The sequence below is a fragment of the Streptomyces adelaidensis genome, from assembly GCF_016598475.1.
GTDB lineage: Bacteria > Actinomycetota > Actinomycetes > Streptomycetales > Streptomycetaceae > Streptomyces > Streptomyces adelaidensis.
In genome coordinates this window covers 1-57,671 of the sequence record NZ_JAEMUX010000018.1, presented here as the reverse complement: position 1 = coordinate 57,671, position 57,671 = coordinate 1, and the positions used below count along the sequence as shown (strand labels likewise).

The following is a 57,671-nucleotide window of genomic DNA, read 5'->3' as shown; positions in this document are numbered from 1 at the left end:
GGCGACGCCAACATTACCGGTCCCCCGCACGCACCACCAAATCGTTTCCGTCGGCCCCGGATCAGCGGTCGATTTGGGGCAATTGCCGAGATGCGCAACCGTGGTGTCGCGCTCAGGCCGTCACGAACGAGTAGAAGCGCTTGAGCGTGCAGTGCTCTTCGAGGAGCCGGCCGTAGATCGGCTCGCCCTCCAGCTCACGGTACGTCTCGATCGGGTCGCCTTTTATGATCAGCGCCCGGGCGCATTCCTCGCACCAGTACTGGTAGTCGGCGTTGACGGGCTCCATGTCGCGGACGATCGGCGTGCCGCTGCCGCACCAGTCGCACTTCCTCCTGTGTGCACCCATCGTTCAGCTCCAGCTGTGGCCGCAGGCCGTGCACACGTAGGAGATCCCTCCGTTGTCACCGAGTACTTGGGCAACATGGAGCGAGCCGCAGGAAGGGCAGAGGAGAGTGGTTTTGCTCCGCATCGCCACCGCGTCGGGAAGATCATGGACCTTCCCGCGGATGCTCGCAGGCATCGCTTCTCCCTCCCGTCGGGCCGCGCCCCTTTCCGGCCGTTTGATTCTGCCACGGCCGGACCAATACGGTCAGCGACGCCTTCGTACCAGTCCGGACACGCGGCAGGAAAGAAGGTCGTCCGCAGAGGTATACGCCTCCGGGGCCACGAGTGCTCAAGCAGGGACGCAGGTCACACACGAAAAATCCCGCCCTCTGACAAGGACGGGATCTTCTGTACGGTTCTGAACCGATCTGTATCGATCTTCGAGGACCGACTTGTGGAGCTAAGGAGAATTGAACTCCTGACCTCCTGCATGCCATGCAGGCGCTCTACCAACTGAGCTATAGCCCCTTGCGTTCTTCCCGCTCGGCGGGGGCGAACAAGAAGAACTTTAGCCTGCGACCAGCCGGAAAGTGAAATCCGGGTCCCGGCCCCGGTAGGAGGCCGTGTACGACGTTCAGTCGTCGTCGCCGAGCACCGGTTCGGGCAGTGTGCCGGCGTTGTGCTCCAGGAGCCGCCAGCCGCGGGCGCCCTCGCCGAGGACGGACCAGCAGCAGTTGGAGAGGCCGCCGAGGCTCTCCCAGTGGTGGGGCTCCAGGCCGAGGAGGCGCCCGATGGTGGTGCGGATGGTTCCGCCGTGGCTGACCACCACGAGGGTGCCGTTCTCCGGAAGCTTGTCGGCGTGCCGCAGCACGACGGGAGCGGCGCGGTCGGCGACCTCGGTCTCCAGTTCGCCGCCGCCGCGCCGGACCGGCTCGCCGCGCTTCCACGCGGCGTACTCCTCGCCGTGCCGGGCGATGATCTCGTCGTGCGTGAGCCCCTGCCAGACGCCCGCGTAGGTCTCGCGCAGACCCTCGTCGTGGCTGACGTCCAGGCCGGTGAGCGCGGCCAGCTCGGCGGCCGTGTTCGCGGCGCGCCGCAGGTCGGAGGCGACGATCGTGTCGGGCTCGAGAGAGGCGAGCAGCCGGGCGGCGCGGCGGGCCTGACCGAGGCCGGTCCCGGTCAGCTCGACGTCGGTGGTGCCCTGGAAGCGGCGCTCCACGTTCCACGAGGTCTGGCCGTGCCGCCAGAGGATGAGGCGGCGGCCCCGGCCCTTGCTGTCGGCGGCGTCGATGCCCGCGGTCATCGCGGCTCCCCATCCAGCTCCGCGGCCTCCTCGGCGGCGCGCAGCTTGGCGTGCTCCGCGCCCTTGCCCCGGGTGGCCTTGGCGTCGGCGGGCAGCTCCAGCTCGGGGCAGTCCTTCCAGAGCCGCTCCAGGGCGTAGAAGACCCGCTCCTCGCTGTGCTGGACGTGCACGACGATGTCGACGTAGTCCAGCAGCACCCAGCGGGCCTCGCGGTCGCCCTCGCGGCGGACCGGCTTGGCGCCGAGCTCCTTGCTGAGCCGCTCCTCGATCTCGTCGACGATCGACTTGACCTGGCGGTCGTTGGGCGCGGAGGCGAGCAGGAAGGCGTCCGTGATGGACAGCACATCACTGACGTCGTACGCGATGACGTCGTGGGCGAGCTTGTCGGCGGCCGCCTGAGCGGCGGCGGTGATGAGTTCGAGCGAGCGGTCAGTGGCGGTCACTACATGGCTTTCCGTCGGCGGTCAGGAACCCTCACGGGCTGCCTCAAGGGTCTCACGGCCCACCGACACCGCCCCACGGGTTCGGGCCCGGCCCCCCGGGGGCGGGCCCCCGAGCGGCGCCGGGGCCCGCCCCCGGCCGGCCCGTGGTCCCGTCAGCCCGTGGTCCCGGTCGTGCCGGTCGTCTCGTAGTTCTGGCCGAGTACGACCGAGACGTCCGCGTTGGACGTGGTCTCACCCTTCTTGACGGCGCCGGCCGGCAGGCCGAGGGTCTTGGCGACCTCGGTGGCGTCCTGCTTGCGGGCCGCGTCGGAGTAGGTGACCTGAGAGGTGGTGCGAGCGGTGCCGGTGGTGCCGGCGTCGAGGAAGGTGTAGCCGCCGTTGAGGACGGCCACGCGGGCCTGTTCGGTGGCGTCCTCGTCGCCGGTGGCGTTCCGGATGCCGACGCGGACCGCGTCCCCGGCGTCGGGGCTCTTCGCGGTGCCGCCGAGCAGGTCCTTGACCACGCTGTCCGAGTCCTCGGCGCTGAGGGTGCCGTCCTGCTGGACGGGCAGCAGCGCGGTCCTGTAGTCGCCGCCCTTGGCGTGGTCGGCGAGCTTGGCGAGGAAGGCGCCGAGGTCGTTCTCGCCGAGCGAGGGGTCGAGGATCTGGGCCAGCGACTGCACGGTGACCGTGGCGGCCTGGGCGTCGGTGGACAGCTTGCGCAGCACGCCCTGCATGACCTGCCCGAACCGCTTCAGCTGCGCGTCCTGCGACTCGCCGGAGGCCCGGTAGGTGGCGTAGGCGACGGCCATCTTGCCGCTGAGGGTCTGTTGCTTGCCCTTGCTGACGAGGGGGGCCTCGGTCTTCTTCTCGGTCTCGGGGTCGGGCACGTCCGTGTCGGTGTCGATGTCGATGTTGCCGACGAGTTCGACGAGGTTGCTCAGATAAGGGGTGTCCAGGCGCCAGGTGCCCTCGATGCTGGTGCCGAGGACGGTGTCGAGTTCCTCGCGGGTACCGGTGGAGCCGTCGTCCTCGACGGACTTGGCGAGGGTGGTCGTGGTGCCGTCCTCGCCGGTCAGGGCGAGGGCGTTGGGCAGCAGGACCGTGTCGCCACGCCCGGCCGTGGTGTTGTTCACGAGCAGCGCCGTGGAGGTGCCGCCCTTCTTCGTGTCGTGCAGATGGACGACGACCACGTCCCGCTTCTGGGCGGCCGCGGAGGTCGTGGTGCCGGTCTGCTCGTCCGAGGACGCCCCGGGCAGCATGCCCGACCACCACATGTAGCCGACGCCGCCGGCCGCGACCATGGCGAAGACCACCACCAGGGCGATGAGGCGGCTCTTGGCGCGCCGCTTGGCCTCCTCGCGGCGCTCGGTGCGGTTCTCGGTGAAGTTCAGCCAGTCGATGACGTCCTCGGAGTCACCGTCGGGCTCCTCGACGAAGGCGAACTGCTCGGTGCGGTAGTCCCGTTCGGCGGCGGGGACCTCGGCGGGAGCCTCGCTCTCCTGGACGGTCTCCGGCGGCCCCGCCTGCTGCGGGATGTAGGCGGTCTGCTCGGCGACATGGGCGGCCTGGTGGCCGGTGCTCGCGGCCTGCCCGTAGGGGTCGTAGGAGGAATCGTGGGAGCCGTGCGAGCCGTAGGAGTCGTACGAGGGGGCGGGGGCCTGCTGGCTCGTGTCGTAGGACGGCACCGGTTGCTGCTGGCCGGGCGTGTACGGGTCGTAGCCGTAGCCCTGGGGCTGCTGCTGTTGCTGCTGCGTCCAGTACGGGTCGTAGGCCTGCTGCTGGGGCACCTGTCGGTACACCGGCTGGCCGTACTCGTCGTAGCCGACGAGTTCGTACTGCTGGTCGCCCCCGTTGCCGGCGTCGTATCGGTCGTTCACCGGTGCCCCTCTCGGCTCACTCGCCGCGGTACAGCTGCCGCTTGTCGATGTAGCGCACCACACCGTCCGGCACCAGGTACCAGACGGGATCGCCCTTGGCGACTCTCGCACGGCAGTCCGTCGAGGAGATGGCGAGCGCCGGGACCTCGACCAGCGATACACCGCCCGCGGGCAGGCCGGGGTCGGCCAGGGTGTGACCCGGACGGGTGACCCCGATGAAGTGCGCGAGGGAGAACAGCTCTTCGGCGTCGCGCCAGGTGAGGATCTGGGCGAGCGCGTCGGCGCCGGTGATGAAGAAGAGGTCCGACTCGGGGTTCAGCTCGTGCAGCTCGCGCAGGGTGTCGATGGTGTACGTGAGGCCCTTGCGGTCGATGTCGATGCGGCTCACGGAGAAGTGCGGGTTCTCGGCCGTGGCGATGACCGTCATCAGATAACGGTCCTCGGCCGCCGAGACCGACTGGTGGGACTTCTGCCATGGCTGGCCGGTCGGCACGAACACGACCTCGTCGAGACCGAACTGCGCGGCGACCTCCTGGGCCGCCACGAGGTGCCCGTGATGGATCGGGTCGAACGTGCCGCCCATGACACCGAGGCGGCGCCGCCCGGGCTCCGACCTGCGGTTTCCCGGTACGGCGGCGATGCTGTCGGCCCGGCCGTCACTCGTTTCGTGCGCCTGGCCGTTCGCGTCGTCGTGCTCCGGACCGGTAGGCATGTCCTGCTCTCCCATGCGTCGAGACCCTACCGGCCCGGCCGACGCGTACCGCTCGAACGTCCTTTTGCGCGGATTGACGGCTCAGCGGTCCCGGTTGAAGCGGGTCGTGATCCACAGCAGCAGCATCAGGGCGAAGAAGGCTCCGCCGCCGGTCAGGTAGGGGCTCAGGCTCTCGTGGTTGCCGCTGTGCTCCCCGCCGCCCTCGGCGGCGAAAGTGACCAAGTCGGCAGCGGTGCTGTGGAAGCTCATCGTCGGCGTGACCTATCCGGGAGTGGGATCGGGATAAAGACCCGCCCATCGTAAGCGGGCGCCCCGGCGGCGATCACGTCGACTCCGTCCAGAGGTGAACAAGCGCGCCCCCGCCTCCGTACCGTCAGTCGTCCCGCTTGTATCCCCGCAAGAGGAACCACCCCATCAGCACGGACCCCAGGACCATCACGATCAGCACCACACGCAGGAGATTGCCCGCGCCCTGTTGCTTCGCGGCGGCCCCCGCCGCCTCGGTGAACCAGGCGGATGCCGCCAGGTCGGGAAGGTGCCCCATGAGATCACTCCTTACGGTTGATGCCCTGCCACGGTAACTCCGCCTAGGCTGGACCCCGCTTCGGGGGCAACATGGGCAATCAGACGCATGGGGGAAAACATGCCGGACGACAGCCACGAGCAGAACGGGCACGAGAACGTGCCCAGCAGGCAGCGCAGGCGCTTCGAGGGGATCTCCTCGCGGGCGTACGAACATCCCGCGGACCGCTCGGCGCTGGTGGCGCTGCGCAAGCTCAGCGGCTTCGACACGGTGTTCAAGGCGCTCAGCGCCCTGCTGCCGGAACGCAGCCTCAGGCTGCTGTTCCTGTCCGACTCCGTACGGGTCTCGGACCAGCAGTTCACCCACCTCAACGACATGCTGCGGGACGCGTGTTACATCCTGGACCTGGAGAAGGTCCCGCCGATGTACGTGAACCAGGACCCGCAGCCCAACGCGATGTGCATCGGCCTGGACGAGCCGATCATCGTCGTGACGACCGGGCTCGTCGAGCTGCTCGACGAGGAGGAGATGCGGGCCGTCATCGGCCACGAGGTGGGCCACGCGCTCTCCGGCCACGCGGTGTACCGCACGATACTGCTGTTCCTGACGAGCCTCGCGCTGAAGGTCGCCTGGATCCCGCTGGGGAATCTCGCGATCATGGCGATCGTGACCGCCCTGCGCGAGTGGTTCCGCAAGTCGGAGCTGTCCGCCGACCGCGCGGGCCTCCTGGTAGGCCAGGACGTCCAGGCCTCGATGCGCGGTCTGATGAAGATCGCGGGCGGCAACCACCTGCACGAGATGAACGTGGACGCGTTCCTCGCGCAGGCCGAGGAGTACGAGGCCGGGGGCGACCTGCGCGACTCCGTCCTCAAGATCCTCAATGTGCTGCCCCGCTCTCACCCCTTCACCACCGTGCGCGCGGCAGAGCTGAAGAAGTGGGCCGAGTCCCGCGACTTCCAGCGGATCATGGACGGGCACTACCCCCGGCGCAGCACGGACAAGGACACCTCGGTGACCGACTCCTTCCGTGAGTCGGCCGCGCACTACACGAGCAGTGTCAAGAGCTCCAAGGACCCGCTGATGAAGCTGGTCACCGACATCGCGGGCGGCGCCGGCGACCTCGGCGGCCGGGTGCGACGCGGCTTCGGCGGCTTCGCCAACGGCGGCGGCTCCACCGCCACGGACACCGGCACCGGCACCGGCACCGGCACCACCACGGACCCGGACACGGACTCCGACACCCCCCGGGACAGGCGCCCGGACGACGAGTGACGCACGGCTACGGCTGCGGCTGCGGCTGCGGCTACGGCTACGGCTACGGCTACGGCTGCCGCCACTGAAGCGGAAGCGCCCGGCCGGAGGTCTGTCGACCTTCGCGCCGGGCGCTTGTGTGTTCGACGGGAGGGCGAGTCTCGGACGGCGGGTCGCGGTGGTCCGGGCGCCCTCGCCTCAGACCTTCGGCTGCGCGCTCTGGGCGAGCGAGCCGCAGAGGGCGGTGGCGCCGCCCGTGGCGTACGGGTCGGTGCCGGCGGCCGGGCCGCCCCCCTTCGCCGTCTGGCCGGCGAGCAGCGGGCGCAGATGCTCAGCGGCGTCGTCGGCGCAGGCCAGCGGCCCGGCCTGGACGTAGGAGACGACGACCTCGGCCTGGTGGGTGCGCAGGTCGTCCTGGTCGAAGCGGAAGTGCAGCTCGCGCCGGACGGTGAACAGCGAGGCCCGCGCGCCGGCTTCGTCGCCCGCCGAGCGCAGCGCGTAGACGAAGGTGTGGGAGGCGACGACCTCCAGGGTGCCGGAGTCGAACTCGGCGGCCTGGAGTGTGCCCTGGACGCGGATCTTGTGGTCGGCGAGTTCGGCGCGGGAGGGGTCGAAGCGGACCAGCCAGCCGGTCGGGGCGTGCCGCCCGTCGGCCGCCGGGTGGTCGAAACTCTGCTCGAACTGGTCGAGCTGCTGCGAGTCGAGCAGCCGCCGCACAGGCTGGACGGTGGTGCCGCCGAGCACCTCCGGGTCGAGCGCCGAGGCGACCAGGTACTCCTTGGCGATGGTCAGCGCGGAGACGACCTGACTGTCGGAGAAGTGCTCGGTGCGCCGGGTGACCGGCATCGTGATGCCCTCGGCGCCGATGCGGAACTGGGCGGCCGGGCTGTGCGCGTACAGCTTCTCGGGGTCCTCGGCGCCGGGCACCGGGGCCTGCGGCGAAAGCGGGATCACCGTCATCCTGAGCGGCTCGGTGGGCTTGGCGGCCGGGGTCGCGTACGGGTGGCGGACACCCAGGTAGATCGCGGTGCCGAAGGCGAGGGCGATCAGCAGGACGAGGGCGAGAGCCTGCTTGGAGAGCCCGCGGCGCCGGGGCGGGCGGCGGCGGACGGCCGGGGCGTGGTCGGTGAGGCGCTCCTGCGCGGAGAATTCCTGGAGGCGGGCAGCGCGGACGAACGATTCGTCGAAGACGACGGATCGGTATTCGTCCTCTCCACCGCCGGGGGCGCCCTCGGGACTCCCCTCAGGTGGGTTTCCAGGCCCGCCCATACCTTCAGAGTAGGTCGCCGGGAGCTCCGGTAAACGTGCTGGTGCACGACAAGTTCTGACAGGTTCGCACCAGGTTTCGAACGGACGTCGAAGCACCCGCCAAGGTCCGCCCGGGCCCGCTCAAGGCCGCTGCGGGGCCGTCTCAGGGCGTTCGTGGCACCGCCGAGGCCGACACCGCCGGCTGGGAGTAGTCCGCGGAGGCGGAGGGGCCTGTCGGGGTGCCCTGTTCGACGCCGGTGGTGGCGGGCGGCAGCGGGACCTCGCCGCGGCCTGAGGAGGCGCCCCGGTAGACCGCGGTGAAGGCCAGCGCGACCATGCCGATACCCATGACCAGGGCGAGGATCCAGGCGACGGGCCGGTGCCAGCGGGTCTGCTTGCCGTACGGCCTGCCGAACGCACCGTCGGGGCCGTAGCGGCCCTCCAGGATCTCGGTGTCGTCGAGATCGTCCAGTTCGTCATCACGACCGTGGCCGAAATCGCGGCCGTAGCCGTCGTCGTACCGGTCGTCTTCGCCGCGGACGCCTCTGGAGTGGGCCCGGCGCGCCTCGGCCTCCTGGGCCGCGGCGCGGGCCTCCGCCGCCGCGAGCAGGCGTTCGACCGCGGTCGGCTCGTGGACCACGGCCGCCCGTACGAAGTCCTCGTCGAAGACCACGGAGGCGAACTCTTCGTCCATACCCCCGCGGTCGCGGTCGTCGTCGGGCTCCCAGCCGTCCGGGAACGGCGTGCCCCCCACGTCCTCCGGCACGGCTCCAGAGTAGACCGGGGTGGTCAATTTGGGCAGACGGTAAGGAAATTCATCCGTTTTGCTATGTGGCCCACAGGGACGCCGTCCGCGTCCCCGTGCGCGGCCCCCGTCAGCGCCGTACGTGCCCGTCGCCCGTGACGATGTACTTCGTGCTGGTCAGCTCGGGCAGACCCATGGGGCCGCGGGCGTGCAGCTTCTGGGTGGAGATGCCGATCTCGGCGCCGAAGCCGAACTGGCCGCCGTCGGTGAAGCGGGTCGAGGCGTTGACGGCGACCGTCGTGGAGTCGACCAGCTGGGTGAAGCGGCGGGCGGCCTGCTGGGAGGTCGTCACGATCGCCTCGGTGTGGCCGGAGCTCCACAGCCGGATGTGCTCCACGGCTCGGTCCAGCGAGTCGACGACGGCGGCGGCGATGTCGTACGAGAGGTACTCGGTCTCCCAGTCCTCGGTCGTGGCCTCGACCACGGTGGCCTTCGAGTCCTTCGCGTACGCGAGGACCCGCTCGTCGGCATGGACGGTGACCCCGGCCTCGGCGAGCGCGTCGAGAGCGCGGGGCAGGAACTCGGGGGCGATGTCCTGGTGGACGAGGAGCGTCTCGGCGGCGTTGCAGACGCTGACGCGGTGGGCCTTGGAGTTGATCAGGATCTCGATCGCCATGTCGATGTCGGTGTGCGCGTCGACGTAGATGTGGCAGTTGCCCGTGCCGGTCTCGATCACCGGGACGGTGGACTCCTCGACGACCGTGCGGATCAGGGAGGCGCCGCCGCGCGGGATGAGGACGTCGACCAGGCCCCGGGCGCGCATCAGCTCGCGTACGGAGTCGCGGTTCTCGCCGGGCACCAGCTGGACGGCGTCGGCGGGCAGCCCGGCGCCGCCGACGGCGTCGCGCACCACGCGGACGAGGGCGGTGTTCGACTCGAAGGCGGAGGACGAGCCGCGCAGCAGGGCCGCGTTGCCGGACTTCAGGCAGAGGGCGGCGGCGTCGACGGTCACGTTCGGGCGGGCCTCGTAGATGATGCCGACGACGCCGAGCGGGACGCGGACCTGGCGCAGGTCGATGCCGTTGGGGAGAGTCGAGCCGCGGACCACCTCGCCGACGGGGTCGGGCAGCGCGGCCACGTCACGCACGTCGGCGGCGATCGCCCGGATCCGCTCCGGGGTCAGCGTCAGCCGGTCGACGATCGCCTCGCTGGTGCCGGCCTCGCGGGCCCGCTCGATGTCCTTGGCGTTGGCCTCGACGATTTCACTCGTACGGACTTCCAGCGCGTCCGCGATGGCGAGCAGCGCGTCGTCCTTGTCGGCCCGCGGCAGCGGCGCGAGGTCGGCGGCGGCGGCTTTGGCGCGGTAGGCGGCCCGGGTGACCGGGGTCATGGAGTCGTACGGCGAGAGCGAGGTCATAAAGGAAGGGTAGTGCGCCCGGCGGGGGCGTCCATCGGCTGTTCCAAAGCGCGAGACACACCCCGGACGGCTCCCGGGCGGGGCGGTCAGAACGGGTGGACGCCGACGGGCGTCGCGGGCGCCGGCCCGTAGCCCTCGGCGATCCGGTGGTGGTACGTCTGGCGGTCGATGACCTCCAGGCCGACGATCTCCCAGGGCGGCAGCCCGGCCGTACGGCGGTGCTCACCCCACAGGCGCAGGGCGACGGCGGCCGCGTCGTGGAGGTCGCGGGCCTCCTCCCAGTAGCGGATCTCGGCGTGGTCGTTGGCATAGCGGCTGGTCAGCAGGAAGGGGTGGTCGTGGGCGAGCTGTTCGAGGCCGCGCCGCACCTCTTTGAGCGGGGCCTCGGGCCCGGAGACGCTCAGCGTGACGTGCCACAGCCGGGGCAGGTCCTGCGGCTCCTCGACGCTGTCGCTCTCGTACGTGTCCGAGGCGGCGACGCTGGTGAGCGCCCGCCCCTCGCCGGCCGCACGGGAGGTACCACCACCACGGGACGTCGCGGCCCCGGGGCGCACTCGTCTCACGACGGCCTCCTTCGCAACGATTCGTGCTTGGCAATGGGTCGTGCGGAATCTCCCTGAGACAAAGTTGAGCAGGCTCACGGGCTTCGCGTGGCGGTTTTACGGAACGCGCACTGCCGGGGCCCGTGCTTTCGCCCCCCCATGGGGCCGCTGGTCAGGGGTGCAGGAGGACGAGGTCGTCCCTGTGTACGACCTCTCGTTCGTACGCGGGACCCAGCTCGCGCGCCAGTTCCCGGGTCGAGCGGCCGATCAGCTGGGGGATCTCCTTGGCGTCGAAGTTGACCAGCCCGCGGGCGACGGCCCGGCCGGCGGCGTCGCGCAGCTCGACGGGGTCGCCCGCGGTGAAGTCGCCCTCGACCGCCGCGATACCGGCCGGCAGCAGCGAGGTGCGGCGGTCGACGACCGCGCGCACGGCCCCGTCGTCGAGGGTGAGCGAGCCCTGCGGGGCGGAGGCGTGCTGGAGCCACAGCAGCCGGTCGGCGGAGCGCTTGCCCGTGGAGTGGAAGTAGGTGCCGGTGTCGCCGCCGGTCAGGGCGTCCGCCGCGTGGACCGCGCTGGTCAGCACGACGGGGATGCCGGCGGCCGCCGCGATCCGGGCCGCCTCGACCTTGGTCACCATGCCGCCGGTGCCGACCCCTGCCTTGCCGGTGCTGCCGATGTCGACGTGCGCGAGGTCCGCGGGACCCCGAACCTCCGCTATCCGCGACGTGCCGGGCCTGCTGGGGTCGCCGTCGTACACGCCGTCCACGTCGGAGAGCAGGACCAGCAGGTCGGCGCGGACGAGGTGGGCGACGAGGGCGGCGAGGCGGTCGTTGTCCCCGAAACGGATCTCGTCCGTGGCGACGGTGTCGTTCTCGTTGACCACCGGCAGGGCGCCCATCGCGAGGAGCTTGTCGAGGGTGCGGGAGGCGTTGCGGTGGTGGGAGCGGCGGCTCATGTCGTCGGAGGTGAGGAGCACCTGCCCCACGCGGATGCCGTAGCGGGCGCAGGAGGCGGTGTAGCGGGCCACGAGCAGGCCCTGGCCGACGCTGGCGGCGGCCTGCTGCCGGGCGAGGTCCTTGGGGCGGCGGCGCAGGCCCAGCGGCGCGAGCCCGGCGGCGATGGCGCCGGACGAGACCAGCACGATCTCCCGCTCCCCTCCGCCCACCCGACTCCCACCACCACCCTCAACCGAGGCCCTTCGGGCCGCCCCCGGCTTTCGGGCCTTGGCGAGGACGTCCACCAGGGCGTCCACCCGGTCCGCGTCGAGGCCGCCGGAGGCGGTCGTCAGCGAGGAGGAGCCCACCTTGACGACGATCCGGTGCGCATCCACAACGCCCTGCCTTGCCGCTGACACGCCTATCCCCAATGTTCCGAACCAGCCTGGTGTGTGCAGTTCGCAATCTACGTGAGGATGCGGATCGGACGCTTCACCATTTCGCTGGGCGGACCGCTTGGGAGCGAGTGGGCGCGGGGCCGAGTGTGCCCCTTTGTGAGGAGACCGTGAGAAGCCCCACGACCCTCCGGGCGATACGCCCGATTGTCCCCAACTGTCCTCCTGCCGTCCTCGCGGCAGATTGCTCCCCGGGCGCCCTAGGTCATACGGTCAGGGATCGGCCCCCTCCATCCCCTCGCACCCTCCGCAGGAGCCCAGCCCGTGCCCTCCGCAGGCCTCGCCCCACGCCGCATCGCGCAGCTGTCAGCACTGCTCGCGATGTTCGCGCTCTTCACGGCCCAGATCGTCTCCGCGCTGCTGCCGAACATCCCCGTGTTCGTCGCCGCGAGCGCGGCGGGCCTCGCCCTGGACACGTTCCTGCAGTACCGGGACCCCGGCCTGCTCGCACCGCTGAGCAAGGTCCGCTTCGACGCCCTGGTGCGCCAGCTGCTGCGCGACATGGTGATCCTGGTGGGGCTGCTGCGCATCGACGGCATCGACCCGACGCGCGAGCAGGCCCCCCTCGTCGTCGGCGTGTTCGTCTTCTACGCGGTGCACTTCACCTGCCAGGCCCTCTCGGTCCTGGTGCGCCGCACCCGGACGCTGCCGATCGTCACCCGCAACATCGACGCCTCCGAGCTGCGCCTGACCGCCGCCCCGCCGCGCATCCTGGCCCGCCGCCAGGCGCACCGGCTGCTGACGTTCTCCCTGCCGATCACGGCCGGCCTGGTGGCCACCGCGGCCACTCAGGACGCCACCTGGGGCGGCCTCGGCCTCGGCGCCGGCCTCACCCTCCTCGTCGCGGGCACCGCGTACCTGGCGACCTGGCTGCTGCCGAAGAAGCGCGCCAGGAGCGAGCAGCAGGTCATGGAGTGGCTCGACAAGTGGCTGGCGAAGTACCGGCCGACCACCGCGATGTACTTCTCCGGCGGTACGACCTCGGCGTACCAGGCGAACATGTGGCTCTCGACCCTCTCCCAGCTCGACAAGCCGCTGATCGTGCTGCGTGAGCGCTTCATGGTGCAGAAGATCGACGCGACGGACGTCCCGGTCATCTGCTTCCCGAAGGTCTCGACGATGTTCTCCCTGGAGAACTCGACGCTGAAGATGATGCTGCACCCGGCCAACGCGGCGAAGACCTCCCAGGTGCTGCGCATCCCCACCGTCAAGCACGCCTTCATCAACCACGGCGAGAGCGACAAGCTGTCCTCCTGCAACCCGTACGCGAAGGCGTACGACGAGGTGTGGGTCGCCGGTCCCGCCGCGCGCGAGCGGTACGCGCTCGCCGAGGTCGGCGTCGAGGACAAGGACATCGTCGAGGTCGGCCGCCCGCAGCTGGCGCCGATCCGCCCGTACGCGGGCCCGCCCACCGGCACGTACACGACCGTCCTCTACGCCCCCACCTGGGAGGGCTGGGACGGCAACCCCGGCAACACCTCCGTGGTCCTGGCCGGCGAGAACGTCGTCCGTGAGCTGCTCGCCGACGACAAGGTCCGGCTGCTCTACAAGCCGCACCCGATGACCGGCTCGGTCGACCCGCGCGCGGGGGCCGCGAACGAGCGCATCAAGGCGATGATCCGCGAGGCGAACACCAAGCGGTCCGGGGCCCGCCCCGGGCCTGAGGCCGCCGCCGAACTGACGCGCCGCACGGCCGAGTTGGACCGGCTGACCTCCACCGCCTTCCGGGCCAGCGCGGACGAGATGGAGCGGATGCTGCTGCAGGGCACGCCCAGCGGGAACCGCGAGGCGGCGATCGCCGAGGCGACGCTGGCCTGGGAGAAGGCGTACTGGGCGGCGTTCCCCGAGTGGGAGCACAGGATCGTCACCGAGGCACGGCCCGCGATCTTCGCCTGCTTCAACGTGGCGGACCTGCTGATCAGCGATGTCTCCTCGGTCGTCTCCGACTGGCTGTCCAGCGAGAAGCCGTACTCGGTCGCCAACACGTCCGGTCTGTCGCAGGAGGCGTTCCGCACGGCCTTCCCGACGGTCTCCGCCGGTGTCGTCCTGACGCCCGAGGCCGACGGCGTCCCGTCCCTCCTCGACGCCGTCCGCCACCCCGAGAAGGACCGCTTCACCAAGGCCCGCGCCACGCTCAAGGAGCAGCTGCTCGGCCCCTCCGACCCGCCATCGCACATCCGCTTCGACTCCGCGGTCAAGGCGCTCTGTGCCGAGGCCGACGACCGTCGCGTCCGTATGGAGTCCCGCCTCGCCAACGAGATCCCCTCGCCTCGGGGAGTGGGGGACGAGCTGGTTTCCGACGACGCCGAGCCCAGCGAGGCCGAAGCACTCCGTTAGGAGCTGGCGAAGGGCCCCGGAGTTGTCTCCGGGGCCCTTCGTTCTGCCACCTTTGCCGTCTTTGCCGCCGCCCGACAGCTCGGGGAGCGCGGCGTCTGCGGGCTAGAACGGCTCGAAGTCGCCGAACTCCTTGTCCGCCTCGTCGAGTTCCGCCTGGCGGTCGCGGCGGCGCTGGACGGCGGGGCGGGGGGCCTCGAAGCGGTGGTCCTCGCCTCGGCGGCCGAGCATTTCCGCGCCGGCCATGACGGTGGGCTCCCAGTCGAAGACGACGGCGTTGTCCTCGGGGCCGATGGCGACGCCGTCGCCGGAGCGGGCGCCCGCCTTCATGAGCTGTTCCTCGACGCCGAGGCGGCTCAGCCGGTCGGCGAGGTAGCCCACCGCCTCGTCGTTGCTGAAGTCGGTCTGGCGGATCCAGCGCTCGGGCTTCTCGCCACGGACGCGGAAGAGGCCGTCCTCCTCCTGTACGACGGTGAAGCCCGCGTCGTCGACCGCCTTCGGGCGGATGACGATCCGGGTCGCCTCCTCCTTCGGCCTGGCGGCGCGTGCCGTGCCGACGAGGTCGGCGAGGGCGAAGGACAGCTCTTTCAGCCCGATGTGGGCGACGGCGGACACCTCGAAGACCTGATAGCCACGGGCCTCCAGGTCCGGCCGCACCATCTCGGCGAGGTCCTTGCCGTCGGGCACGTCGATCTTGTTGAGGACGACCATCCGGGGCCGGTTGCCGAGGCCGCCGTACTCCTTCAGCTCCTCCTCGATGATGTCGAGGTCGGAGACGGGGTCGCGGTCGGACTCCAGCGTCGCCGTGTCGAGGACGTGGACGAGGACGCTGCAGCGCTCGACGTGGCGGAGGAATTCGAGGCCGAGGCCCTTGCCCTGGCTGGCGCCGGGGATGAGCCCGGGGACGTCGGCGATGGTGTAGACCGTCTCGCCCGCCGTGACCACGCCCAGGTTCGGGACGAGGGTCGTGAAGGGATAGTCCGCGATCTTCGGCTTGGCGGCGCTCAGCACCGAGATCAGCGAGGACTTGCCCGCGCTGGGGTAGCCGACGAGGGCCACATCGGCGACGGTCTTGAGCTCCAGGACGATGTCCAGCAGCCCTCCCGGCACGCCGAGCAGCGCGAAGCCGGGCGCCTTGCGGCGGGCGGAGGCGAGGGCCGCGTTACCGAGGCCGCCCCGGCCGCCCTGTGCGGCGACGAAGGTGGTGCCCTGGCCGACGAGGTCGGCGAGGACGTTGCCGTGCTGGTCCAGCACCACGGTGCCGTCCGGGACCGGCAGGATCAGGTCCTGGCCGTCCTTGCCGGAGCGGTTGGCGCCCTCGCCGGGCTTGCCGTTGGTGGCCTTGCGGTGCGGGGAGTGGTGGTAGTCGAGGAGAGTCGTCACCGACTGGTCGACGACGAGGATCACATCGCCGCCCCGGCCGCCGTTGCCGCCGTCGGGGCCGCCGAGCGGCTTGAACTTCTCCCGGTGAACGGAGGCACAGCCGTGACCTCCGTTACCCGCGGCGACATGCAGTTCGACGCGGTCCACGAAGGTGGTCATGGTGGTGCCTCCAGTTACAAAAGGAAATGTCTTAGCTGTAACACGTCAAAGGCGGACCCGCTTCCCCGTACGGAATCCCGTACGGGGAAGTGAGGCCCGCCCTCGACGAATCGCTGGATCGCTCTACGGAAGCCTTGGTCCGAGGACTCAGGCGACCGGAACGATGTTCACGACCTTGCGACCACGGTGGGTGCCGAACTCCACGGCGCCCGCGGCCAGCGCGAACAGCGTGTCGTCCTTGCCACGGCCGACGCTCGCGCCGGGGTGGAAGTGGGTGCCACGCTGGCGGACCAGGATCTCACCGGCGTTGACGACCTGACCGCCGAAGCGCTTCACGCCGAGCCGCTGAGCATTGGAGTCGCGACCGTTCCGGGTGGACGATGCGCCCTTCTTGTGTGCCATCTCTCCTCAGTCCCTTACTTCGCAGCCGCGGGGATCTCAGTGACCTTGATCGCCGTGTACTGCTGGCGGTGGCCCTGACGACGGCGGTAGCCGGTCTTGTTCTTGTAGCGAAGGATGTCGATCTTGACGCCCTTGTGGTGGTCCACGACCTCGGCCTGGACCTTGATGCCGGCCAGCACCCACGGGTCGCTGGTCACAGCGTCGCCATCGACGACGAGCAGGGTCGAGAGCTCGACCGTGTCGCCAACATTGGCAGTGGAAATCTTGTCAACCTCAACGATGTCGCCGACAGCAACCTTGTGCTGGCGACCACCGCTGCGCACGATGGCGTACACGCGGATCTCACTCTCTAGCTCGGGATCGGTACCCCCGCAGTCCAGCCGCTCGACACGCGAACAGCCTCTCCCCGGCGCCCGGCGCCCGGAAGGAAAGAGGTTTACGGGGATGCGGCGCGTCGATGGACAACTATGGACACGCCGACGGCCAAGGTTACGGGGCTACGCCCGAAGGGGTCAAACCGAGCCCCTTCCGTCCCGCCCGGCGCTCATGTGGTCGGCTTCTCGCCGTCCGCCGGCAGCGGCTTCACGCCCTTGCACAGGTCCGTGGTATCGGCCTTGCCCGGGTATGCGACGGCGATCACCTTGTTGAAGTGGGCCCGGTACATGTCGTGCACGGCATCGTCGTCGACCTTGACGATCGACTCGTCGTTCTCCCGCAGCGCGGGCCCGGTGTAGTTGCCCGAGCCGGTGAAGCTGATCTTGTTGCGCACCCCGTCGTACATACCGTCGACCAGGATGTACTTGGAGTGGATGATGTACGGCGTGGTCAGCTTCTGCCCGGTGTTCACGGGGTCCCGGTCGTCGTTGTAGCAGCGCACGGTCGGCCCGCCGGACGTGTGCATCTTCTCCCACGTCCCCTTGGTGCCGCCGCTGCTCTTGGCGCTGTCCGACTCGGCGTACACGATGCTCACATCGCAGCCGGCCTTCTTCAGCGCGACCAGCTTCTCCGCGATCGCCAGCCGAGTGATCTTGAAGATCGCGACCCGCACCCAGGTCTTCCGCGTCACACCGGCACTGTCCTTGTAGGAGCACTGCACGTTGTTGAGCACCGAGTACACGCTGTCGGTGGCCCGCGTGTTCCCGGCCCGGGGGAAGAAGTACGCCTTGTAGAGGCCGTTGCTGACGGTCCGGTAGTCCCAGGAGGCCCAGTCCCGGGCGGCCATCGTGTCGAAGTAGTCCGCGTACGCGTCGTACATCGTCGGATTGTCCGGCAGCAGCAGCGCGTCGTTGAAGAACTTGGTGTGCGCCGACGGCGTCGAGTTCGACGTCGTCTGCACGACCACGTTCGTCGCGCCCTCGACCGCCGAGAACAGCCAGAACTTGTTGTGCATGATCGACTGCCCGTACTTCGGATCGCCGAGGCAGGACCTGTCGACGGCACAGGTCGCGATGTACGACCCCTTCGCACGGTCGGTGCCGAGCGCGGCGGCGAGACTGCCGTACGCGGTGTTGGCGGGGCGGTCGCTGATGCTCGACTCGTCCAGCAGGACCTGGACGTGGACGCCACGGTTCTTCGCGGCGACGAGCGCGTCGACGACGGACGCCTCCCACACGTGGTAGACGGCGACCTTGATGGTGGAGCCGGGCAGCGCGGCGGCCGTGAGTTCGATGAGCCGCGTACGTATCGCGAGTTGCTCGCTCCCCGTCCCCAACGGGTCGTTGAAGATGGGGCCTTCGGTCCAGGTCGGGGCGGCCTGCGCGGTCCCCGCGGACATCGCCGTCTGCACACCCGCCGCCGCCAGCACGGTGGCCAGCGCGACGGCCCTGCGCGCCCCCCTGAACGGCCGCACGGCACTGTCCCGCCCATCGCTCTCCAGGCGCACGCGCACCATGCGATCCCCTCCCCGTTCCCCGCGCACGGCCGCTCCCCGCCGTGCGCCGAGGTCTTGTTTCCCCACGCTCCGACGCGCGGCTCCGACTCGAACGACTACGTGAGTGTTACAGGTGTCCGACGCGCCCCAAGAGGCAGGGGGTACGTCAGACACGCTGATGCCCCTGTCAGGTGGTGAAACCACCTGACAGGGGCATCAGTTGGAGCGGACCAAGCGCCCGCCCCGCGGGGCTCAGCTCTCGTCGGTCGAAGCCGTGACCGTGGCCGACGCCTGCTCGGCGGCGACCGTGGTCTTCTTCGTGGCCGCCTTCTTCGCCGTCGTCTTCTTGGCCGTGGCCTTCTTCGCGACCGTCTTCTTGGCCGCCGTCTTCTTCGCCGCGACCTTCTTCGCCGTCGCCTTCTTGGCGGCGGTCTTGCGCGCCGTCTTCTTGGCGGGGGCCTCGGCCTCGGTCTCCTCGGCCTGGGCCGGAGCCTCGGCCGCGTCCTCCGCCGGAGCGGACGGAACGACCACGACAGCGGCCTCCTCCGACGCGGTGGACACCGTCGCCTTGCGCACGGCACGCCGCCTCGGGCGGGCCGGAGCCGCGCTCTCGGCAGCGGTCGCCGCTTCGGCCGGCTCGGCCACGGCTTCCGCGACCGGCTCGGCGACCGGCTCGACCACCGTCACCACGGCCTCGTCCGCCGCGGCCCCGGCCGGCGCGCCCGCGGGGGCGGTCACCTTCCGGGTCGCCCTACGGCGCGTACGGCCCTTGGGCGCGGCCTCCTCGACGCTCGGGGTGGCCGGCGTCTCGACGACCGGGTCCTCCAGCGCGACGGGCTCCGACTCGGCGGCCTCCCGCGACTTCGGCGCCCGCTCCTCGTCCTCGGGGGCCACCACGGACACGGCCTCGCGGGACTTCGGCGCACCCGAGGGCGCGGAGGCCCGCCGGGTCGCACGACGACGCGAACGGCCGCGCCCGACAGCCGCCTCGGCCTCGGCGACGCTGCTGTACAGCTCCTCGTCCGGCTCGAACTCCGGCGCGGGAAGGGCCACGGGCTCGGCGACCTCCGCGGCCACCTCGGCCTCGACCAGCTCCGGCTCGACGTCCTCGAAGACCTCGGGAGCTTCGGCGGCGGCCACGTGCTCGTGCTCGTGGTCGAGTTCCGCAGCGCCACGCCCGCGCTTGCGGCGCTTACCGCCACCGCCGACCGCGGTCGGCTGATCCATGTGCACGATCACGCCACGCCCGTTGCAGTGGACACAGGTCTCGGAGAAGGACTCCAGGAGGCCCTGCCCGACCCGCTTCCGCGTCATCTGGACCAGGCCCAGCGAGGTGACCTCGGCGACCTGGTGCTTCGTACGGTCGCGTCCCAGGCATTCGAGGAGGCGCCGCAGCACCAGGTCCCGGTTGGACTCCAGCACCATGTCGATGAAGTCGATGACGACGATGCCGCCGAGGTCGCGCAGCCGCAGCTGGCGCACGATCTCCTCGGCCGCCTCCAGGTTGTTCCTGGTGACCGTCTCCTCCAGGTTGCCGCCCTGGCCGGTGAACTTCCCGGTGTTGACATCGACCACGATCATGGCCTCGGTCTTGTCGATCACCAGCGAACCACCGCTGGGCAGCCACACCTTGCGGTCCAGCGCCTTCATCAGCTGCTCGTCGATGCGGTACGTCGCGAAGACGTCGACCTCGGAGGTCCACTTCTGCAGCCGGTCGGCCAGGTCGGGCGCGACGTGCGAGACATATCCGTGGATGGTCTCCCACGCCTCGTCGCCACTGACGATGACCTTGGAGAAGTCCTCGTTGAAGATGTCGCGGACCACCCGGACGGTCATGTCCGGCTCGCCGTACAGGAGCGTCGGCGCGTTCGAGCTGCCGCCTTGCTTGGCCTTCTTCTCGATGTCCTCCCACTGCGCCTGCAGTCGCTCGACGTCGCGGCGCAGCTCGTCCTCGCTCGCGCCCTCGGCGGCGGTGCGCACGATGACGCCCGCGTCGTCGGGGACGATCTTCTTGAGGATGGTCTTCAGCCGGGCCCGCTCGGTGTCGGGCAGCTTGCGGCTGATACCGGTCATCGACCCCTCGGGGACGTAGACCAGGTAGCGGCCCGGCAGCGAGACCTGGCTGGTCAGACGGGCACCCTTGTGCCCGATCGGGTCCTTCGTCACCTGGACGAGCACGGACTGCCCGGACTTCAGGGCGGACTCGATGCGGCGCGGCCCGTTGGCCATGCCCAGCGCCTCGAAGTTGACCTCACCGGCGTACAGGACGGCGTTGCGCCCCTTGCCGATGTCGATGAAGGCGGCCTCCATCGACGGCAGCACGTTCTGCACCTTGCCGAGGTAGACGTTGCCGACGTACGAGGTCGACTGCTCCTTGTTGACGTAGTGCTCGACGAGCACGTTGTCCTCAAGGACGCCGATCTGGGTGCGCTCGCCGCTCTGGCGGACGACCATGACGCGCTCGACGGCCTCACGGCGGGCCAGGAACTCGGCCTCGGTGATGATCGGGACGCGTCGGCGCCCCTGCTCACGGCCTTCCCGGCGGCGCTGCTTCTTGGCCTCCAGGCGGGTGGAGCCCTTGATGGACTGCACCTCGTCGGAGAACTCTGTCTCCTTCGCGCGCCGCTCGCGCGGCTCACGGACCTTGACGACCGTACGCTCGGGGTCGTCTGCGGGCTGCTCGGCCTCCGTGCCCGAGTCCCCGGCGCGGCGACGACGGCGACGGCGCCGACGGCTGCTGCTGGAGCCGGCACCACCGGCATCCTCGCGGTCGTCCTCGTCCTCCGCGTCCTCGTCCACCTGCTCGGCGGTGTCCTCGGCGTCCTGCGCGGCCTGCTCGGCGGCGGGCTCCTCACCCTCGGAGTCGCCCTCGGCCGACTCGCCCCGGCGACGGCGGCGGCCACCCCGGCGACGGCGACGCCGCGATCCGGTGGACTCCTCCTCGCCGAACTCGTCACCCTCGCCGGCGTCCTCGGTGGCCTCTTCGGGCTCCTCGCCCTCCTCCGGCTCCTCGGGCACCGTGACAACGGCAACGGGCTGCTCGGCCTCGGCGGCCTCGCCCCGACGACGACGGCGACGCCGCGACCCGCCGGTGCTCTCCTCCTCGGCGAACCCGCCGAGGTCGACGGCCTCGACGGGCTCCTCGACCTCCACGGTCTCCGCCTCCGCCTCGGCGGCGGCCCGCGCGGCGGCCCGCTCCGGCGTCTGGAACATCGGCTCGGTGAACACCGGTGCCTGGAACACGGCCACAGAGGGCCGCGCGGGCCGGGCGCCGGCCTCGTCCGCGACCGGCGCGGCCGGCGCGGAGAACCCACCGGCAGCCTTGCGCGTGGCCCGACGGCGGCCACGACGCGGAGCGGCTTCCTCAGCCTCGTCCACGGCGGCCTGGGCGGCGGCGGCCCGCGGAGCCTTGACGGGCTCGCTCTCGGGCACGGCGGGCGCCTGAACGGTCTCGGCGGCGACGGGCTCGGCGGCGGCCTCGGCCTCGGGCGCGCCGGTCGGCGCGGTCACCCGGCGTGTGGCCCGACGACGTGTACGACGCGGAGCGGCCTCCTCGGCCGTGTCCTCGTCCTGGGCGGGCTCGACGGCGACAGCGGCGGCCTCCACGACCTCGGCGGCCTCCGGCTCACTGACGGGCGCGGTCACCCGACGCGTCGCACGACGACGCGGACGGCCTGCGGGCACGGCCTCCTCGACGGCGACCTCGGCCGGGGACTCCGCCTCGGCGGCATCCTCCTCTGGCGCCTCGGGCGCGCCGGCGGGGGCGGAAGCCCGGCGCGTCGCGCGACGGCGCGGACGGCCTGCGGACGCGGTCTCCTCGACGGCGGCGGGTGCCTCGTCGGCGACGGCCTCGGCCACTTCGGTGACGGCGGCCGGCACCACGGTCTCGGCGACGGCGGCAGTCTCGGCGTCCTTGGGCGCGCCGGCGGGCGCGGAGGCCCGGCGAGTGGCGCGACGACGCGTACGGGGGGCGGGCGCGGCCTCCTCGGCGGCGGCCTCTTCGACTTCCTCGGCCTCAGTGGTCTCGTCCACCGCGGTCACCTCCGTCGTCTCGGTCACCTCAGCGGCCTCATCAGCGGCGAGGTCCTCGGACTCCGCGGCCGCTATGGCCGGCGCGGTGGTCTCCGCGGCCTCTTCGGAGGCGGCGGACGGCGGTCCCGCGGGGCGGGACGCGGCACGGCGGCGACGGCGCGGCGGCAGGGTGTCGCTCGGTGAATTGTGTTCGGAGCCCTGCGCGGGCTCTGCGGATTCGATCGGTTCGGGCATGCGGGCGTTTCTCCCGTCAGGCTCCCGGGCGCCGCACCCGGTCCGGCATGGCCGGTGACGTCCGCGGCTCGCGTCGTACGCGACTGCCGCCGTCCGGGGCGCGGGCGCCGCACGGGAGCTCTCTGTGTCCTGTCTCACCGGTTCCGTACGCCATGTGTGCGTACGGCCTGGTGAAAGTCTTGTGGTCGGTGCGCTGCCCGACCCAGGTGGCTCCCGGATACGAGGGCGACGCTACGACGTGCGTCCCTACGCGGAGCCTTCCGGCGCCGGCGCCTTCGCGGCGGCAGTGGGCGCGGCCGTTGTAGGGGCCGCTGCTGCCTCGCGGTCGGGCGCGAGCGGGTCGGTCACCGTGCCGGTCTCTTCATCGAACAGCCCCTGCGCCAGCCTGGTCACCGCTGCGGGGACCGGCGGCGCCAGGTCGGCCACGGCGCGAAGACCGGACAGGACGTCGTCGGGTCGTACGGCAGGCGTCACGTGCCGAACAACCAGCCGCAGTATCGCACAGGGCTGGTCCGTCGGCCCAGCAAGGGGCGCGGCGCCAGCCGCTCCAGTGGAGCCGACGCTTGCGGCGGGCTGTGGACTGTGCGTCTCAGGACCGTCGAGAACGTCAAGGTCGACGACGGCGGCGCGGGCGTCGAACGTCCGCATGCCGTTCTTGGTTCTGCGCTGGACCTCGACGAGGTCCGCCGCCTTGAAGGCCTCGACCGCGCGCCCGGCGTCCGCCGGGTCCACGCCGTCAAGGCGCAGTTCCCACACGGAGGCCGTCAGCCGGTCGGCGAGCCCGGAGGTCCGGGCCTCGACCGCGTCGATGACGTCGAGCCCGGCGGGCAGCGACTCGTCGAGCAGAATCCTGAGCTTCTCGGGATCGCGCGCGTCGGTGAGCGCGATCTCCAGGTACTCCGCCTCACTGCCCGTGCCGGTGGGTGCGGCATTGGCGTACGACACCTTCGGATGCGGCGTGAACCCCGCCGAGTACGCCATCGGCACCTCGGCACGGCGCAGCGCACGCTCGAAGGCGCGCTGGAAGTCACGGTGGCTGGTGAACCGGAGGCGGCCGCGCTTGGTGTAGCGCAGTCGGATGCGCTGCACCGCGGGTGCGGGCGGCGGGCCTTCGGGCTGTCGCTTGCCCAGTGTCGCTCAGTCCTTCGTGAGTGCGGTCGTACTGCTACCAAGAGTACGTGTCTCGGCGGCTCCCGGTTCCCGTCGGGCGGCGACCGGCTTCGGCTCCCCCGGCTGCCCGAAGAGCGCCCACCGCACACTGGCGCGGGCCTGGCGGACTGATTCGCGGGCGGTGGCCAGGGCCTGGCGGGTGGTACGGCCCACACCGCGCGCGAGCGCGGTGACGGGCTTCCACACCACGTCCCGTACGAAATGGCCGGCCGGTGTGAGGACGGTCCGGTACACCCACCGCGTGGGCTCGACGAAGATCAACCGGAAGAGGGTCGCCAGGAACCGTCCGACGACGAGCGAGATCCACCCGGCGACCCGCCACGCGTGCCCGAGGGCGTCCCAGATCTCCCGGCCGACGACGGCGAGGACCCGTCCGACCGGTGTGAGCACCCATCGCCACACGGCGAGCGCGGGCAGCACCAGCAGGATGCGCAGCGTCCAGTAGATCCCGAGTCCGAGCCCGGTGAAGATCATCCGGACGAGCCATACGGCCCCGCGGGCCACCCATGCGATCGCGTGCCCCACGGGCGTCAGCACGTACCGGTAGAGCCACTCGGCCGGTACGACGAGGAGGTATCGCACCAGCCAGGCGACGCCTGTGAACAGCGCGAGTCCGACGGCGGCGAGGCCGGCCCAGGCGCCCCGGGCCAGCCAGGCGATGCCACGTCCGAGCGGCGCGAGCGTCCATGCGTAGAGCCAGACGAGCACGGCTCCGATGCCGGTGGCGAACCAGACGACGCCCGCCCGGAGTCCGGCGACCACCCAGGCGATCGCCTGGCCCACGGGCGTCAGCACATACCGGTACAGCCACACGACCGGTACGACGAGGAGCCAGTACCCGAGCCACCCGAGCCCCTTGGCGACCGGCACGACTACGTACCGCCACAGCGCCACCCACGGCCACACGAAGAGGGCCTTGCCCAGCCACAGCAGCGCCCGCCCCACCGGCCGCAGCACGGTGTCCTTCAGGAACCGCCCGACCACGACGAGCACGTCCCACACCATCCGCACCGGCACGACCAGCACGAGCACGACGATCCGCACGGGAATCCGGATCGCGATGGTGAGACACCCCTCGGGCGCCTGCTGGGCATGCCTGTACGGCGCCGATGGCTCGGCGGGCTGCGGGGTGGGCCGCTTCTCCAGGTCCATGACGACGTAGACGCCTCAGCGACCTGTCCGGATGCAGCCCCGCGCCTTCAACTTCCCGCCCTGTTCGCCTCGGTGTTCCCACTGCCGACCGCGCTCACCCTACGCACGACGACGGGACGTCGCGCGGCCGGGGACGGGTGCCCGGGACCTACGGACCCGCCAGCCCGACCGACTGCGCGAGGGCTCCGTCCGGGCCCGCCTTCCCCTTCGTGCCCGTCGTGCCCAGCTTCCGCAGGGCGAACTCCAGGTTGCCGGTGACCCGTTCGCGCTGCTCGTCGGGCAGTTCGTCCCCGGCGAGGAGCTTCTCGCAGCAGGCCCGCGACTCCTCGTACTCCCCCACCCAGTACGCGGCCACCGCGAGTTCGTCGAGCGCCCGCCACCGGTACCAGTCGAACTCGACGAAGAGGATGTCGCTCGGAAACGGGATCCGCGTCGCCTGCTTCGCGAACAGGTGGCCGAGCGGCCAGCGGGGGCCGTCGAGGCGGCAGTGGCGGGCGAGTTCACCGAGGGCCTCGGCGCGTGCGGGGCGGCTCTCGTGGGCGCGGAGGTAGCGGTCCATCACCTCGGCGGCCGGCCGTTCGAGCCCTACGGCGAGGCGGGCGGCGTAGAGGTGGGAGCAGAAGACCTCCTCCCCCCATCCGCCCATGGCGGCCCGGCGGTCGTAGGCGGCGAGCGCCTTCTCCGGCTCGTCGGCGTCGCGCCAGCTCTGGGCGAGGTAGAAGACGTAGCGGTGGTTGTCGGGCTCTTCGACCAGGCCTTCCTGGAGGATCTCGGCGTCGCGGAGGTACTTCTTCCGTCGGCCTTCTCTCAGCCGCGCCCCGCCGCCCACCGAGAGGATGTTGGCGCCCTTGAGCGTGCCGAGGCTGTACGACTGCCCGCACTCGATGTACTCGTGCAGCACGCCGACGTACCGCCAGGGCAACCGGGTCGAGACCAGCGCCGGGCGCCAGTGGATGATCGACCGGTCGTGCAGGGCGACCCGGTAGGCGTCGTGCGTCAGCTCCGGCATACGGAAGCCCGGTTCGACCTCCATCAGGTCGTCCGCGTCGATGAAGAGCAGGTAGCCCGCTCGGTCCCGGGCGAGTTCGATCGCCTCGCTGCGGCTTCCGTCGAAGCCGTTCCAGGGGCGCTCGTACAGGGTTCCCGGCAGATCGCCGAAGACCTCGCGGACGACGTCCTGGGTGCCGTCCGTCGAGCCGGTGTCCAGGATGACCCAGGTGTCGATCAGGGGGCGGACGGATTCCAGGCAGCGGCGGATGACCGGGGCCTCATCCTTGACGATCATGTTCAGGCAGACCGTTGATTTCACAGGCCAGATCAAAATCCACCTTCCCTGCCGGAATGGCTGAGGCGCGCCGATTCACCGGCGACAGTGTGTGTCGACCATGTCGGGCCATGACGTCTGTATAGGCTCTCCGCGTCATTTCACCCAGCGCAAGTCGTCACCATCGGGGTACGAATGTCCGCGAGAAATCGGCCGGGAAATTTCGCAGTCGCCGGATGGCCCAAAGAGCCTGTGCCCAGGGCCGCGTTGACCGCTCTCGCGGTCACGGGGCTCTGTTCGGCGATGACGTGGGCCTCACTCTCCCTGACCGCCGAGAACTCTCCTTCCGACGCGAAGCCGTCACCCGCGTGCTCGTACACCCCCACCGATCGCGGGAAGCCGGCCGACATTCCCGCCTTCGACGCGGAAAAGGCGGTCCGGCCCTACCGGGCGACGCTGATCACCAACAGAGGGCGGGTACTGCTGGACGTTCTGTCCGCCGAAGCCCCGTGCACGGCCAACTCGTTCGCCTTTCTTGCGGGGAAGGGTCACTTCGACCGCAGTGAATGCCATCGGCTGACCAGCGAGGACGTTTTCACCTTGGAGTGCGGCGACTCGGCGCGGGACGGCGGCACCGATCCGGGGTACTTCTTCCGGGACGAGAATCTGGACGACGCCACATATCCGGCGGGCACCGTGGCGATGTCCAAGGTTGTGCCGGGCCGGAACGGCAGCCGGTTCTTCATCAGTTACGCCGATCCGGAAGTGGCGATGCGGCCGCACTGGACGCCGTTCGCGAAGGTCGTCGGTGGGCTGGACATCGTGCGGGAGATCGCCCGTCGCGGAACGGCGGACGGCTCCGCCGACGGCCGCCCGAAGAAGTCCGTCGTCATCGAGTCGGTGATCATCCAGCGGGCCGAGGCAGCCGCCCCGGCCCCGGCCCCGTCGTCGTAACAGGGATTCCGGACCCTGACCGGTGAACCGGTGCGGGTTCGTCAGCCCGTCCGGGTGAGCAGCACATAACCGTCCCGCGCCGCCACGGTGCGGTACCCCTGGGTGAGAGCCCGGTCCAGGGAGATCCGTTCCTCCATGAAGTTCTGCGGCCATCGCCGGTGTGGCGGCACCAAGGTGTCCACCATGATCCACTCTGGGTTCGGACGGCTGTCGGGCCAGCCGTAGAGGCTGACGCTCGTACGGCCGCTGAGCTGGGGCACGAGTTCGTTGGACGCCTGGATCGTGGCCCCGTCGGGCACCCGGTCCATCAGACCGTGGGCGACGGCGATCCGCGGGTCGGTCCGCCACGTCTCCGCCTTGACCAGCTGCCACAGCGGGAACTGGGGCAGGAGCAAGGCGGTGATGGCGGCGGAGCCGATGAGATAGCGGCGAAGGCTTGTTCGACTCGGCTGCCGCCGGCTCAGGGCATCGATGAAAGCGGCGAAGACGATCGGCATCAGTACGAGTGAGTAGTGGTACGCGGTGCCCCAGTGGGTGTACAGGCCGGACGCGAAGCGCCAGAGCAACGTCGGCGCCGCGACCCACAACAGCGGGGACCGCAGCGCGAGGAACAGGGTGGGGGCGAGCAGGACCAGCAGAGTCGTCACCTTGGCCTCGGGCGTGATGAGCCCGATCGTGCCCTTGTACAGCACATCGGCCAGCCCACCGTCACCGCCTCCCGCACCCGGCAACCAGTGCAGATAGGCGTAGCCCCCCTTCGGATTGAAGGCCGGCAGGATCACGAACATCGCCAACGCGCTGCCGAGCAGACCGGCCGCGATCGTGGCGAGTCCGAGCCGACGGGCCCCGCGCCGGACGATGAGGAATCCGATCACCGCCACGGTGAGCCCGAGGTCTTCCTTCACCAGCAGCAAGGGCATGGCCCAGCACGCGGCGGCGCGCGGCCGGTCGTTACCGAGGGCCGTCAACGAGCAGGCGAGCAGGGGGACGGCGAAGGCCACTTCGTGGAAGTCCTTGCCGACCGCGCTAGCGATGCCCCAGGACAGGCCGTAGCAGACACCGATGACCCCGGCGGCAACGGAACCGAGGGTCCGGCGTGCCCACATCGTCAGGGGAAGAACACTCGCCGCGATCAGCGCCGCCTGCACCACCAGCAGTGCCATCGGTGATGGCCAGATCCGGTAGAAGGGCGCCACCAACGCCAGAACGGGATGGAAGTGGTCGCCCATGACAGGGAAGTCCGGCCCTTTGATTTCGGAAAGGGGTAGCTGCCCGGCCGCGTAGGACTTGACGACCTGTTCGAAGATCCCCAGATCGAAGGCGGCGGACAGCATCCGTTGATGGAGGCGGAGCGAGAGCGTCAGGTAGGCGAAGAACAGCGCTCCTGCAAGGCACCAGATCCACCACGGAACACCGGACTGAATCTCTTCGACCGGCTCAGCCCGGTCCTGATGGCCCGGAGCCACCTGCCGGGGCGGGAGGACGGAACTGTCTGCGGGCAGTGCTGTCATGAATGTGCCCTTCCAAGAGCGGCTTCGAATTCTGAAGGTCCCTCAAACGTCAGCCATATCCTGGGCAGGGCTCAGAACTTCTTCCTGCATGGCCGGAATCCTCCGAACAGCCGCATGTCTGACCCGAGATGCCACTCATTACGGGTGAACATCTCCAATTTCCGGTGTAGCCCGACGATCGACCGCCCCGCCCACGATCGGCCGAATTTCAAGTCCTCACACCGAGCGGATATCCGTAAAGCGTGGCCGAATGAGGCAGAGGAGGCTGAAGGCCTTCGGATTCGATCCGCATCGGTACCACAAGGAGCAGTCCATATGAGTCCTGAGAACAGGACCAGATCCGGTCTGGGCCCACTTCCCCAGCGGGGGAGATGGCTTGTCGGCGGCGCCATGGCCTCGGTCGGCCTTGTCATGCTGAGCTTCACCAGTACTGCCGCCATCGCGGCCGACCGTCCCTCGGCCACACCCGCTCGCGTGAGCCCGCACCCGCCGCGCCAGGACGAGTGCGACGACCGCCGCGACGAACACGGCAAGCACGACAAGCAGGGCCAGTGGTACGACGAGAACGGCCGACCTCAGGACGAACACGGCCAGGGGCCGAACAGCGCCATGGGTCCGAAGGGCGACGACCACCGCGACAAGTGCAAGGGCAAGCCGGGCCCCACCGGGCCGACGGGCCCCGCGGGTCAGGACGGAGCCACCGGCCCCACCGGACCGACCGGCCCCACCGGCCCCAGCACCGGAGCGACGGGCGCGACCGGCGCGACGGGGGCCACCGGCCCCACCGGACCGACCGGCCCCAGCACCGGCGCGACGGGGGCCACCGGCCCGACCGGGCCCACCGGAGCGACGGGCGCGACCGGTGCCACAGGCGCCGGCGGAACCCCGGTCTGCAGCGACCTCGACGCCTACCACCCCACGGGCATGGTCGAGTTCCGTGCCGCACTGTCGGCGGCCGACGGAAACTTCTACGCGGGCATCCGTGACCTCACGGGCAGCTCGGACGGGTTCATGCGGTGGACCGACCTCAGCGTCAACCCGGACTACCCCTCGGGCGGCGAGGAGGGCGAGCCCTGTGGGGCCGCCATCAGCGAGCACGAAGCGTCGGGTGGTGTTCAGTTCAGCCTGATCACCACGACGGGACGGGTCTACGAAACCGACTGCAGCGTGGACAACAACCAGAGCGAGGAGGCCATCCTGAACTGCACCACCGGCGATGACCCCGTGAACGACACCCGCAACCCTTGGGTCGAGGTGAACTTCCGGCCGGAAGCCGGCGCTGTCAACGGCGGAACCGACCTCGGCTCCTGACACGAAAAAGGGTGTCCGCAGGCCGACCCACCGGCCCTCCGGACACCCCTCGCCGTCTGCGACAGCAGGTCAGTGGCTGTGCCCACTGCCCGCCGGCTGCTTGACCGCCAGCGGCAGCAGCTTCTTGCCCGTGGGCCCGACCTGGATGTGCGTGTCCAACTGCGGACACACGCCGCAGTCGAAGCACGGCGTCCAGCGGCAGTCCTCGACCTCGGTCTCGTCGAGGGAGTCCTGCCAGTCCTCCCAGAGCCAGTCCTTGTCGAGGCCGGAGTCGAGGTGGTCCCAGGGGAGGACCTCCTCGTAGGTGCGCTCGCGGGTGGTGTACCAGTCGACGTCGAGGCCGACGTCGGCGAGGGCCTTGTCCGCGCAGCTCATCCAGCGGTCGTAGGAGAAGTGCTCGCGCCAGCCGTCGAAGCGGCCGCCGTCCTCGTAGACCGCGCGGATCACGGCGCCGATGCGGCGGTCGCCGCGCGACAGCAGGCCCTCGACGATGCCCGGCTTGCCGTCGTGGTACCGGAAGCCGATGGAGCGGCCGTACTTCTTGTCGCCACGGATCTTGTCGCGGAGCTTTTCGAGGCGGGCGTCCGTCTCCTCCGCCGAAAGCTGCGGGGCCCACTGGAACGGGGTGTGCGGCTTGGGGACGAACCCGCCGATCGACACCGTGCAGCGGATGTCGTTCGAGCCGGAGACCTCGCGGCCCTTCTGGATGACGCGGGTCGCCATGTCGGCGATCTGGAGGACGTCCTCGTCGGTCTCGGTCGGGAGGCCGCACATGAAGTACAGCTTCACCTGGCGCCAGCCGTTGCCGTACGCGGTCGAGACGGTCCGGATCAGGTCCTCCTCCGAGACCATCTTGTTGATGACCTTGCGCAGGCGCTCGGAGCCGCCCTCGGGCGCGAAGGTCAGACCCGAGCGCCGGCCGTTGCGGGTCAGCTCGTTCGCCAGGTCCACATTGAAGGCGTCCACCCGGGTCGAGGGGAGGGACAGGCCGATCTTGTCCTCCTCGTACCTGTCCGCCAGACCCTTGGCGATGTCGCCGATCTCGCTGTGGTCGGCGCTCGACAGCGACAGCAGGCCGACCTCCTCGAAGCCCGTCGCCTTGAGGCCCTTCTCGACCATCTCGCCGATGCCCGTGATCGACCGCTCACGGACCGGGCGGGTGATCATGCCGGCCTGGCAGAAGCGGCAGCCCCGGGTGCAGCCGCGGAAGATCTCCACCGACATGCGCTCGTGGACCGTCTCCGCCAGCGGGACGAGGGGCTGCTTCGGGTACGGCCACTCGTCCAGGTCCATGACCGTGTGCTTGGACACCCGCCACGGGACACCCGACCTGTTCGGTACGACGCGGCCGATACGGCCGTCGGGGAGGTACTCGACGTCGTAGAACGCCGGGATGTACACCGAGCCGGTCCTCGCGAGGCGGAAGAGGACCTCTTCGCGGCCGCCGGGACGGCCTTCGGCCTTCCAGGCGCGGATGATCCCGGTCATGTCGAGCACGGCCTGCTCGCCGTCGCCGATGATCACCGCGTCGACGAAGTCGGCGATCGGCTCGGGGTTGAAGGCCGCGTGGCCGCCGGCCAGCACGATCGGGTCGTCGAGCGTGCGGTCCTTGGACTCCAGGGGGATCCCGGCGAGGTCCAGGGCGGTCAGCATGTTGGTGTAGCCCAGCTCCGTGGAGAAGGACAGGCCGAACACGTCGAAGGCCTTCACCGGGCGGTGTCCGTCCACCGTGAACTGCGGCACGCCATGATCGCGCATCAGTTGTTCCAGGTCGGGCCACACGCTGTAGGTGCGCTCGGCGAGGACGCCCTCGCGCTCGTTGAGCACCTCGTAAAGGATCATGACGCCCTGGTTGGGCAGCCCGACCTCGTACGCGTCCGGGTACATGAGCGCCCAGCGGACATCGCAGGCGTCCCACTCCTTGACTGTGGAGTTGAGTTCGCCTCCGACGTACTGAATCGGCTTCTGCACGTGCGGGAGCAAAGCTTCGAGCTGTGGGAAGACCGACTCGACAGACATCTCGGGGTTACCTTCGTGAGCTGACTGGGGGCGCCCCCCGCCGGAGGCTGGGGAGGTGACCATCTAGCGTAACGCCCCCAGCGGCACCCCTCGCACGCCAGCCGTCACAGGCCTCGGGGCTGTCACCGTCAGAAGGCCGCGTCGGCCGTGATCGTCCGCCAGGTCTCCGGCAACGCCGCCTCCGTCAGCTCCGCCCGCCGCTCCTCCCTGCCGTACAGCACGCCGTACGTGAAGTCGCTCTCCCCCGCCTCGTGGGCCTGGAAGGCGATGCCGCGCAGTGCCTCGCGGGTCATCACGCTGTCCTGGTGGTCGCCGAGCAGGCTCTGCAGGGACTTCATGTCCTTGACGAGTCGCTTGGCCGGCTCGCCGAGGAGGGGGCGCGCCGCCTCGGCCGCGTACCGGGTGCGCTTGGCCTTCTTGCGGGCCTCGTGCATGGCGAGGTCGCGGTCGGCGCCGGACGGCTGCGCCAGCGCCTCCTCGACCAGCGCCGCCACCTTGGCGAAGTCCTTCTTGACCGCCTTGGTGATCACCTTCTCGGTGTCGCCGCCGGCGGCCTTGAGCAGCGGCGGGTCCGTGACCACGGCGTCGAGCGACGCCAGCAGCTCCAGATACCGCTGCCCGTCCAGTACGGCGATCAGGCCGCCCCTGGCGCCGGTGTCGCCGTGCTCCGTCCAGGTGCGCAGCCGTGTGCGGACCGGGCCCGTCACCAGGCTCTCGGAGAGATCGTCCAGCGCCTCGGTGAGCCGTTCCGCCAGGACCTCCTGGTCACGGTCGACCCCCAGCTCCCCCGCCAGCCACTTCAGCTCCTCCCCGATGGGGTCCGTGACCTCCCGGTCCAGGACCTTCCCGAACGACTTGAAGGTGCTGCGCAGACGCCGCGTGGCCACGCGCATGCTGTGGACGGAGTCGAAGACATCACGCCGGACGGCGGGGTCGAACTCGACGATCGCGTCCCGCTGCGCGCGGACATAGACGAGGACATGGTCACCGGGACTGACCGGCTTCCCCGGCGCCTCGGCCCCGCCCGGCCCCTCGTCCGCCTTCCCGTCTTCCTTCTTGCCCTTCTTGCTGACCTTCCTGCCGTTCTTGGGTGCCGTCTCCTGGAGGGCCCGGGCCAGCTTCGACGGTGAGTCGGACGGCCGTACGCCTGCCTTGCGCAGCTTCTTGTCGACCTTCTCGAGGAAGGCGGGGTCGCCGTCGTCGGCGAGCTCCACCTCGATCTCGGCCCACTGGGCGGTACGGCCGCCGTCGGTGAGCCGCTCGGCGCGTACGGCGTCCACGCTGACCTCGGCGAGCAGGGTGCCGTCCGCGTCGAGCAGGTCGCTGACGTCACGGGTGGACCGCAGCCGGACCACGGGCACCAGCTCGGCCTCCCGGACCCGGGAGCGCACCAGCCCCGCGAGGTCATCGGGCAGCGAGTCGGAGAGCGGGGCGCTGATCTCGTCCCGTACGCCGGAGGAGACGGGGAACTTCAGGTGCCAGCCCGCGTCATGGCCTCCGGTACGGCGGCGCAGGGTGATGGAGGCGGCGGCGAGGCGTTCGTCAGGGGTGTCGTAGTAGACGGCGTCCAGCTCCGCCACGCCCTTGTCCAGAACGGTCGCCACCCCGGCCACACCGGTCAGGTCCGGCAGCCCGCTCTCGTCGGACTCGTACTTACGCTCGATCTCGCGCTTGGTGTCCGCCATGACATGAATCTAGTCCGACATCCGCCAAAGGGGCAGACCACTGTGTCCTAAATAGGGCCGGCGAGCCGCACCCTGGTCGGAGCGCTCAAGCCGACATCGGGCGCTCCACTCTTATCGACTGCAGCAGCCCCACCGCCACCCAGACCGCGAACATCGACGAGCCGCCGTACGACACGAACGGCAGGGGCAGTCCCGCCACCGGCATGATGCCGAGCGTCATACCGATGTTCTCGAACGCCTGGAACGCGAACCAGGCGATGATCCCGCCGGCGACGATCGTGCCGTACAGCTCGGTGGTCTCGCGGGCGATCCGGCAGGCCCGCCAGAGGACGACGCCCAGCAGCAGGATGATCAGCCCGGCGCCCACGAACCCCAGCTCCTCCCCCGCCACCGTGAAGACGAAGTCGGTCTGCTGCTCGGGCACGAACTGCCCGGTGGTCTGTGAGCCCTTGAAAAGGCCGGTGCCGAGCAGTCCACCGGAGCCGATGGCGATACGGGCCTGGTTGGTGTTGTAGCCGACACCGGCCGGGTCGAGCTCGGGGTTGGCGAAGGCCGCGAAGCGGTTGATCTGGTACTCGTCGAGCACCCCGAGCTGCCAGACGGCGATCGCGCCCAACGCTCCCGTGCCAATGAGGCCGAAGATCCACCGGTTGGACGCGCCGGAGGTGAGCAGCACGCCCAGCACGACGACCACCATGACCATGACCGAGCCGAGGTCGGGCATGAGCAGGACGATCAGTATCGGAACGGCGGCGAGGCCGAGGGCCTGAACGACCGTGCGGTGGTCGGGGTGGGCCTTGTCGCCGGCGTCGACCCGCGCCGCGAGCAGCATCGCCATGCCCAGGATGATCGTGATCTTCACGAACTCGGAGGGCTGGAGCGAGAAGCCGCCGCCGACGACGATCCACGCGTGGGCGCCGTTGATGGTCGCGCCGAGCGGGGTGAGCACCAGCAGGATCAGCAGCACCGAGATGCCGTAGAGGATGGGTACGGCGGTGCGCAGGGTGCGGTGGCCGAGCCAGACCGTGCCGATCATCAGGGCGAAGCCGATGCCGGTGTTGAGCAGGTGCCGGAAGAGGAAGTAGTACGGGTCGCCCTGGTTGAGCTCGGTGCGGTTGCGGGTCGCCGAGAAGACGAGGGCCGCGCCGATCAGGGAGAGCGCGATGGCCGAGAACAGTATCGGCCAGTCGAGCCGGCGGGCGAGCGAGTCGCGGGCGAACAGCCGGGTCAGGCCGGAGCGTTCGGGCCCGTACCCGGAGACGGAGAAGCTGTTGCCTGTCATACCCGCGTCCTCCGCCCCTTGCCCAGGCCATCACGGCGAGCCGTACGTCGTCCGGCCGACCGGTTGCCGCTGCCGCCGCGCGTACTGACGATTGCCGCCAGGTCGTCGGCGACGACGGTCCCGGTGTCCCGCTCGGTGACGAAGTGCGCGACTCCGGGCTCGGTGACCACGGTCCCCGCCCCCTGCTCGACGAAGGACACCGGCTGGGCGCCCGGCCCCGCGGCGACCGTCTGCGTGCCGTCCTCCGCGGCCTCCTCGTCGGTCTTCTTCGGCGGGTACGCCGCCACCTTCGGGGCGTCGATCGAGCCGTCGGACTCGATCTTCGGCAGGCCCTTCTGCGGGGTGGGCAGCAGCGCCTTCTTCTTGTCGATCTCGCCGTCCTCGGAGACGCCGTACAGCGCGTTGTAGAGCTTGCGCACGGCGGGGGCCGAGGCGCCGGAGCCCGTACCACCCTGGGAGATCGTCATGACGATCGAGTAGTCCTTGGTGTACGTGGCGAACCATGAGGTCGTCTGCTTGCCGTAGACCTCGGCCGTACCCGTCTTGGCGTGCATCGGGATCTCGTCCTGCGGCCAGCCCTGGAAGCGCCAGGCGGCTGTACCCCGGGTCGCGACTCCCGCGAGGGCTTCGTCTATCTCGTCGCGGGTCTTCTGCGTCATCGGGAGCTTGCCGTGCGACTTGGGGGCGATCTCCTGCACGTTCTTGCCGTCGGCGCTGATGACGGCCTTGCCGACGGTCGGGTCGTAGAGGGTGCCGCCGTTGGAGATGGCCGAATAGATGGTGGCCATCTGGATGGGGGTGACGAGGGTGTCGCCCTGGCCGATGGAGTAGTTGACGGAGTCACCGGCGCGCATGCGGTTGCCTTCGAGGCAGTTCTCGTACGCGATCTGCTCGGCGTACGTGCCGCCCTTCTTGCCGGTTTTGCACCAGGCGTCCTTGTTGGCCTCCCAGTACTCCTGCTTCCACTGGCGGTCCGGGATGCGGCCGGTGACCTCGTTCGGCAGGTCGATGCCGGTCTCGGCGCCGAGGCCGAACTGATGGGCCGTCTTGTAGAACCAGTTGTTGGCGTCCTTCTTCGGCGTGATGCCTCCGTCGCGCTTCCACTCCTCGTGGGAGAGGCGGTAGAAGACGGTGTCGCAGGAGACCTCCAGCGCCTTGCCGAGGCTGATCGAGCCGTATCCCTTGGACTCGAAGTTCTTGAAGACCTGGCCACCGATCGAGTACGCGCTGGAGCATTCGTAGGAGCCGTCGAAGGGGTAGCCCGCGTTCACCGCGGCGGCGGTCGGGACGACCTTGAAGATGGAGCCGGGGGCCGACTGGCCCTGGATCGCGCGGTTCAGCAGCGGGTAGTTGGACTTCTTGCCGGTGAGCCTGGCGTAGTCCTTGGCGGAGATGCCGCCGACCCAGGCGTTCGGGTCGTAGTCCGGGTTCGAGGCCATGGCGACGACGCGGCCGGTCTTGGCCTCCATCACGACGACGGCACCGGAGTCGGCCTTGTAGTTCGTCCCGGTGTTGCGGTCCACCTGCTTGCGGGCTTCCTTCATCGCCTCGTTGAGCTCGTACTCGGCGATGCGCTGCACGCGGGCGTCGACGCTGGTCACGAGGTTGGCGCCGGGCTCGGCGGGGTCCGCCTCGGCCTCGCCGATGACGCGGCCCAGGTTGTCGACCTCGTAGCGAGTGACTCCGGCCTTGCCGCGCAGCTCCTTGTCGTACTGGCGCTCCAGGCCGGAGCGGCCGACCTGGTCGGAGCGGAGGTACGGCGAGTCGGTGTCCTGCGCCTTGGTGATCTCCTCGTCGGTGACCGGGGAGAGATAGCCGAGGACCTGCGCGGTGTTGGCGCGGCCTGGGCTGGCGTAGCGGCGGACGGCCTGAGGCTCGGCGGTGATGCCGGGGAAGTCCTCGGAGCGCTCGCGGATCTGCAGGGCCTGCTTGGCGGTGGCCTCGTCGGTGATGGGGATCGGCTGGTACGGCGAGCCGTTCCAGCAGGGCTGGGGCGTCTCGGAGTCGCACAGCCGGACCTTGTCCATGACCTCCTGGGGCTTCATGTCCAGGACCCCGGCGAGCTTGGTGAGGACGGCCTTGCCGTCGTCGTCCATCTTCAGCAGCTCGGTGCGGGAGGCGGAGACGACCAGACGGGTCTCGTTGTCCGCGATGGGCACGCCGCGCGCGTCCAGGATCGAGCCGCGCACGGCGGGCTGCACGACCTGCTGGACGTGGTTGCCGGAGGCCTCCTTGGCGTAGGCGTCGCCCTCGCGGATCTGGAGGTACCAGAGGCGGCCGCCGAGGGTGCCGAGGAGGGAGAAGACGAGGATCTGGATGATGACGAGCCGGATCTGGACCCGTGGGGTCCGCCCGGTCTCCGGGATGTTGGTCACTGTCTCCCCCTCTCAGTACGTGTACGGGTGGTGCGCGTGGTGCCGGTACATGGAGTACACCGCCCGGCCGTGATCGGTTCCCACGCCCGACCGGCAGTCCATCTGACCTACCCTCACAGTCGCTTGACCCCCTTGATGCGCCCCGCGCGGGCCATGCGCGACCGGGCGGCCTTCATGCGCAGCCCGCGCTGGTTGCCGATGCGCAGGCCGGTGCCGGAGGAGAGCCAGCCGGAGGAGACATCGGACGCCTTGGCGGCGCTGTTGGTCTCGGCGAGCGGGTTGTTCTCGGCGCGCCGGGCGAGCGCCATGATGCCGGGGACGACGAAGGGCGCCAGCAGCAGGTCGTAGAGCGCGGCGGTGAACAGCAGGCTGGGCAGGCCGACATGGCGGGCCGCGTCGTCGCCGACGAGGGCGCCGACACCGGCGTACAGGAGGGTCGAGCCGAGGGCGGCGACGACGACCACGGCCATCGGTCCGGTCGCCGACTTGAGCCGGCCCGTCTCGGGCTTGGCGAGGCCCGCGAGGTAGCCGATGACGCAGAGGACGAGGGCGTACCGTCCGGCCGCGTGGTCGGCGGGTGGCGCGAGGTCGGACAGCAGTCCGGCGCCGAAGCCGACGAGGGCTCCGCCGACATGGCCGTAGACCAGGGCGAGGCCGAGCACGGTGAGGAGCACCAGGTCGGGTACCGCGCCCGGGAGATGGAGTCTGGCCAGGACGCTCACCTGGATCACCAGGGCGACGATCACCAGGGTGGTGGAGAGCAGCATCCGGTTGAAGCGCATGAAGGGTTCAGCTCCTACTGTCCTACGTCCTACTGCTCTTGCGGCTGGCCGTCGGTGCCGTCGCCGGGTTCGTCCGCGCCCGGCGTGACCGTCACCGTCACGGTCGGCGTGGGCGTGGCCTTCGGCTTGTTCGGAAGGACGGTGTCGCGCGGGTCCTTGCGGGGCGGCTGGACGACGACGCCGACGATGTCGAGCTGGGTGAAGGCCACGAACGGCTTGACGAAGATCGTGCGGGTCAGGTCGCCGCCGGAGGGGTCGACACGGGAGACGACACCGACGGGGACGCCGGGTACGAACGGCTTGTCGGCCTGCGAGCCGAAGGTGACCAGGCGGTCGCCGGCCTTCACCTTGGCCTTGCCGTTGAGGAGTTCGACGCGCAGCGGGCGGTCGCCCTGCCCGGAGGCGAAGCCGAGTTCGTCGGTGTCCTCCATGCGGGTGCCGACGGTGAAGTCGGGGTCGTTGGCGAGGAGCACGGTCGCGGTGTTCGGTCCGACGGTGGTGACACGGCCGACGAGCCCGTCGCCGTTGAGGACGGTCATGTCACGGGTGATGCCGTCGTCGGTGCCGATGTCGATGGTGACGGTCCAGGAGAAGCCCTGGGCCGCTCCTATGGCGATGACCTCGGCGCCCTTGATGCCGTACTGGCCGTTCGCGGCGGTGTTCAGCATCTTGTCGAGCTGTTCGCTTCTGCTGCGGTTGCGGTCGTCGCTGCCGAGCGACGACTTCAGCTCGGCGTTCTCCTTCTCCAGCGCGGCGAGGCGGTCGTGGCGGGAGCCGGAGTCGCGGACGGCGCTTATGGCGTTGCCGATCGGGTCGACGGCGGTCGACACGCCGTCCTCGATCGGGCCGAAGACGGTGGCCGCACCACGTCGGGCACCGTCGACCGGTGAGTCCTCCCCGCCGCGGATGTCCACCGTGATCAGCGCGAACGCGACGGCGACCAGCAGCACCAGGAGCAGCCGGCTCTCTCGTGTGTCCCTCACGTGCGGCGGCCGTGCCTTCCTCATAGGAATTCGACAGGAATTGGGGAATTCGGGTAGCCCCTGGGAATCCCGAGACCGGGAACCGCAGGGGCGCTTCGTGGGAGCCTATGCCGCAATATCAACGATCCGCCGCACGAGAAGAGAACGTCCCGTACGGCGGAATCGAAGTGTTACGTCATCTGCGGGGCTGGGCGTCGAGCACCTGCTGCAGCGCCTCGAACTCCTCGACGCACTTGCCGGAGCCGAGCGCCACGCTGTCCAGCGGGTCCTCGGCGATGTGGATCGGCATTCCGGTCTCGCGGCGCAGCCGCTCGTCGAGACCGCGGAGCAGCGCGCCGCCGCCGGTGAGGACGATGCCGCGGTCCATGATGTCGCCGGAGAGCTCCGGGGGGCACTTGTCGAGGGTCGTCTTGACGGCATCGACGATGGCGTTGACGGGTTCCTCGATCGCCTTCCGCACTTCCGCGGCGGAGATGACAACGGTCTTGGGCAGCCCGGACACCAGGTCCCGGCCGCGGATTTCGGTGTGCTCGTCAGCGTCGAGGTCGTACGCCGAACCGATCGTGATCTTGATCTGTTCGGCCGTCCGCTCACCGAGGAGGAGGCTGTACTCCTTCTTGATGTGCTGGATGATCGCGTTGTCCAACTCGTCGCCCGCGACGCGGATGGACTGGGCGGTGACGATGCCGCCGAGGGAGATGACCGCGACCTCCGTGGTGCCGCCGCCGATGTCCACCACCATGTTGCCCGTGGCCTCGTGGACCGGCAGGCCGGAGCCGATGGCCGCGGCCATGGGCTCCTCGATGATGTGCACCTGACGCGCGCCGGCCTGGGAGGACGCCTCGATGACGGCGCGACGCTCGACACCGGTGATGCCGGACGGCACGCAGACGACGACCCGAGGACGGGCGAGATACCGCCGCTTGTGGATCTTCAGAATGAAGTAGCGGAGCATCCTCTCGGTGATCTCGAAGTCGGCGATGACACCGTCCTTCAGCGGACGTACGGCAACGATGTTGCCCGGCGTCCGCCCGATCATCTTCTTCGCCTCCGCGCCGACCGCGAGGATGCCACCGGTGTTGGTGTTGATCGCGACGACGGACGGCTCGTTCAGTACGATCCCGCGACCCCTGACGTACACCAGCGTGTTGGCGGTCCCGAGGTCGACAGCCATGTCACGGCCGATGAACGACATTGAGTTCCCCATCAGGATTCGTCTGGCCTTCCCAGGTGGAGCGCTGACGGCTTTTGAGAGCTTTTCAGGCTTTTCGGGTCGGCGAAGTGGGTGCTGTGACGTGAAGGCTTACATCGTAGTCTCGCCCGCACGAACACTGCGCGAGGGTCTTCGCCATTGTGGGCATGCGATGCGCCGCCTCGCCTGTGGAGACGATCCATCGGGGGTGCGCGTTCCCCCGATCGCCACGCATATGCCGTTGTAGGGCAGGAATTTCGCGGGGTTGGCTGGTCAGACGGGGTAGGCCGTGTGGGTGGTGGCCGAGTGTTGCCAGAAGAGTAAGTGCGGCGGGGGCGGGACGACTCACCGGCCCCCGCCGTCACTGACGTCGCTACGCGCGACCGGGGAAGAAGATCTTCACCTCGCGCTCGGCCGACTCCTCGGAGTCCGAGGCGTGGATGAGGTTCTCGCGCACGATCACGCCGTAGTCACCACGGATGGAGCCGGGCGCGGCGGCGATCGGGTCGGTCGGGCCGGCCAGCGCCCGTACACCCTCGATGACGCGCTCGCCCTCGACGATCAGCGCGACGACCGGACCGGAGGCCATGAACTCGACCAACGGCTCGTAGAACGGCTTGCCCTTGTGCTCGCCGTAGTGCTGCTCCAGCGTCTCCTGGTCCAGGGTCCGCAGCTCCAGCGCGGTGATCTGCCAGCCGGCCTTCCGCTCGATACGGCTGATGATCTCGCCGGTCAGGCCACGCCGGACGGCGTCGGGCTTGAGCAGGACGAGGGTGCGCTGGCTCACGGTGGTGACTCCTTCATTTCACAAGCGTGCGGAGCTCAGAGGCTACAGGGCGTATTCGAGGGGGCGTTACGCAGCGTCAGGAAGCCGCGGCGGGGGACCCCTCCTGGGACCCCTCCTGGGACTCCTGCTGGGCCTCCTGCTGGGCCTCCTGCTGGGCCTCTTGCTGGGCGGCGAACCGGGCCTTCGCCTCGTCGATCTTCCGCCCGAAGTGGACCGAGGCCCACCACAGGACGGCGAAGACCGCACCCATGAAGAACATGGTCGGGACGGAGAACCCGGCGGCGATCAGGCCGACCTGGAGCGCCCAGCCGAGCTGGATGCCGCCGGGCCGGGTGACGAGGCCGCACAGCACGACGCACAGGAACATCGCGATGCCGCTGACGGTCCAGACCGTCGACATGGTCAGTTCCGGGTCCTTCATGGCGACCAGACCGGCGAAGCCGATCACGAAGATCTCAGCGATCAAGGTCGAAGCACAGAGAGTACGCATTCTTGAGACTCAGCCCTTCCCCAGCAGCAGCCGGGCTTCGCCGACGGTGATGACGGAACCGGTGACGAGGACGCCGCAGCCCGTGAACTCCCCGTCCTCCTCGGCGAGCGTGATCGCCGCCTCCAGGGCGTCGGGCAGCCGGGGCTCGACCTGCACCCGTTCCTCACCGAACACTTCGACCGCGATCCCGGCCAGTTCGTCGGCGTCCATCGCCCGGTGGCTGGAGTTCTGCGTGATCACGACCTCGGCGAAGATCGGCTCGAAGGCCTCCAGCAGCCCTCGTACGTTCTTGTCGCCACTCGCGCCCACGACCCCGATGACACGGCTGAATTCGAACGCCTCACCGACCGCCTCGGCAGTGGCGCGCGCCCCCGCCGGGTTGTGGGCGGCGTCCAGGACGACCGTCGGGGAACGCCGTACGACTTCCAGCCGGCCCGGCGACGACACGACCGCGAAGGCCTTGCGGATCGTGTCGAGGTCGAGCGGCTCGGGACGCTGCGAGCCGACGCCGAAGAACGCCTCTACCGCTGCGAGGGCGACCGCCGCGTTGTGCGCCTGGTAGGGGCCGTGCAGCGGGAGGTAGACCTCGGGGTACTCGCCGCCCAGGCCGCGCAGGGTGAGCATCTGTCCGCCGACGGCGACCTGACGCGAGACGACCCCGAACTCCAGCCCCTCCCGGGCCACCGTCGCGTCTACCTCCACGGCCTTCTTCAGCATCACCTGTGCCGCGTCGACCGGCTGCTGCGCCAGGATCACGGTCGCGTCCTGCTTGACGATCCCGGCCTTCTCGACGGCGATCTCGGCGGGCGTGGAGCCCAGCCGGTCGGTGTGGTCGAGATCGATGGGGGTGACGACGGCGACGTCCCCGTCGATGACGTTGGTGGCGTCCCAGGTGCCGCCCATGCCGACCTCGACGACGGCCACGTCGACGGGCGCGTCCGCGAAGGCGGCGTACGCCATGCCGGTCAGCACCTCGAAGAAGGAGAGCCGGTACTCCTGTTGGGCGTCGACCATCTCGATGTACGGCTTGACGTCCTCGTACGTCTCGATGAACCGCTCGGCGGAGATCGGCGCGCCGTCGAGGCTGATCCGCTCGGTGATCGACTGGACGTGCGGCGAGGTGTACCGGCCGGTGCGCAGTTCGAAGGCGCCGAGCAGGGCCTCGATCATGCGGGCGGTGGAGGTCTTGCCGTTGGTCCCGGTGATGTGGATCGAGGGATACGACCGCTGCGGCTCGCCCAGCACGTCCATCAGCGCGGCGATCCGCTTGACCGACGGCTCCAGCTTGGTCTCACCCCAGCGGCTCGCCAGTTCCGTCTCGACCTCGCGCAGCGCCCTGTCCAGCGCCGGGTCGTCCGGCCGCGCCGGTACGTCGGCCTGTGCCGCTCCGCCCTGGGTCCGCAGGGTACGGCTGCCGGCCTCGATCACCGCGAGATCGGGGTCCCGGTCGGTCTCGGCGGCGATGATCTCCTCGAAAGGGTCGATCGGCTCGGGCTGCTCACTGCGTTCGCTCACGAGGTCAGTCTACGAGGGGGCTCCGCCGGGCTGGAGGCGCCATATGGGTCGGGGGTGCGCGTGGTGTGGCGACCTCGGCTGGTCGGTGGCTGATCGCGCCGTTCCCCGCGCCCCTTACGGGGCGCGGGGCGGCTCCTCAGCTGCGGGCAGTCCTGCCGCCGGGGCTCCACCGCGGAGGGAGCGCCCTCATGGGTCGGGGGTAACGCGTGGTGTGGCGACCTCGGGCGGTCGGTGGCTGATCGCGCCGTTCCCCGCGCCCCTTACGGGGCGCAGGTCGGCTGCGGGCACCCGGCCGCCGCCCCTGGGGTGGGCGAAGGCCCCCGGGGTCCGATGGGCGCCGGGGGCCTTCAGTCGTGTACGAGCGTTGCCGGCGGCTATGCCTTCGGCAGGCGCTCCAGTTGGGAGGCGATCCGGGTGATGTCCTCGTCGGCCTTGGCGAGGCGGCCGCGGATCTTGTCGACGACCTGGTCGGGGGCCTTCGCGAGGAAGGCCTCGTTGCCGAGCTTGGCCGTGGCCTGGGCCTTCTCCTTCTCGGCGGTGGCGAGGTCCTTCGCGAGGCGTTTGCGTTCGGCGGCGACGTCGATGACGCCGGAGAGGTCGAGGGCGACCTCGGCGCCCGCGACCGGCAGGGTCGCGGTGGCCGCGAAGCCGTCGGTCTCCGGCTGGAGGCGGAGGAGCTGGCGGATGGCGGCCTCGTGCGCAGCGAGCGCCGTGCCGTCGAGGGTGAGACGGGCCGGGACGCGCTGGCCCGGCTGGAGGCCCTGGTCGGCGCGGAAGCGGCGGACCTCGGTGACGACCTGCTGGACCAGCTCGATGTCGCGCTCGGCGGCCTCGTCACGGAAGCCACTGTCCTTGGGCCAGTCGGCGATGACGAGGGACTCGCCGCCGGTCAGCGTCGTCCACAGGGTGTCGGTGACGAACGGGATGACCGGGTGGAGGAGGCGCAGCGTGACGTCGAGGACCTCGCCCAGGACGCGCTGGCTGACCTCGGCCGGCTCGCCGCCCGCCTGGAAGGTGGTCTTGGACAGCTCGACGTACCAGTCGAAGACCTCGTCCCACGCGAAGTGGTACAGCGCCTCGCTGAGCTTCGCGAACTGGTAGTCCTCGTAGTACGCGTCGACCTGCTCGACCGTCTCGTTCAGGCGGGAGAGGATCCAGCGGTCGGTCGCCGAGAGCTTCGACGCCTCCGGCAGCGGGCCCTCCACCGTCGCGCCGTTCATCAGCGCGAAGCGCGTCGCGTTCCAGATCTTGTTGGCGAAGTTCCGGGAGGCCTGGACCCAGTCCTCGCCGATCGGGACGTCGGTGCCGGGGTTGGCGCCCTTGGCGAGGGTGAAACGGACGGCGTCGGAGCCGTACTTGTCCATCCAGTCCAGCGGGTCGACGACGTTGCCGAAGGACTTCGACATCTTCTTGCCGCGTTCGTCGCGGACCAGGCCGGTCAACGCGATGGTCTCGAAGGGGACTTCGCCGTCCATCGCGTACAGGCCGAACATCATCATCCGGGCGACCCAGAAGAAGATGATGTCGTGGCCGGTGAGCAGGACGTCGGTCGAGTAGAACTTCCGCAGGTCCTCGGTCTGTTCGGGCCAGCCGAGGGTGGAGAACGGCCACAGGCCGGAGGAGAACCAGGTGTCGAGGACGTCGGTGTCCTGGGTCCAGCCCTCGCCGGTGGGCGGCTCCTCGTCGGGGCCGACGCAGACCGTCTCGCCGTTCGGGCCGTACCAGACGGGGATGCGGTGGCCCCACCACAGCTGGCGCGAGATGCACCAGTCGTACATGTTGTCGACCCAGTCGAAGTAGCGCTTCGACATGTCCTCGGGGTGGATCTTGACCCGGCCGTCCCGGACGGCGTCACCGGCGGCCTTCGCCAGCGGGGCGACCTTGACCCACCACTGGAGCGACAGGCGCGGCTCGATGGTGGTCTTGCAGCGCGAGCAGTGGCCGACGGAGTGGGCGTACGGGCGCTTCTCGGCGACGATCCGGCCCTGCGAGCGGAGCGCGCCGACGACGGCCGAGCGGGCCTCGAAGCGGTCCTGGCCGAGGAACGGGCCGTGGACGGTGATGATTCCGTGCTCGTCCATGATGGTCATGGACGGCAGGCCGTGGCGCTGGCCGATGGCGAAGTCGTTCGGGTCGTGGGCCGGGGTGACCTTGACGGCGCCGGTGCCGAACTCCGGGTCGACGTGGGTGTCGGCGACGACCGGGATGGTGCGGTCGGTCAGCGGGAGCTTGATCTGACGGCCGATGAGGTGGCGGTAGCGCTCGTCGTCCGGGTGGACGGCGACGGCGGTGTCGCCGAGCATCGTCTCCGCGCGGGTGGTCGCGACGACCAGGGAGTCGTCGCCCTCGCCGTACCGGATGGAGACCAGCTCGCCGGCGTCCTCCTGGTGTTCGACCTCGATGTCGGAGATCGCGGTCAGGCAGCGCGGACACCAGTTGATGATGCGCTCGGCGCGGTAGATCAGCTCGTCGTCGTAGAGCCGCTTGAAGATGGTCTGGACGGCCTTGGACAGGCCCTCGTCCATGGTGAACCGCTCACGGCTCCAGTCGACGCCGTCCCCTAGCCGGCGCATCTGGCCGAGGATCTTGCCGCCGTACTCCTCCTTCCACTGCCAGACGCGCTGGACGAACTCCTCGCGCCCCAAGTCGTGGCGGGACTTGCCCTCTTCGGCGAGCTGCTGCTCGACCTTGTTCTGCGTGGCGATGCCGGCGTGGTCCATGCCGGGGAGCCAGAGGGCCTCGTAACCCTGCATGCGCTTACGGCGGGTGAGGGCGTCCATGAGGGTGTGCTGGAAGGCGTGCCCGAGGTGCAGGCTGCCGGTGACGTTCGGCGGCGGGATGACGATGGTGTACGGCGGCTTCTCGCTCTTCGCGTCGGCGGCGAAGTAACCCTTCTCCACCCAGCGCTCGTACAGCGTCCCCTCTACATCGGCCGGCGCGTACTGGGTCGGCAGATCGGTGGCGGGCGCTGATGGCTGCTGCTGAGCGTTCTCGGTCACCCCCTCAGTTTAGGGGTGTCACGGGGTGGTCCCGAAACTCGATTCTTCGGTAACGGTGTGACCCCCGATGCTTCCCGCGCAAACGGTCTGGGCCAGGATGTGAGAACCACATAAGTATCTGGAGGGGAACCCAGAACATGAGCTACAACCAGCCGGGCCCGTACGGCGGGCAGCCCCAGCAGCCCGGCCCCTACGGCCAGCAGCCGCCTCAGGCCGCCCCCCAGCCCGGCTACGGCTACCCCCAGCAGGCGCCTGTGCAGCAGCCGGGCTACGGCTATCCGCAGCAGGCCCCCCAGGGTGTCCCGCCCCAGACCCCGCCCTACGGCCAGCAGCAGGCCTATGGCCAACAGCCCCCGTACGGCCAGCAGCAGCCCTACCCGACCGTGCCCCAGCCGCCCGCCTCCGGCGGTGGCGGCGGCAAGAAGGTCGGCATCATCCTCGGCGCGGTCGCCGTCGTGGCCGCGATCGCCGTGGGCGCGTACTTCGTCATCGGCGGTGGCGGCGCGGACATCGCGGACGACGGTGCTCACAAGCTGACCACTCCGGGGACTGTGCTCACCGATTACAAGAAGAGCGACAGTGGTGACGGCGCCTTGTCCGACAGCGACGTGGAGGACGCCGAGAAGTGGGGAGTGAGCAACCCCAAGGACGTCAGCGCCTCGTACGTGTCGGGCAACGAGAACAACCCGATGGCGCAGAAGCAGCTCCACTTCAGCGGCGTCTACGGCGACATCGAGGACCCCGAGAAGGTCGTCGACGCCATGCTGGACCACATGCAGTCGCAGTCCGGTAAGGACGATGACGACGTGAAGGTCACCATGGTGGGCGACCCGACGTCGTACGACTCCGCCGAGGGTGCGGTCCTCAAGTGCCAGGACGCCAAGATGGAGCCCACCGACGCCGGCACGAGCGACGGTCCGAGCGTGATGAACCTGTCGTTCTGCGTGTGGGGCGACTACAGCACGGTCGGCGTCGTGATGCCGATGGACCTGGCGAGCATCATGGCCGAGAAGGCGACGGACCAGTCCGCCGCCGCGGAGACGACCGCGAAGTTCCGCGACGCCGTGCGCGTGAAGGCGTAAGCGCGAGAGCGTGTGCAAGTACAGGGAGGGGGCGGCCCGGTCGGGCCGCCCCCTCCCTGTCGCACCATCGATCGCACCATCGATGTGACGTCGGTCTTCGCCGTACCGACCGTAGTCACCGCACCGAAGAGGGCACCCGACGTGTTTCGTCGGGTGCCCTCTTTTCTGCAAGTGCGCGGCAGCTAGGCCGTCTTCTGCTCCCCCGGTCCCCGCCCGCGGGCGTCGCGCGGGATCAGGGTCGGGTTGACGTTGGAGCGGACGACGTCGGCGGTGATGACTACGCGGGCGACGTCCTTGCGGGACGGGACCTCGTACATCACGGACATCAGGACTTCCTCCATGATGGCGCGCAGGCCGCGGGCGCCGGTCTGGCGGAGGATGGCCTGGTCGGCGATGGCTTCGAGAGCCTCGCGCTCGAAGTCCAGCTCCACGCCGTCGAGTTCGAAGAGGCGCTGGTACTGCTTCATGAGCGCGTTGCGGGGCTCGACGAGGATCTGGAGGAGGGCTTCGCGGTCGAGGTTGTGGACCGAGGTGATGACGGGGAGTCGGCCGATGAACTCCGGGATCATGCCGAACTTGACGAGGTCCTCGGGCATGACGTCCTCGAACTGGTCCTTGGACTGCAGCTCGCGCTTGGAGCGGATGGTCGCGCCGAAGCCGATGCCCTTCGCTCCCGCCCGGGACTCGATGATCTTCTCCAGGCCGGAGAAGGCACCGCCCACGATGAACAGGACGTTCGTCGTGTCGATCTGGATGAACTCCTGGTGCGGGTGCTTGCGGCCGCCCTGCGGCGGGACCGAGGCCGTGGTGCCTTCCAGGATCTTCAGCAGGGCCTGCTGGACGCCCTCGCCCGATACGTCGCGGGTGATGGAGGGGTTTTCACTCTTCCTGGCGACCTTGTCGATCTCGTCGATGTAGATGATTCCTGTTTCGGCCTTCTTGACGTCGTAGTCCGCCGCCTGGATCAGCTTCAACAGGATGTTCTCCACGTCCTCGCCGACGTAGCCCGCCTCCGTGAGCGCCGTCGCGTCCGCGATGGCGAACGGGACGTTCAGCATGCGGGCGAGGGTCTGGGCGAGGAGGGTCTTGCCCGAGCCCGTCGGACCCAGCAGCAGGATGTTGGACTTCGCCAACTCGATGGCGTCCTCGCGGCTTTGACCGCCGCCGTTCTCACCGGCCTGGACCCGCTTGTAGTGGTTGTACACCGCGACGGAGAGGGCCTTCTTGGCCGCCTCCTGGCCGACCACATAACCCTCGAGGAACTCGTAGATCTCGCGGGGCTTCGGGAGTTCCTCCCAGCGGACCTCGCTGGTCTCGGCGAGCTCCTCCTCGATGATCTCGTTGCAGAGGTCGATGCACTCGTCGCAGATGTACACACCGGGCCCTGCGATGAGCTTCTTGACCTGCTTCTGGCTCTTGCCGCAGAACGAGCACTTGAGCAGATCGCCGCCGTCACCGATGCGTGCCACGGTGTGCTTCCCCTTCGCCTGGGAGACGCCTGGACAATTGGAATCCAGCGGCTCCTGGTGCTGCCTTATGTCGACGGTACCTTGCCGGGCCCCCCGTTCGGGCCCCCCTTGGCGTGGTTCGCTTTGACGTGCACCTTGTCGTGCGGTGGGTCAAACGGTGCCAACCATGCCAAGGGGCGGTAGACAATACAGCCTTTCCCGTCAGCTGATGCTGCTGTTGTTCATCTTCCGGGTGGAGATGATCTGGTCGATCAGGCCGTACGCCAGCGCGTCCTCGGCCGTGAGGATCTTGTCGCGCTCGATGTCCTCGCGGATCTTCTCGACCGGCGTGGTGGAGTGCCTGGCCAGCATGTCCTCCAGCTGCGCGCGCATGCGGAGGATCTCGTTGGCGGCGATCTCCAGGTCGGAGACCTGACCGCGGCCGGTCTCGCTGTACGGCTGGTGGATCAGGACGCGGGCGTTCGGGAGCGCCATGCGCTTGCCCGGGGTGCCCGCGGCCAGCAGGATCGCGGCGGCGGAGGCCGCCTGGCCCATGCAGACCGTCTGGATGTCCGGCTTCACGAACTGCATCGTGTCGTAGATGGCCGTGAGCGCCGTGAAAGAGCCGCCGGGGCTGTTGATGTAGACCGAGATGTCCCGGTCGGGGTCCATCGACTCCAGGCACAGCAGCTGCGCCATGACGTCGTTGGCGGAGGCGTCGTCGATCTGCACGCCGAGGAAGATCACCCGCTCCTCGAAGAGCTTCGCGTACGGGTCGTACTCGCGGATGCCCTGCGAGGTGCGCTCGACGAAGCGGGGGATGACGTAGCGGGACTCGGCGACGGGGCCGGTGTACTCGGCGCTGGTGCGGTCGTAGAGGCCGCTGCCGGGGTAGCTGTTCACGGTGTCTCCAAAAAAGGGGCTGAGGCGGTGGCTGAGGGCGGGAGGAGGCTCGTACGGCCCCTGCTGGGTCCCTGGGGGAGCCAGGGGCCCGTACAGGTCCTTACGCCGCCCCGGTACCGCCGCCGCCCGGCATACCGGCGGCCGTGGGGATGACGTCGTCGATGAGGCCGTACTCCTTGGCCTCGAAGGCGTCGAACCAGCGGTCGCGGTCCGAGTCGCGGGTGACCTGCTCGACCGTCTGGCCCGTGTGCTGCGACGTGAGCTCGGCCATGCGCTTCTTGGTGTGCAGCAGCCGCTCGGCATGGATCTTGATGTCGGAGGCCGAGCCGGCCAGGCCGGCGGAGGGCTGGTGGATCAGGATCTCGGCGTTCGGCAGCGCGAAGCGCTTGCCGGGGGTGCCCGCGCTGAGCAGGAACTGGCCCATCGAAGCGGCGAGACCCATGGCGATGGTCACCACGTCGTTCTTGATGAACTGCATGGTGTCGTAGATCGCCATACCGGCCGTGATCGAACCGCCCGGGCTGTTGATGTACAGGTAAATGTCCTTGTCCGGGTCCGCGGCAAGGAGCAGCAGCTGTGCGGTGATCTTGTTGGCAATGTCGTCGTCGACCGGCTGGCCGAGGAAGATGATCCGCTCGCCGAGCAGCCGGTTGTACACCTGGTCACCGAGGCCACCACCGATGGAGGGCTCGCCGGCGGCGTAGGGCATCAGATTCGTCACGTATCCACCTGCTCGTCTTACGACGGCGCCGGGCCGTCTCACGTTTCCCTGCGGAGGACTTCGGGCGTCCGGCCGTTACGCCGACACCACTGCCCTCGTATTCATGGACCCTAACGCGCGGCCCCCTTCGGAGAATCCCGCAGAGGGAACTGTTCGCTGTCAGCGCATGCGTGTGCGCTCCGCTGGTAGGGCGGGTGCCGGGTGGCCGCCGGCCCACTGAGGGGCGTGGGGAACTGCGCGACCGGCCCACCACGAGCCGCACTCGCCGATGCGCGGAGGGTGGCAGACGCGTCTGCGGCTCGTACGTGGCCGGTCGCGCGGTTTCCCGCGCCCCCAAAAGCCCGACGGGCCCCTGGGTCGTAAGTGACCCAGGAGCCCGTCAGATGTTCGAGCGGAGCGATCAGGCTTCGTTCTTCTCCTCGGCCTCGGCCTCGGTCTCAGCCTCGGCGGAGCTCTCCGCGGCCTCGGTGGTCTCCTCGGCGGAGGCCTCCGTGGTCTCGTCCTCGTCCTCGTCGTCCAGGTCGACGAGCTCGCCGTTGGTGTCCTTGACGGTGGAGGACTCGACGACGAGGGCGAGGGCCTTGCCGCGGGCGACCTCGCCGACCAGGAGCTGGACCTGGTTGTTCTGGACGACGGCCTGGGCGAACTGGTCCGGGGACATGCCGGAGGAGGCCGCGCGGCGCATGAGGTGCTCGGTGAGCTCCTCCTGGTTGACGTTCAGCTTCTCCTTGGCGACCAGCTCGTCGAGGACGAACTGGGTCTTGATGCCCTTGACGGCCGCTTCCTGGGTCTCGGCCTCGAACTCCTCGGCCGTCTTGCCCTGGATCTCCAGGTACTTCTCCAGGTCGATACCCATCTGGCCGAGCTGGTGGTGCTCCAGGTTGTGCTTGCGGGTGTTGATCTCGTCCTCGAGCAGCTTTTCGGGGACGGGCACCTCGACGATGTCCAGGAGCTTCTCCAGCACGCGCTCCTGGGCCTGCGTGGCCTGGTCGTACTGCTTCATGTTCTCCAGGCGCTTGCGGCTGTCGCCGCGCAGCTCCTCGAGGGTGTCGAACTCGGAGGCGAGCTGGGCGAACTCGTCGTCCAGTGCCGGGAGTTCGCGGGCGGCGACCTGGGTGACCTTGACGGTGACCTCGGCCTCCTTGCCGGCCGCCGAGCCGCCCTTGAGCTCGGAGGTGAACGTGGCCTCGGCCCCGGCCTCCAGGCCCTTCACGGCGTCGTCGATGCCCTCCAGCAGCTCGCCGGAGCCGATGGTGTAGGAGACGCCGTCGGCGACGCCGTCCTCCAGGATCTCGCCGTCGACCTTGGCCTGCAGGTCGAGGGTGACGACGTCGCCCTCCTCGGCGGCACGCTCGACCGGGGAGGTCGAGGCGAAGCGCTCACGGAGCTGCTCGACCGCCTTGTCGATGTCCTCGTCGGTGACCTCGACGGCGTCGACCTCGACCTCGATGCCGGAGTAGTCCGGGATCTCGATGGTCGGGCGGACGTCGACCTCGGCGGTGAAGTTCAGCGTTTCGCCGTCCTTCAGCTCCGTGATGTCGACCTCGGGCTGGCCCAGGACGTTGAGCTCGGCCTCGTTCACGGCCTCGGTGTAGAACTTCGGAAGCGCGTCGTTGACCGCCTCCTCCAGGACCGCACCGCGGCCGAACCGCTGGTCGATGACGCGCGCCGGGATCTTGCCCTTCCGGAAGCCCTTCACCGTGACCTGCTGGTTGATCTTCTTGTACGCCGCGTCGAGGCTGTCCTTGAGCTCCTCGAAGGGCACCTCGATGCTGAGCCGAACCCGAGTCGGGTTCAGGGTCTCCACGGCGCTCTTCACGGTTCGGTCTCCTTGATGGCTGACTTCTTGGGGGTTCTACTGGACCACCTGCCGAAACGGGCAGAGCCTCAGCGGATTCGCGGCCCTTGGAGAGACGTAAGAGTGCAGACACACGGGCGCGCAGTTTGCATAGTAGCCGCAGGCGGTACACGCCCCAAAAGGTGATCTTGCCGGGTGGCGGGCGCGCCGTCCGGCACGGTGGTCGGGGTGGCGGGATTTGAACCCACGGCCTTCCGCTCCCAAAGCGGACGCGCTACCAAGCTGCGCCACACCCCGTCTGGTGCGACACGAAGGGTACATGCCCGCAGGCCATGCGGTTACCGCATTTACCGAGTGCGCGGGCGCGTGCGACGGCGGGCGCCGGACGCGGCCCGGAACGGGTGTGCGGCGAGGGCGGCCGAGCCGCTACGATGCCTTCTGTGCCGCGGTCGCCCGACCTGCGGCGCGAGCTGTGCGGGCGTAGCTCAATGGTAGAGCCCTAGTCTTCCAAACTAGCTACGCGGGTTCGATTCCCGTCGCCCGCTCCAACGGCCTCCGGCCCGGCTTCGAGGGACTCCTCGGACCGGGCCGGAGGTTTTTGTATGCCCGATCCCGCCTGTATGCCCATTCCCGCCCGGTCCGTTCTCGCGTTCCGCTCAGCACTCGCGACTCTGCGTGACGAGACTGGTCAGCCGGTCGGCCCAAGGCGGCGATCACCCGGTTTCCTCGAAATCCGTCGTCAGAACTGGATCGAGTTGAGGGTGTCCGCTATCGAGTTCAGGAAGCGCTGGATGTCGTCGGCCATGCCTGTGGAGGCGAGAAAGAAGCCGAAGAGTATGGCGACCACGGCCGGGCCGGCCTTGATCGTCCCTCCTCGCATCAGCACTACCAGGATGATCCCCAGCAAAAGCACCACTGACAGCGAAATGGCCACAACAGATCACACCCTCGGTCGGTCCGCACCCGGCCCGGGGCGCCGACCCCACGCGCACCCCGCCAGAACCATCGTGCCACCAACCAGGCCTTCGTATGCGGCAGGTGAGGCAACGTCGGTCACCCCGTCGTGCGGCCCGTGCGCACCCGTCCGGCCAACAGGAGGGCGCCGGGGGTGAATTCACGATGATCGTTGCCGTGCACACACATCGCGTCCGCAGATAATTCGAATTGTTGCCACAGACACATCAAAGGCGTTGTCAGGACGGCTAATTAACCGGACATTTCACCAGAGTCGCCGACGCATGTTATGCACCATTTAGTCGGGATGAATGCGGACAGAAGGGTGGCGGAGGGGCCGCATGTCAGGGGGTGCGGTGTACGCACGGTGATGCTCTGCCCGGTGAAAACCCCACCGAATCCTGGGTACTCGAGGATGACACGTACCCCTCAATACAGGATTCACCTCGATGGTTTTACGAAATCGCACAGACAACGCTAGGCTGCCTCAGATGTTCACCGCTGCCTCGTCCCCCACCTGCGCAGCGAGTGCTCGGACCGCCCCGCCGAGTTTCCGGCGGGTGGGTCTGTGACGAACTCGCTGCGACCGCACGGCCATCCCAGCGCGCCCCTCCCTCCGGCACAGTCACCACAGTCGCCGGCCGACGGAGTGCCGAGTCCGCGCTCGCTGAAGTCCTCGTCCCCCCACGCGACATCGAACGGCGCCTCCCCGGAGGCCAGACCCGCCAAACAACGTGACGCGTTCTTCGACAACGCCAAGTACCTCGCCATCGTGCTCGTCGCGATGGGTCACGCGTGGGAGCCCTTGACCGACCACAGCCGCGCCGCCGAGGCGCTGTACATGGTCGTCTACACCTTCCACATGCCGGCGTTCATCATCATCTCCGGCTATTTCTCCCGCAGTTTCGACATGCGCCCCGACCGGCTCAGGCGGCTGGTCACCGGCATAGCCGTCCCGTACGTCCTCTTCGAGGTCGCGTACTCCCTCTTCAAGCGGTACGCCGACAACGACCCCTCGCACCCGATCAGCCTGCTCGACCCCTGGTACCTCACCTGGTTCCTGATCGCGCTGTTCGTGTGGCGGCTGACGACGCCGCTGTGGAAGGTGGTGCGCTGGCCGGTGCCGCTGGCGCTCGGCATCGCGGCGCTCGCCTCGGTCTCGCCCGACATCGGTGACGACCTGGACCTGCAACGCGTACTGCAGTTCCTGCCGTTCTTCGTCGTGGGGCTCTTCATGAAGCCCGCGCACTTCCAGTTCATGCGGCGCCGCGAGGTGCGGGTCCTGTCCGTGCCCGTGATGTCGGGCGCGCTGGCGCTGGCGTACTGGCTGGGGCCGGACATGAACTCCGCCTGGTTCTACCACCGTGACAGCGCACAGGAGTTGGGTGCGCCGTGGTGGGCCGGGGTCGTCATGACCTTCGCGCTCTTCGGCTGCTCCATGGTGCTCACCACGTGCTTCTTCGCCTGGGTGCCCCGGCGGAAGATGTGGTTCACCGTCCTGGGCGCGGGCACGCTGTACGGCTATCTGCTGCACGGGTTCCTCGCGAAGGGCTCGCGCTTCTGGGACTGGTACGACGCGAACGCGTGGGTGTACCAGCCCCTCGGCGAGCTGTTCGCCACCGTCTTCGCGGCGGCCGTCATCACGGCGCTGTGCACCCCGCCGGTGCAGCGGATGTTCCGGTTCGCCATGGAGCCGAAGATGGAGTGGGCGTTCAAGCGGGACGCCACGGAGCTGGCGCGGGAGCGCGGGAAGGCCGGGGCCAAGGCATAGGGCCCGGGGTTCCCTCGTTCCTCAGTGGTTGTCCGTCACCTCCTCGGCCGCCGGTTCGTCCGGCAGGCCGAGGAGGTTTCGCATGTGGGCGTACTTGTGGGTCAGCCGGGTGCGGGTGGGTGTGTCCAGGACGGCCAGGCGGGCCGGGTTCGCGTTGTGCGCGAGGTCCGAGCGCTTGACGAGGAGGGCGCCCGGGGTGGCGAGGATGCGCGCGGCGTATGCCTCCGGAGGCTCGCCGGGGCGTTTGGTGAGGGCCAGCACGATGGCTTTCGTGCGGGTGGTCAGGGGGGCCTCGGCCAGCCATTCCTCGGTGAGGGCGTCGTCCTCGACGGCGTCGTGCAGCCAGGCTGCCGCGATCTGCTCCTCGTCTCCGCCGCGGGTGGCTACGCCGTGGGCGACCGCTTGGAGGTGCTCGGTGTAGGGGCGGCCGGCCTTGTCCGTCTGGGCGGCGTGGGCGGCCCTTGCGAGGGCCTCTACTTCGGGGAGGGGGAGGGGGGCTGGGGGCATTGGGGGCATTCGGGAGCTCCTGTCGTGGGGGGCACGGGATCGGATGGTCGCCCCCGCCGCCCCTACCCGTCCCGTCCTCAGGGGCTGCGCCCCTGGACCCGCCTCAGAGCTCGGGAGGGGTGGGGATTCTGGCGGGTGCGGGTCTTGTGTGGTTGCTCGCGCAGTTCCTCGCGCCCCTTGCGGGGCCCCCTCAGACTTCGCTACCTGGTGGTCGTGAAGCCCTCTCGGCTGATCAGCAGTAGTGCGCGGTCGTCGTTGACGTCCTTGGCCACGGCTTCGATGAGGTGCCAGGCGGCGCCGTGGAAGCCGCCGGCTACGTAGCGGTCGGCTTCGCCGGTGAGGCGGTCGATGCCCTCGACGATGTCGCGTTCGGAGGTCTCGACGAGGCCGTCGGTGAAGAGCATCAGCACGTCGCCGGGGCGGAGCGAGCCCTTGACCGGGTCGAACTGGGCACCGTCGTAGACGCCCAGGAGGGGGCCCTCGGCGGCCTTCTCCTCCCAGCGGCCGGTGCCGGCGCAGAGCTGGAGGCCCGGGGGGTGCCCCGCGGAGAAGAGCTCGTAGTCGCCGGAGTCGAGGTCGAGGACGAGGTGGATGGAGGTCGCGAAGCCCTCGTCCCAGTCCTGGCGGAGGAGATAGCCGTTGGCCGCCGGGAGGAACGCGTGCGGTGGGAGCGATCCCAGGAGGCCGCCGAAGGCGCCGGAGAGGAGCAGGGCGCGGGAGCCCGCGTCCATGCCCTTGCCGGAGACGTCGGTGAGGACGACCTCCATGGTGCGGCCGCCGTTCGTTCGGGCGGCGACGACGAAGTCACCGGAGAACGACTGGCCGCCCGCGGGCCGCAGCGCCATCTCACGGTGCCAGCCCGCCGGGAGCTGCGGCAGCTTGCTCTGGACACGGATGCGTTCGCGCAGGTCGAAGAGCATGGTGCCGCCGCGCCGCCAGGGGACGCCGACGCGGCTGCGGAACTGGGCGATGAGGAGGCCGAAGAAGCCGCAGGCGGCGACCACCAGCACTATGCCCGGCGTGACCCGGGCGGGGCCCTCGGTGTAGGGGCCGAGCCGCACGGACTCCACGATCAGTGCGGTCGCGGCGGCCGCGTACAGGCCGAGGAGGCTGGCGGGGCGCAGCAGCAGGCCGCCCGCGACGATGGGGAGGACGAGGACGGCGGGTGAGAACCACACCTCGTCGATCATCGTGAGGCAGGTGATCACCGGGATCGTCAGCAGCAGAGCGGCCAGGGCGATCCAGTCGGAACCGTCCCCGCGGAAGTAGTCGACGGCGGATTTGCGCAGGCCGGTGCGGGCCCGGTGAACCAGCTTCTTCATCCGGGCCGTGAGCGTATCGGCCGCCGCGCGCCGCTCTCGTCCTGCTGCCATTGTTCGGGACCTTATCCATCGGACCAGCCCCTGTGCACAGGAGGTCCTACTTGTCCCCCTTCCGAGGGCCGGTTCACGACGAATCTCACACAGATCTCACACCGGAACGCGCCCTTCGGCCTCCGTGCGCCCTCCGTGCGGCACCTGTGAAGGATGCCACGACACGTTCCGGAGCGCGGGGGAAATTCACTCGCTCGTACCGGATTGCCCTGCTAGGCATGGCGTATGACGACTGAGCTGCGGGCGCTGCGCAAGGAAGACTGGAACGTCTGGTACAACAACCTGGTCCGCGCCTTCGGCGGGCCGCCCGAGGCGGCCGAGGAACGCGAGGTGTGGCAGGCGCTCACGGAGTACGACCGTTCCATCGGCGCCTGGGACGACGGCCAATGTGTGGGTACGGCCGGGGCGTTCGACTTCCGCCTCACGGTGCCGGGCGGCTCCGTCGTCCCGGCGGCGGGCGTCACGATGGTGAGCGTCGCGGCCACGCACCGGCGTCGCGGCGTCCTGACGTCCATGATGCGGCGGCAGTTGGACGACATCCGCTCCTGGGGCCAGTCGCTGGCCGTACTGACCGCGTCCGAGTCGGTGATCTACGGCCGGTTCGGGTACGGCGTCGCCTCGTACCGGCTCGGCGTCGAGATCGACACCGTTCGCGCGCGGCTGTCCGTGCCGCCCGGCACCGATGACGTACGTCTGCGGTACGCGGACCCCGCCGAGGTGCTCGACGTGTGCGAGGCGGTGTACGCGCGCCGGGTGGCGGAGCGGCCGGGGATGCTGGTCCGGCGGCCCGGCTGGGAGCGGGTGGAGCTGCTCGACACGGACCGGCTGCGGGACGGGGCTTCGCCGTTGCAGTGCGTGGTGGCCGAACGCGGCGGCGGGCGGGGGGACGGCTCCGAGGTGGTCGGGTATGTGCGGTTCCGGGTCAAGTCCGACTGGGGGCCGGCCGGGGCGGAGGGCGTCGTCATGGTGAGTGTGCTGGAGGCGCTGGACCCGGCCGCGCACGCCGCGTTGTGGCGGTTCCTCTACGGCATCGACCTGACCGCGAAGATCGTCGCCCATCGGCTGCCGGTGGACGACCCGTCACTGCACCTGGTGTCGGACTTCCGCCGTTGCGGGGCGCGGGTGAAGGAGGACCTGCACGTACGGCTCGTGGACGTCGGCGCGGCGCTGCGGGCGCGAACCTATCAGGCGCCCGTGGATGTGGTGTTCGAGGTCGAGGACTCCTTCTGCCCCTGGAACGAGGGCCGTTGGCGCCTCGTCGGCGACGCGGAGGGAGCCAGTTGCGAACGGACCGCCGACCCCGCCGAGCTCTCCCTCTCCGTACGGGAGTTGGGGGCGGCCTATCTCGGCGGGACGACCCTGACGTCGCTGGCCGCGTCCGGGCGGGTGCGGGAGCTGCGGCCGGGGGCGGTGGCGGAGGCGTCCCTGGGGTTCCATTCGTCGGGGTTGGCGCCCTGGTTGCCGCACGGGTT

Annotated in this window: 46 protein-coding genes and 3 tRNA genes; 8 read left to right on the top strand and 41 right to left on the bottom strand. The window is 69.7% G+C overall.

Going from position 1 to position 57,671, the window contains the following annotated elements; genetic code table 11:
• Positions 1 to 112: 112 nt before the first annotated feature.
• From I8N67_RS13260 to I8N67_RS13225, 8 genes are all read right to left on the bottom strand, one after another.
• Positions 113 to 346 carry a hypothetical protein gene (locus I8N67_RS13260; protein WP_005479297.1) on the bottom strand — a complete coding sequence of 78 codons (234 nt, stop codon included), beginning with the start codon at positions 344 to 346 and terminating at the stop codon, positions 113 to 115.
• Between the two features lie 433 nt (positions 347 to 779).
• Positions 780 to 852, bottom strand: a tRNA-Ala gene (locus tag I8N67_RS13255).
• A 106-nt stretch (positions 853 to 958) separates the two neighbouring features.
• On the bottom strand, positions 959 to 1,627 hold the full coding sequence (locus tag I8N67_RS13250) for a histidine phosphatase family protein (RefSeq protein ID WP_200303253.1): 669 nt from the start codon (positions 1,625 to 1,627) through the stop codon (positions 959 to 961).
• A complete protein-coding gene (rsfS, locus tag I8N67_RS13245; RefSeq protein WP_200303252.1) occupies positions 1,624 to 2,070 on the bottom strand; it encodes a ribosome silencing factor in 447 nt (148 codons plus the stop codon). The genes I8N67_RS13250 and rsfS overlap by 4 nt, the downstream gene beginning before the upstream one ends.
• Positions 2,071 to 2,222: 152 nt before the next feature.
• Positions 2,223 to 3,929, bottom strand: coding sequence for an LCP family protein (locus I8N67_RS13240; RefSeq protein WP_200303247.1), 1,707 nt, complete (start codon positions 3,927 to 3,929; stop codon positions 2,223 to 2,225).
• A gap of 16 nt (positions 3,930 to 3,945) precedes the next feature.
• Positions 3,946 to 4,641 carry a nicotinate-nucleotide adenylyltransferase gene (gene nadD / locus I8N67_RS13235; protein WP_372443696.1) on the bottom strand — a complete coding sequence of 232 codons (696 nt, stop codon included), beginning with the start codon at positions 4,639 to 4,641 and terminating at the stop codon, positions 3,946 to 3,948.
• A gap of 81 nt (positions 4,642 to 4,722) precedes the next feature.
• Positions 4,723 to 4,890 (bottom strand): hypothetical protein, encoded by a 168-nt coding sequence (locus tag I8N67_RS13230; RefSeq protein WP_005479309.1) that lies wholly within the window; start codon positions 4,888 to 4,890, stop codon positions 4,723 to 4,725.
• A gap of 124 nt (positions 4,891 to 5,014) precedes the next feature.
• Positions 5,015 to 5,185 (bottom strand): hypothetical protein, encoded by a 171-nt coding sequence (locus I8N67_RS13225; RefSeq protein WP_200303243.1) that lies wholly within the window; start codon positions 5,183 to 5,185, stop codon positions 5,015 to 5,017.
• A gap of 99 nt (positions 5,186 to 5,284) precedes the next feature.
• On the opposite strand from I8N67_RS13225, the gene I8N67_RS13220 reads away from it, so the two are divergent.
• Complete coding sequence (locus I8N67_RS13220; protein WP_200303242.1) at positions 5,285 to 6,436, top strand: M48 family metallopeptidase; 1,152 nt, start codon at positions 5,285 to 5,287, stop codon at positions 6,434 to 6,436.
• 177 nt (positions 6,437 to 6,613) lie between these two features.
• Here I8N67_RS13220 and I8N67_RS13215 read toward each other — a convergent pair whose 3' ends face one another.
• The 5 genes from I8N67_RS13215 to proB all read right to left on the bottom strand — a co-directional run bounded on the left by I8N67_RS13215 (position 6,614) and on the right by proB (position 11,721).
• Positions 6,614 to 7,684 carry an SCO2583 family membrane protein gene (locus I8N67_RS13215; RefSeq protein WP_200303241.1) on the bottom strand — a complete coding sequence of 357 codons (1,071 nt, stop codon included), beginning with the start codon at positions 7,682 to 7,684 and terminating at the stop codon, positions 6,614 to 6,616.
• A 142-nt stretch (positions 7,685 to 7,826) separates the two neighbouring features.
• A complete protein-coding gene (locus I8N67_RS13210; RefSeq protein ID WP_200303240.1) occupies positions 7,827 to 8,429 on the bottom strand; it encodes an SCO2584 family spore wall biosynthesis protein in 603 nt (200 codons plus the stop codon).
• A gap of 109 nt (positions 8,430 to 8,538) precedes the next feature.
• Positions 8,539 to 9,825 (bottom strand): glutamate-5-semialdehyde dehydrogenase, encoded by a 1,287-nt coding sequence (locus I8N67_RS13205; RefSeq protein ID WP_200303239.1) that lies wholly within the window; start codon positions 9,823 to 9,825, stop codon positions 8,539 to 8,541.
• 86 nt (positions 9,826 to 9,911) lie between these two features.
• Entirely contained in the window at positions 9,912 to 10,379 is a 468-nt protein-coding gene (locus tag I8N67_RS13200) for a DUF8830 family protein (protein ID WP_200303298.1), read from the bottom strand.
• Positions 10,380 to 10,539: 160 nt separating this feature from the next.
• The gene (proB, locus tag I8N67_RS13195) at positions 10,540 to 11,721 is read right to left on the bottom strand and encodes a glutamate 5-kinase (protein ID WP_200303238.1); all 1,182 of its coding nucleotides are present in this window, start codon (positions 11,719 to 11,721) and stop codon (positions 10,540 to 10,542) included.
• Positions 11,722 to 12,021: 300 nt separating this feature from the next.
• Between proB and I8N67_RS13190 the strand changes: the two genes are divergently transcribed.
• Positions 12,022 to 14,094, top strand: coding sequence for a CDP-glycerol glycerophosphotransferase family protein (locus I8N67_RS13190; RefSeq protein WP_200303237.1), 2,073 nt, complete (start codon positions 12,022 to 12,024; stop codon positions 14,092 to 14,094).
• Between the two features lie 102 nt (positions 14,095 to 14,196).
• Here the strand turns inward: I8N67_RS13190 and obgE are convergent, their stop codons facing one another.
• The 8 genes from obgE to I8N67_RS13150 form a co-directional block, all read right to left on the bottom strand.
• Complete coding sequence (gene obgE, locus I8N67_RS13185) at positions 14,197 to 15,633, bottom strand: GTPase ObgE (RefSeq protein WP_200303236.1); 1,437 nt, start codon at positions 15,631 to 15,633, stop codon at positions 14,197 to 14,199.
• Positions 15,634 to 15,780: 147 nt separating this feature from the next.
• Complete coding sequence (gene rpmA, locus I8N67_RS13180) at positions 15,781 to 16,035, bottom strand: 50S ribosomal protein L27 (RefSeq protein WP_006374707.1); 255 nt, start codon at positions 16,033 to 16,035, stop codon at positions 15,781 to 15,783.
• Between the two features lie 14 nt (positions 16,036 to 16,049).
• Positions 16,050 to 16,370, bottom strand: a complete 321-nt coding sequence (gene rplU / locus I8N67_RS13175; RefSeq protein WP_200303235.1) for a 50S ribosomal protein L21 — start codon at positions 16,368 to 16,370, stop codon at positions 16,050 to 16,052.
• 209 nt (positions 16,371 to 16,579) lie between these two features.
• A complete protein-coding gene (locus I8N67_RS13170; protein ID WP_200303234.1) occupies positions 16,580 to 17,926 on the bottom strand; it encodes a phospholipase D-like domain-containing protein in 1,347 nt (448 codons plus the stop codon).
• 231 nt (positions 17,927 to 18,157) lie between these two features.
• Complete coding sequence (locus I8N67_RS13165; protein ID WP_200303233.1) at positions 18,158 to 22,171, bottom strand: Rne/Rng family ribonuclease; 4,014 nt, start codon at positions 22,169 to 22,171, stop codon at positions 18,158 to 18,160.
• Between the two features lie 246 nt (positions 22,172 to 22,417).
• The gene (locus I8N67_RS13160) at positions 22,418 to 23,260 is read right to left on the bottom strand and encodes a TIGR03936 family radical SAM-associated protein (protein ID WP_200303232.1); all 843 of its coding nucleotides are present in this window, start codon (positions 23,258 to 23,260) and stop codon (positions 22,418 to 22,420) included.
• 48 nt (positions 23,261 to 23,308) lie between these two features.
• Positions 23,309 to 24,493: a phage tail tape measure protein gene (locus I8N67_RS13155; RefSeq protein ID WP_200303231.1), complete on the bottom strand. Its 1,185-nt coding sequence runs from the start codon at positions 24,491 to 24,493 to the stop codon at positions 23,309 to 23,311.
• A gap of 148 nt (positions 24,494 to 24,641) precedes the next feature.
• Entirely contained in the window at positions 24,642 to 25,778 is a 1,137-nt protein-coding gene (locus I8N67_RS13150; RefSeq protein ID WP_200303229.1) for a glycosyltransferase, read from the bottom strand.
• Between the two features lie 282 nt (positions 25,779 to 26,060).
• Between I8N67_RS13150 and I8N67_RS13145 the strand changes: the two genes are divergently transcribed.
• Positions 26,061 to 26,711, top strand: coding sequence for a peptidylprolyl isomerase (locus I8N67_RS13145; protein ID WP_200303227.1), 651 nt, complete (start codon positions 26,061 to 26,063; stop codon positions 26,709 to 26,711).
• A 41-nt stretch (positions 26,712 to 26,752) separates the two neighbouring features.
• Here the strand turns inward: I8N67_RS13145 and I8N67_RS13140 are convergent, their stop codons facing one another.
• Positions 26,753 to 28,222: a DUF2079 domain-containing protein gene (locus I8N67_RS13140; RefSeq protein ID WP_200303225.1), complete on the bottom strand. Its 1,470-nt coding sequence runs from the start codon at positions 28,220 to 28,222 to the stop codon at positions 26,753 to 26,755.
• A gap of 474 nt (positions 28,223 to 28,696) precedes the next feature.
• On the opposite strand from I8N67_RS13140, the gene I8N67_RS13135 reads away from it, so the two are divergent.
• Positions 28,697 to 29,533 carry a hypothetical protein gene (locus I8N67_RS13135; RefSeq protein WP_307835222.1) on the top strand — a complete coding sequence of 279 codons (837 nt, stop codon included), beginning with the start codon at positions 28,697 to 28,699 and terminating at the stop codon, positions 29,531 to 29,533.
• Between the two features lie 69 nt (positions 29,534 to 29,602).
• Here I8N67_RS13135 and I8N67_RS13130 read toward each other — a convergent pair whose 3' ends face one another.
• The 11 genes from I8N67_RS13130 to I8N67_RS13080 all read right to left on the bottom strand — a co-directional run bounded on the left by I8N67_RS13130 (position 29,603) and on the right by I8N67_RS13080 (position 45,642).
• Complete coding sequence (locus I8N67_RS13130) at positions 29,603 to 31,552, bottom strand: TIGR03960 family B12-binding radical SAM protein (RefSeq protein WP_200303222.1); 1,950 nt, start codon at positions 31,550 to 31,552, stop codon at positions 29,603 to 29,605.
• Positions 31,553 to 31,680: 128 nt separating this feature from the next.
• The gene (locus tag I8N67_RS13125) at positions 31,681 to 33,237 is read right to left on the bottom strand and encodes a CYTH and CHAD domain-containing protein (RefSeq protein WP_200303221.1); all 1,557 of its coding nucleotides are present in this window, start codon (positions 33,235 to 33,237) and stop codon (positions 31,681 to 31,683) included.
• An 85-nt stretch (positions 33,238 to 33,322) separates the two neighbouring features.
• A complete protein-coding gene (gene rodA / locus I8N67_RS13120; RefSeq protein WP_200303220.1) occupies positions 33,323 to 34,519 on the bottom strand; it encodes a rod shape-determining protein RodA in 1,197 nt (398 codons plus the stop codon).
• Entirely contained in the window at positions 34,516 to 36,894 is a 2,379-nt protein-coding gene (gene mrdA, locus I8N67_RS13115) for a penicillin-binding protein 2 (protein WP_200303219.1), read from the bottom strand. The genes rodA and mrdA overlap by 4 nt, the downstream gene beginning before the upstream one ends.
• A 113-nt stretch (positions 36,895 to 37,007) precedes the next feature.
• Positions 37,008 to 37,676: a rod shape-determining protein MreD gene (gene mreD, locus I8N67_RS13110; RefSeq protein WP_200303218.1), complete on the bottom strand. Its 669-nt coding sequence runs from the start codon at positions 37,674 to 37,676 to the stop codon at positions 37,008 to 37,010.
• Positions 37,677 to 37,705: 29 nt separating this feature from the next.
• The gene (gene mreC, locus I8N67_RS13105) at positions 37,706 to 38,659 is read right to left on the bottom strand and encodes a rod shape-determining protein MreC (RefSeq protein ID WP_200303217.1); all 954 of its coding nucleotides are present in this window, start codon (positions 38,657 to 38,659) and stop codon (positions 37,706 to 37,708) included.
• Between the two features lie 175 nt (positions 38,660 to 38,834).
• Positions 38,835 to 39,854: a rod shape-determining protein gene (locus I8N67_RS13100; RefSeq protein ID WP_004931372.1), complete on the bottom strand. Its 1,020-nt coding sequence runs from the start codon at positions 39,852 to 39,854 to the stop codon at positions 38,835 to 38,837.
• Between the two features lie 370 nt (positions 39,855 to 40,224).
• Positions 40,225 to 40,638 (bottom strand): nucleoside-diphosphate kinase, encoded by a 414-nt coding sequence (gene ndk, locus I8N67_RS13095; RefSeq protein ID WP_095753071.1) that lies wholly within the window; start codon positions 40,636 to 40,638, stop codon positions 40,225 to 40,227.
• A gap of 76 nt (positions 40,639 to 40,714) precedes the next feature.
• Complete coding sequence (locus tag I8N67_RS13090; RefSeq protein WP_200303216.1) at positions 40,715 to 41,128, bottom strand: DUF4233 domain-containing protein; 414 nt, start codon at positions 41,126 to 41,128, stop codon at positions 40,715 to 40,717.
• A 9-nt stretch (positions 41,129 to 41,137) separates the two neighbouring features.
• Entirely contained in the window at positions 41,138 to 42,643 is a 1,506-nt protein-coding gene (gene folC / locus I8N67_RS13085) for a bifunctional tetrahydrofolate synthase/dihydrofolate synthase (protein ID WP_200303215.1), read from the bottom strand.
• Positions 42,644 to 43,017: 374 nt separating this feature from the next.
• A complete protein-coding gene (locus I8N67_RS13080) occupies positions 43,018 to 45,642 on the bottom strand; it encodes a valine--tRNA ligase (RefSeq protein WP_200303213.1) in 2,625 nt (874 codons plus the stop codon).
• 137 nt (positions 45,643 to 45,779) lie between these two features.
• Here I8N67_RS13080 and I8N67_RS13075 point away from each other — a divergent pair, with 137 nt between their 5' ends.
• The gene (locus I8N67_RS13075) at positions 45,780 to 46,724 is read left to right on the top strand and encodes a hypothetical protein (protein WP_200303204.1); all 945 of its coding nucleotides are present in this window, start codon (positions 45,780 to 45,782) and stop codon (positions 46,722 to 46,724) included.
• Between the two features lie 182 nt (positions 46,725 to 46,906).
• Here the strand turns inward: I8N67_RS13075 and clpX are convergent, their stop codons facing one another.
• The 5 genes from clpX to I8N67_RS13050 form a co-directional block, all read right to left on the bottom strand.
• Positions 46,907 to 48,193: an ATP-dependent Clp protease ATP-binding subunit ClpX gene (gene clpX / locus I8N67_RS13070; protein WP_200303202.1), complete on the bottom strand. Its 1,287-nt coding sequence runs from the start codon at positions 48,191 to 48,193 to the stop codon at positions 46,907 to 46,909.
• A 201-nt stretch (positions 48,194 to 48,394) separates the two neighbouring features.
• On the bottom strand, positions 48,395 to 49,075 hold the full coding sequence (locus I8N67_RS13065) for an ATP-dependent Clp protease proteolytic subunit (RefSeq protein WP_200303200.1): 681 nt from the start codon (positions 49,073 to 49,075) through the stop codon (positions 48,395 to 48,397).
• Between the two features lie 100 nt (positions 49,076 to 49,175).
• Entirely contained in the window at positions 49,176 to 49,784 is a 609-nt protein-coding gene (locus tag I8N67_RS13060) for an ATP-dependent Clp protease proteolytic subunit (protein ID WP_189709844.1), read from the bottom strand.
• Between the two features lie 412 nt (positions 49,785 to 50,196).
• Positions 50,197 to 51,615, bottom strand: a complete 1,419-nt coding sequence (tig, locus tag I8N67_RS13055; protein WP_200303198.1) for a trigger factor — start codon at positions 51,613 to 51,615, stop codon at positions 50,197 to 50,199.
• 199 nt (positions 51,616 to 51,814) lie between these two features.
• Positions 51,815 to 51,891: transfer RNA gene (locus I8N67_RS13050), tRNA-Pro, on the bottom strand.
• 177 nt (positions 51,892 to 52,068) lie between these two features.
• Here I8N67_RS13050 and I8N67_RS13045 point away from each other — a divergent pair.
• A tRNA-Gly gene (locus I8N67_RS13045) sits at positions 52,069 to 52,142 on the top strand.
• Positions 52,143 to 52,333: 191 nt separating this feature from the next.
• Here the strand turns inward: I8N67_RS13045 and I8N67_RS13040 are convergent.
• The gene (locus I8N67_RS13040) at positions 52,334 to 52,528 is read right to left on the bottom strand and encodes a hypothetical protein (protein WP_200303197.1); all 195 of its coding nucleotides are present in this window, start codon (positions 52,526 to 52,528) and stop codon (positions 52,334 to 52,336) included.
• Between the two features lie 588 nt (positions 52,529 to 53,116).
• Here I8N67_RS13040 and I8N67_RS13035 point away from each other — a divergent pair.
• On the top strand, positions 53,117 to 54,319 hold the full coding sequence (locus I8N67_RS13035; RefSeq protein WP_200303195.1) for an acyltransferase family protein: 1,203 nt from the start codon (positions 53,117 to 53,119) through the stop codon (positions 54,317 to 54,319).
• 21 nt (positions 54,320 to 54,340) lie between these two features.
• On the opposite strand, the gene I8N67_RS13030 is transcribed toward I8N67_RS13035, so the two are convergent.
• Both I8N67_RS13030 and I8N67_RS13025 read right to left on the bottom strand, forming a co-directional pair.
• A complete protein-coding gene (locus I8N67_RS13030; protein WP_200303193.1) occupies positions 54,341 to 54,826 on the bottom strand; it encodes an HD domain-containing protein in 486 nt (161 codons plus the stop codon).
• Positions 54,827 to 55,026: 200 nt separating this feature from the next.
• The gene (locus I8N67_RS13025; RefSeq protein ID WP_200303191.1) at positions 55,027 to 56,199 is read right to left on the bottom strand and encodes a PP2C family protein-serine/threonine phosphatase; all 1,173 of its coding nucleotides are present in this window, start codon (positions 56,197 to 56,199) and stop codon (positions 55,027 to 55,029) included.
• Positions 56,200 to 56,424: 225 nt separating this feature from the next.
• Here I8N67_RS13025 and I8N67_RS13020 point away from each other — a divergent pair.
• Positions 56,425 to 57,671 (top strand): GNAT family N-acetyltransferase (locus tag I8N67_RS13020; protein WP_200303189.1); only part of this gene is annotated, 1,247 nt, incomplete at its 3' end.

Bases quoted from the DNA above. Each gene is read 5' to 3' on its own strand.
- I8N67_RS13205 (WP_200303239.1), bottom strand. From the start codon at position 9,825: ATGACCTCGCTCTCGCCGTACGACTCCATGACCCCGGTCACCCGGGCC.
- I8N67_RS13155 (WP_200303231.1), bottom strand. From the start codon at position 24,493: ATGGACCTGGAGAAGCGGCCCACCCCGCAGCCCGCCGAGCCATCGGCG.
- I8N67_RS13170 (WP_200303234.1), bottom strand. From the start codon at position 17,926: ATGGTGCGCGTGCGCCTGGAGAGCGATGGGCGGGACAGTGCCGTGCGG.
- obgE (WP_200303236.1), bottom strand. From the start codon at position 15,633: ATGACCACCTTCGTGGACCGCGTCGAACTGCATGTCGCCGCGGGTAAC.
- nadD (WP_372443696.1), bottom strand. From the start codon at position 4,641: ATGCCTACCGGTCCGGAGCACGACGACGCGAACGGCCAGGCGCACGAA.
- I8N67_RS13060 (WP_189709844.1), bottom strand. From the start codon at position 49,784: ATGCCCTACGCCGCCGGCGAGCCCTCCATCGGTGGTGGCCTCGGTGAC.
- I8N67_RS13230 (WP_005479309.1), bottom strand. From the start codon at position 4,890: ATGAGCTTCCACAGCACCGCTGCCGACTTGGTCACTTTCGCCGCCGAG.
- I8N67_RS13250 (WP_200303253.1), bottom strand. From the start codon at position 1,627: ATGACCGCGGGCATCGACGCCGCCGACAGCAAGGGCCGGGGCCGCCGC.
- rodA (WP_200303220.1), bottom strand. From the start codon at position 34,519: ATGACAGGCAACAGCTTCTCCGTCTCCGGGTACGGGCCCGAACGCTCC.
- I8N67_RS13100 (WP_004931372.1), bottom strand. From the start codon at position 39,854: ATGTCGTTCATCGGCCGTGACATGGCTGTCGACCTCGGGACCGCCAAC.
- I8N67_RS13030 (WP_200303193.1), bottom strand. From the start codon at position 54,826: ATGCCCCCAGCCCCCCTCCCCCTCCCCGAAGTAGAGGCCCTCGCAAGG.
- I8N67_RS13260 (WP_005479297.1), bottom strand. From the start codon at position 346: ATGGGTGCACACAGGAGGAAGTGCGACTGGTGCGGCAGCGGCACGCCG.
- I8N67_RS13165 (WP_200303233.1), bottom strand. From the start codon at position 22,171: ATGCCCGAACCGATCGAATCCGCAGAGCCCGCGCAGGGCTCCGAACAC.
- I8N67_RS13215 (WP_200303241.1), bottom strand. From the start codon at position 7,684: ATGGGCGGGCCTGGAAACCCACCTGAGGGGAGTCCCGAGGGCGCCCCC.
- I8N67_RS13130 (WP_200303222.1), bottom strand. From the start codon at position 31,552: ATGTCTGTCGAGTCGGTCTTCCCACAGCTCGAAGCTTTGCTCCCGCAC.
- I8N67_RS13075 (WP_200303204.1), top strand. From the start codon at position 45,780: ATGAGCTACAACCAGCCGGGCCCGTACGGCGGGCAGCCCCAGCAGCCC.
- I8N67_RS13140 (WP_200303225.1), bottom strand. From the start codon at position 28,222: ATGACAGCACTGCCCGCAGACAGTTCCGTCCTCCCGCCCCGGCAGGTG.
- I8N67_RS13150 (WP_200303229.1), bottom strand. From the start codon at position 25,778: ATGATCGTCAAGGATGAGGCCCCGGTCATCCGCCGCTGCCTGGAATCC.
- I8N67_RS13145 (WP_200303227.1), top strand. From the start codon at position 26,061: ATGACGTGGGCCTCACTCTCCCTGACCGCCGAGAACTCTCCTTCCGAC.
- mreD (WP_200303218.1), bottom strand. From the start codon at position 37,676: ATGCGCTTCAACCGGATGCTGCTCTCCACCACCCTGGTGATCGTCGCC.
- I8N67_RS13090 (WP_200303216.1), bottom strand. From the start codon at position 41,128: ATGCGTACTCTCTGTGCTTCGACCTTGATCGCTGAGATCTTCGTGATC.
- I8N67_RS13225 (WP_200303243.1), bottom strand. From the start codon at position 5,185: ATGGGGCACCTTCCCGACCTGGCGGCATCCGCCTGGTTCACCGAGGCG.
- rpmA (WP_006374707.1), bottom strand. From the start codon at position 16,035: ATGGCACACAAGAAGGGCGCATCGTCCACCCGGAACGGTCGCGACTCC.
- I8N67_RS13125 (WP_200303221.1), bottom strand. From the start codon at position 33,237: ATGGCGGACACCAAGCGCGAGATCGAGCGTAAGTACGAGTCCGACGAG.
- I8N67_RS13025 (WP_200303191.1), bottom strand. From the start codon at position 56,199: ATGGCAGCAGGACGAGAGCGGCGCGCGGCGGCCGATACGCTCACGGCC.
- I8N67_RS13220 (WP_200303242.1), top strand. From the start codon at position 5,285: ATGCCGGACGACAGCCACGAGCAGAACGGGCACGAGAACGTGCCCAGC.